We start from the raw sequence: 57,671 nt of genomic DNA, 5'->3' as shown, positions 1-57,671 counted from the left end.
TTGTTCTGAGTAAATGTCGCATAAAGCCGATGTATTGTATTCCATCGTGTTCCTTCCCATACGGTTCGTCATCTCCATCGAGTATATAGACACATTAAGTCATTGCAATGACAAGGCTCAATTAACTGACCAGAGTTTGAGCTATAACCACACCCGCAAACAATAAGTTAGTTACCAGAGAGCACTTCACAACCACTGGCATCATAGGGGCTATCTGAGCAGGCTTCTTCGCTTGCCATACCGCTCGGCCATGTTTGTAAATCACCAGTACACTCAATAAAAAGGGCAAACTCAACCAGACAGGTACAGGCTGAACGATAAGGTAACCAATAAATGCAACCAAAGCACCAACCAACAACGCGCTGTGATAATGCTTGGCATTTTTCTGACCGAGACGAACCGCGACTGTACGCTTACCGCACTCTTGGTCATTTTCTATGTCTCGCATGTTGTTGATGTTCAAAACGGCAACAGCAAGTAAACCACAGCCGACCGCTGGTAAGATTAACAAAGGCGCGACAATTCCAGTGTGAAGGAAGAAAGTCCCTGCCACACCGAGCAGCCCAAAGAAAATAAATACCGATACATCACCAAGTCCTACATAGCCGTAAGGTTTATTCCCCACCGTGTACGCGATAGCAGCAACAATTGCCAGCACGCCTAAGCCAATAAAAGCCAGAATACTCTGTAAACTATCGAGCGCATAAAAGACCAGAGACAGTCCAGCTACCATGGTTAGGACGATATTAATCACAATAGCGTGCTTCATATCCGTCTGTGTCACTGCCCCCGATTGAATGACGCGCATTGGCCCAAGTCGGTTGTCGTTGTCGGTGCCTTTAACGGCATCACCATAGTCATTGGCTAAATTGGACAAGATTTGCAATAACGTTGCTGTCACAAACGCCAACACAGTAATCATTAAAGAAAACTGATGGGTGGAATACGCGAGAACACTACCTGTTAAAATGGAAACCAGAGCCAATGGTAGCGTTTTAGGGCGAGCGGCATCTAGCCAAATACGTAAAGACTGTTTCATGCTTACCAGTTTAGTCCCTGAGTACATGGCAGGAATTGTGGCACATCAAAGTTAGCTCAGAAACAAAAAAGGCCACCGAAGTGACCTTTTTCAAATTATTCAGTAAACCAAACTTACTTCACTCGACCAACGTACTCCCCGGTACGTGTATCTACCTTGATCACTTCACCGATAGCGATGAACAAAGGAACACGAACCACAGCGCCTGTTGTCAGTGTCGCTGGCTTACCACCAGTTCCTTGAGTATCACCTTTCAGGCCAGGATCGGTTTCTGTCACTTCTAACTCAACGAAGTTTGGTGGCGTCACTACGATTGGGTTACCATTCCATAGTGTCAGCATACAAGTATCGTTTTCAACCAACCATTTCGCATTTTCACCCACCGCTTTCGTGTCAGCAGCGATTTGTTCGAATGTTTCATTGTTCATGAAATGGTAGAATTCACCGTCGTTGTACAGGTAGTCAAGATCGATATCCATTACGTCTGCCACTTCAACTGTGTCGCCAGACTTAAATGTCTTCTCTAAAACTTTACCTGAAAGCAGTTTACGGATTTTAACACGGTTGAATGCCTGACCTTTGCCTGGTTTTACATACTCGTTTTCGAGAATGACACAAGGCTCATTATCAAGCATAATTTTAAGACCGCCTTTGAATTCATTCGTGCTAACAGTAGCCATTTTTTCCTCTTACCATTCTTCGAGTTAAATTTAATGCCGCACATCATAACCCGAAAAGTCGATTCTGTTGAGCAAAACTGGCTCAAACAGCTGGCGAATGGGATCTCTGATCCTGAAAAACTGCTTGAGCAGTTGGAAATCGATCCCTCTCCATGGCGAAGTGGTTTCGACGCTCGCAAGTTGTTCGCCCAGCGTGTACCGCAAAGTTTTATTGACCGAATGGAAAAAGGCAATCCGTGGGATCCTTTATTGCGTCAGGTTTTGCCTCTCTCAGAAGAGTTTGAGGTACACCCCGGCTACTCAAGCGATCCCTTGGAAGAGCAAGATAACCAAGTCCCCGGATTACTGCATAAATACCGCAATCGCGCTTTGATGATCGTTAAAGGAGGCTGCGCGATCAACTGTCGATACTGCTTCCGTCGCCACTTTCCATATAACGAGAATAAAGGCAGTAAATCCGTCTGGTTGCAGAGCCTAGATTATGTACGCCAGCACCCTGAACTGAATGAAATCATTCTTTCAGGTGGGGATCCTCTGATGGCAAAGGATGAAGAGCTGCAATGGTTGGTTGATCAGATCGCGGATATTCCACACATTAAACGGCTGAGAATTCACTCTCGCCTGCCCGTTGTGATTCCAGATCGAATCACAACTTCGTTGATCGAGCTGTTAGCAGCAACCCGTTTGCAGGTGATTATGGTCACTCACATCAATCACGCCAATGAAATCAATCAGCAACTAAGAGATGCCTTAAGTACACTACGACGTTCGGGTGTTACCCTACTTAATCAAGGAGTAATGCTCAAAGGCGTCAATGACAGCGTTGATGTACAGGTGGCGCTCAGCGAAGCATTATTTGATGCAGGTGTACTGCCCTACTACATTCATGTATTAGATAAAGTACAAGGAGCAACCCACTTTTTTATTTCAGATCAGCAAGCGAAGCAAATTATGTCGGGTGTGATTGAGCGAGTGTCTGGCTATCTGGTTCCTAAGTTAACGCGCGAAATCGGTGGCCGAGCCAGCAAAACCCCTCTGGATCTCCATTTAGAATAAAAATAGTCATGAAAAGCAAACAAGGTTTCACTCTAATCGAACTGGTTATCGTCATTGTGGTATTGAGTATTCTGGCCATCACGGCCCTGCCTCGCCTACTTAATTTGCAATCCAATGCACGCATATCCGCTTTACAAGGGCTAAAAGGAGCCATGCAAGGGGCGAATGAACAAGTTATTGGAATTGCCTCGGTGCAGAACCTGAACGCGCTCTCCAACGCAACCTTGACTCTAGAGGGTGACAGCGTCGATATAGGTTATGGCTATCCAAAAGCCGATAATGCTAATGCTTGGTCTCAGCTTTTGGGCACAACGATTGAAGATGCCACCTTCGGCGCGGATGGTGCTGATTGGTACTTCAGCAATACCGATCCCAATGATGGTATCATTCTCTACATGCCCGCAGACCGACGCCAAAGCACGCAAAATTGCTACCTGCAATACCGTGAAGCCACTTCAGCTGCGGAGCCTAACATTGTTTTGACCACGACGGGTTGTTAAATTCGCTTTATCCTCAAGATAAATATCTTTTGTTCGCCTAAACCAAGTATGCTCGGCATACTCCGCAGTTTAGGAGAACACTATGAATATAACACCCGACCCTTTACTGCATCTTGGCCCATTTAGCTGGGCTGCACTGCTATGTTGCGCGATCAACGGCATTTTGATTGGCGTTGAACGTCAAACGCGTGGCAAGCCTGTTGGTATCCGAACATCCATCTTAATCATCGCTGGAACTTACTTATTTATGTCTATGGCGGTTTCTCTTTCCCCCAACACTTTAGATCAAGCTAGGGTGCTAGGGCAGATCATTACTGGAGTCGGCTTTCTCGGTGCAGGGGTGATGATGACACAAGATGGCAAAATACATGGTGTCACTTCAGCTGCGGTGATATGGGTACTCGCAGCATTAGGGATGATGATTGGTCTGGGTTACTGGCACCAATCGGTCATCATTACTTTGCTCACACTGATGGTTCTTTTGGGTGTCGATAAAGCGGAAAATCGTATTCAAGCTTTGAGGCGTGGTGTCCACCAAAAGAGACAACAGCGTAAAGCCTCTGCCATGGATAACCAACTGCACTCAAACGAGATATAAAAAAGCCACCCATCGATTGGGTGGCTAGTTTGATTCATCGCGGCTTAGAATAACTCTTCAGCCACTTTGTATAGGTCTTCACGAACAGGGCGTTTCATATTCTCAATCGCGTCGATGATGTCGTGATGAACCAGTTGCTCTTTCTGGATACCGACACAACGACCACCATGGCCATCCATAAGAAGGTGAACCGCGTAGTTACCCATGCGAGAAGCGAGAACGCGGTCAAATGCCGTTGGTCGACCACCGCGTTGAATGTGGCCAAGAACAGTAGCTCGAGTTTCACGACCAGTGGCCGTTTCAATCTCTTTCGCCAGCTCGTTAGCGTCCATCATTAGCTCAGTAAGGGCAATAATCGCATGCTTCTTACCTTTCTTGATGCCATCCTGAATGTTGTTAATCAGTTTCTCTTTATCCAAGCCTGTTTCAGGAGTAATGATGTACTCACAGCCACCAGCAATCGCCGACATCAGAGTTAAGTCACCACAGTGGCGTCCCATGATTTCAACAATAGAAATACGCTGGTGAGAAGAAGAAGTATCACGCAAACGGTCAATAGCATCGATTACTGTGTTCAAAGCCGTTAAATAGCCGATCGTGTAATCAGTACCTGCAATGTCGTTATCGATAGTCCCTGGCAGACCAACACATGGGTAACCCATTTCGGTTAACTTCTTTGCGCCCATGTAAGAACCGTCACCACCGACCACAACCAGTGCTTCGATGCCGTGCTTCTTAAGGTTCTCAATCGCCTTCTCACGAACAGCCACTTCTTTGAATTCAGGAAAACGTGCTGAACCTAAGAAAGTGCCACCTTTGTTGATCACATCAGATACGCTTGAACGATCAAGCTTCTCGATACGGTCTTCATAAAGGCCTAAGTATCCGTCGTAAACGCCGTACACTTCTAAACCTTCCGATAGCGCTGTACGTACCACACCGCGAACGGCTGCGTTCATGCCTGGTGCGTCACCGCCACTTGTCAAAACACCGATCTTCTTAATCATGCTCACCCTCGATTTTTTGGGAATCTTATTTCAATTTTTACGTCAGCAATTTACAACCGAATTACTGACAAGATTCTTATAGCTGTGCAGTATGTTACCTTTACGCACAAGGAATACTACTGTTATTTAAACTAAATTATGTAACTTTTCTACTTATGTAAGAGTATTACAGTTTTACTCTTTTTCTGACTTGATACACATCAGAATACCAACGGATTGTGCCCTCGATGAAAAGATAGTCAATAAGGCACATTTTGTCGCTTCAGACCTGTGGCTTACCATCCGCTGCTACCAATCTTGGGCTTTTTGCTCTTTCTCCGGCCCAAAAACAACCGAATACGGGTCTTGGTGGATCAATACATCGGCATGCGGGAAGCGTTCCAATAACCGATTTTCTACTGAGTCAGAAATGCGATGCGCTTCAAGCAGCGGGATCTGATCTTCAAGTTCAAGGTGCAACTGAATAAAACGCGTTGGGCCCGACATACGTGTTCGTAATTGGTGCACCCCTAAAACTCCATCGACTGATAAGCAGCACGCCTTGATTTCTTCCAACTCTTCATCCGGCAACTTACGATCCAGCAGAGTCTGAATCGCTTCTCGTACCATCTGCACAGCACTATATAAAATGTATAAACCAATCCCGACGGCAAACACCGCATCCGCTTGAGTAATACCAAACCAACTTAAGCCCAGCGCTAACATAATCGCAGCATTCATGTATAAATCAGATTGATAGTGCAAAGAGTCCGCAGCAATGGCCTGACTGCCCGTTTGTTTAACGACGTATTTTTGGAACTGAACAAGAGCAAAAGTAATCACAATGGCAAATAGACTCACGTACACCCCATATTCGGGAGATTGCAGTTCATGAGGGCGGAAAAAGCGCTCTACACCATTGAGGATCAAGAAGACCGCAGAGCCAGAAATAAACATCGCCTGAGCCAACGCCGCCAAGGACTCAGCTTTACCATGACCAAAGGTATGCTCTCTGTCAGCGGGTTGCAGTGAATATCTGACGACAAAAAGGTTGACCAGAGATGCGGCAATATCGAGCATAGAGTCAATCAATGAGGCGAGTAAACTGACTGAGCCTGTCACCCACCACGCTGCCAACTTAACCATCAGCAGTAACGTTGCAACAATCGTCGCTGTCCAAGCAGCCAGTGTTACTAAACGTGCATATTCGTGTTTCATAGAGTAAAGCGTTTTAAAAACATTACCTTAAGTATAACTCGCAAATTATTGAATAAAAATGATACAAAAAAGGCGGCCAATCGGCCGCCTTAATAAACCACATCTGTTTAACTATCGCTTAAGCGCTCTTGCATCTTATTGAAGCGCTTCTCAGCACGCTCTTTTTGCAGTTCAACATATTTGGTTTTCTGCTCTGGCGTCAGGATGCTCAGCATCTGATGTTGTTTTTCCAACATTTTTACTTTACGTGCAGTCTGCTGCTCAACCATTTGTTTGGCTAACTCATTCGCAGTCGCTTTATCGAACGTATCCGCGAGCACCAGAGCTTGAAGTTTTTCTTTATTGGCTTGCATTTCAGCATGTCGAGTTTCAAAGTTTTGTTTTAACTCTGCTTTCATCTCGGTTTTAGACGTTTCACGCAGCACTTTTATCTGTTCTTTCTGCGCGTCCGTTAAATCAAGCTGACGCATAATGCCACGATCAAAACCAAACTCACCGTGGTGGCCTTTTTTATGATCTTTGCCACCAAAAGCGAATGCACTTGCTGAGCCCAGAGTCAAAGGAAGAATCACCGCCGCTAATATCAATTTCTTTGTCGTTTTCATAATCGTACCTTTCATATCCAGAGTGAGGAATCAAACTGCCTTGACAGCGCTTGAGTGTAGAATACGAACTGCAACGTAAAGTGACGTCTAGAGAGCGTAAAGAATCGTAAAGAGCAAATTTTAGGCTAAAGCTCTTGACGAATAATCAGTAGTATTAGTGTAACGGGCAATATTGAAGAGATGCATTCCATGGCAAATATCCTATTAATTGATGATGACACCGAGCTAACCAGCTTACTCAAAGAGGTGCTGACGTTCGAAGGTTATAGTGTATCTGAGGCTAACGATGGAGAAGCTGGACTTGAGGCGGTTAATGACAGCATCGATTTAATACTGCTCGATGTCATGATGCCCAAACTCAACGGCATGGAAACCCTTAAACGCCTACGTGAACACTGGGAAACCCCTGTATTAATGCTGACCGCTAAAGGGGAGGAAATAGATAGGGTTATTGGATTAGAGTTAGGGGCCGACGATTACCTACCTAAGCCCTTCAGTGATCGCGAACTGCTGGCGCGTATTCGTGCTATTTTGCGCCGCACACAGGCCAAAATCGGCACGAAAAACAGCGACTGTATCCACTATCAAGACATCAAAATTTATCCGGGTAAACAGGAAGCGTATTGCCAGGAGCAGTATCTTGAACTCACCACAACAGAGTTTGCCCTATTGAGCCACTTCGTTCAGCATCCTGGAGAAACCTTAACCAAAGAGACTCTCAGTTTGGATGTTCTGGGGAAACGACTCGCTGCTTTTGATCGTGCGATTGATATGCATGTCTCTAACCTCAGGAAAAAGCTGCCAGAGCGTGAAGATGGTAAGTCACGTATCAAAACTTTGCGCGGGCGCGGCTATTTGTTGGTAGAGGAAGATTAATGCGTCTGCCCAAAATCACCAGCCTTTACGGGCGCATCTTTGCTATCTTCTGGTTCACCATGTTTCTGGTGCTGATCGCTGTTTTGTCTCTACCTCATCTAGATCCACGCAAATCAAGAGATATCCCTGCTGATCATTACCAAAAGCTGTTGGCCACTAAGCAGAAGATTGAACAAAGCTTTGCTGACGAAACGGATCTACGGCGTATTATTTTTCAGTTAGAAGGCCCCAAGCGATCACCACGAGATCCTCGTCCTCGCTTTGTCCTGACCGATCTTGAAGGCAATATCCTCACGACCCGGGACCGCAAGGATTTCAAGCTCAAAGCGGTACAAAATTTTATTACCGGCATCGAAGATCCTGATAAGCCGAAACAAAGGCTCTATGGGCACTATATGGTGGCAGGACCATTGCCAATCACACTGGCACAGAAGGAGCTTCTGTTGTACATCGGCGTCAAATGGAATCAACCCTCTCCTTTCCTAATTCGACTGTTTGATAAACCCTTCCAATTGCTGTTTGCTGTAATGCTGGTGAGTACCCCTTTGCTCCTGTGGCTTGCCTGGGCGCTCAGTCAACCGGCCAGAAAACTGGAGCGAGCCGCTAAGCGCGTAGCAAAAGGAGAGTTTTTTGTTGATCCACAATTAGAAAAAGGCACCTCAGAGTTTCGCCAAGCAGGCAAAAGTTTTAACCAGATGGTCGAAGCCGTAAATCAAATGATTTCAGGTCAACAGCGCTTGCTGTCTGATATCTCACATGAGCTTCGCTCACCCTTAACCCGCTTACGGATGGCCACAGCCCTTGCCTCACGAAAACAGGGAGAAAGCCCAGAGCTCACTCGCATAGATACAGAAGCGCAACGGCTAGAGCAAATGATCGGTGAACTGCTGGAGCTATCCCGTATGCAAGTCGATAGTCACGTCGAGCGCGAACAACAGCCCATTGTGAGTCTTTGGGAAGCGATTCTTTCCGATGCGCAATTTGAAGCGGAACAAATGGAAAAGTCACTGAGCTATAATGACATCCCTGATCGCATGATTTCGGGCAACCCGAAATTGCTGATGAGCGCTGTCGATAATATTGTTCGTAACGCTATCTACTACGGTAAGGATATTATTCAAGTATCACTCGACGTTCATTCAGACCAGCTCACTATCTCTGTGGATGACAATGGGGAAGGTGTGCCGGAGCAAGAGCTTGAAGCCATCTTCCGCCCTTTCTACCGCGTCTCTACAGCACGTGATCGTCACAGCGGTGGCACTGGATTAGGGTTAGCCATTACCGAAAATGCCATCCGCCAGCATAGTGGTACCATTCGCGCTTTACGTAGCGAGCTTGGTGGCCTGAAAGTAGAAATTCGCCTACCGCTGATACCAAAGCAATAACCTTACAAAAACACAGTTGATAATAGATCTCATTATCATTTAAAGTAAATCCTTCAATGACGGAGGATTTACTATGTCTCACACTTTCCCTGACCTGCCTTACGCTTACGATTCACTAGAGCCGTATATCGACGCTAAAACCATGGAAGTCCATTACAGTAAGCATCACAGAACATACTTCGATAAATTTATTGCTGCAGTCAAAGGTACCGAACTGGAAAATGCCTCACTGAAAGATATCTTTGCCAATATTTCCCAGTATTCTCCAGCCATTCGCAATAACGGTGGAGGTTACTACAATCATATTCTTTATTGGCACTGCATGACACCAGGTGCACTCGGCGAACCTGAAGGCGACTTGGCAAAAGCGATTAATGCTACTTTTGGAAGTTTTGAGCAATTTAAGGCTCTGTTCGCCGATGCGGCCATCAATACCTTCGGTTCTGGTTTTGCGTGGTTAGTCGTCAAAGAAGGTCAGCTGCACATCACTTCCACAAGTAATCAAGACAATCCATTGATGGATGTGGCGAGCGTTCAAGGTGAGCCTATTTTGGCGCTGGATGTATGGGAACACGCTTACTACATCAGCTATCAAAACCGTCGCCCTGAATACATTGACGCTTGGTGGAATGTGGTTAACTGGGATGTGGTTAGCGAGAACTATGCAGTAGCACTAGCGCAAAACGCATAGCAAAAACTCACCATTTCAGGCTTGGCGGCATTTTAAAGCCGCCTTATACTGCTGAGTTTCCAAGCAGATGATAAGAAATTAACACTATGTTCGATATCGCCCTTTATGAGCCTGAAATTGCCCCAAATACAGGAAAAATACCTACCCGTTAAAATTGGTCACTTTTTTTACAAAAAAAATTGGCTAACTCAAAATTCTGTTACTACGCTATTCATACTACTAATAACTGTATGGATGATCATGAAAAGAATACTGAGTCGCGACGTTGAATTTGAAGGTCGCCAGATAGAAACTCTCCACTCATTTTATGATGACAATTTAGATCCAATATTGTTGCCTAATCTATGGCTATTGCATCTATCCCTTAATCAAACGGTATACGGGTGGCGCAAAACAGGCACCAAGAGAAGCTCTCAACGGACTCCAAAGAACGTAGAAATAGTGTTTACGCAAAGTGATATTTCAGAGAATACTGCTCACAACTACGTCGGACACGTATTCAAGCTACTAAACCACATTAACGATAAGCCACAGATTAAGGTTCACTATACCGAGCAACTGACCTCTCGTTTCATCAACGACTATCTCAACAATGTCTTACCTGAGCGCTTAGACTCTATCGCCTCTGTAAAAGCGCACCAAGCAGGTATTGCTGCGTATTGTAACTTTCTTTGCGCCCTTGGGATTTGGCCGCTAGAGCAAAACCGTCCTACTACGATTTACCGCAAAACAAGACAATACATGGCGGACAAAGATACCAGACCTCGGAAAATCAATTATGTCACCAGTGATGAATACAGTGATCTCTTACGCACATGCACCTCCAAGCGCGATAAGCTCATCCTTGCAATGGGCTACGAAGTTGGCTTGAGAGCCTCTGAAAATATTGGCTTAGAGCTCAATGACCACGGAAAGCACCAAGGCTTGCGGTCACTGTTCGAAGAGCTCGAATCGACGCCAAGCAAAATGCAGTTTGAGTACGTTCTTCGCGCAAAATACACGAAGGGAAGCAAGACGGGCGCTATCTATTTTGATCGTGAGTTACTTCAGCAAATGAAGGATTATCATGACGGTGAGCGCGCTGCTATGGTGGAAGAGTCCGGAGTTGATGCACCAACGCTGTTCATTCGATACGATCACGATGGCAAGGGGCAAAGTATTAGTGTTGAACATGCCTCAAATATGTTCAAAAACATCAAGGAGCAATTGTCTTACCTCAATCAATCACTGAGTTACCACGACCTTCGCCACTCCTTTGCCACCATTCTATTCCATGAAGAACTGTTCGATTCTAACGGCCAAGAGACTCGCTCTGAGAGCGCAGCGCTTGAGACAGTGCGTAAGCGACTTCGTCATGCCGAAGGCAGTAAAACCGTTCATCGCTATATTCGCCTGCGCACAGTCATGGAATCACGCGAAACCGGAGGGGCAGCATGAGTGAGAAAAATAATAGTAACTTTGATATCGCATTACCTGAGCAGTCACAAAGTCTATTGTCCTCACCAACTCGCTTGGTCCTCGACGATAAAGTCTACCCCTTTGACAATCCACACCAAGATGCAAAAGCGATTTACCATACGATTCATACAGCGCTGCTTTCAGATTGGTGGCATGAAAGCCTAGCAGAGTATACGCAAACCGCGCTCAAATCTATCCTGGGCATATTTCTTAACTGGATGAGTGAACATCACTTAACTGAAGGTAACCGCTTTGACGTACTCAATGACTACCAAACCTTCAGAGTGAATGAGGGCAATGTCAAACCCCAGAGTACTGGCGCTTCCTATCTCCTCACGGTATTACAAATTGGCACCGACCATTGCGAGCAGGAAGAACAATATCGTTACATCCAGACTCTGATTGACAGTACTAAGATATTAGAGACTACAGATCGGACACCAGATACACTCACAAGCTGGTTTTCACAGATGGACTGGTTACGCACAATCGTTGGCGATGATGACTGGCTTGCGATGGAAAGCCCCAAGCGTCTAATGGAAAGCTTTAGCGTGACCATAGCCAGCACACTGTTGTGGGTGCAAAAAATTAGGTCGTCTATCAGAGCGTTAGTAAAGAAAAATTCTCGCCTTGCCTCCATCGATGAGAATTTAGAGAAAAGATGTCGTAATGCCCACTACTGCCGCCAATTGTTGCTATTGGCTTCACGTGACAGCTCAGTGCTACCCGATGGTACCCTTGATTTGTTGCTTGCTGATTTTGTCCAACCTGCGGCGCACGAGTATGTTCGGAGTAATCTACAGACAGGCAAGAGTATTTCAATAAGGCCTAGGATAGACGGTCGATACACGTATGCGTTCTCTCGCCCAATGCTCTTTGCACTTGAAAACATAGACAGTCCAAGCGAAATCGAGTCGCAACTGGCAGGTTGGCTTTGTGCATGGCAGACGGTGCAAACTGCAGATATCCAAAAACTCAAACCCCATCACTATACTATCCACACTAACAAGCAAGGCCGCCCTATCTCTCTGCAATGTAATTACTACAAAGGAAGAAGTGGTCGCTACCAAGAACCACCGGTACTGGATGCACAACAAATCGAATTTAAGGCGCTCATAAAGTTTCTCAACACATGGTCGTGTGACAATCAACGTTTGCTTCCTAATTTCCAAACATGTATTAAATATTCTCCCAACAGTACATACGCCACCTTTTCTCGCAGGTTAGTTCGTATCTGGACAATAACCACGCTCTCTCATGAAATTCAAACAGAGCTGAATACTCGAAAAGCAAGCGACCGTTTCCGCCGTTTGTTCATGGCAATAGCACACCATGGTGGTGAAAGCTGTGGCGCCTTAGAAAAGAGACAAAGAAAACTAAAACAACCCTATAGCATCAAAGCCTATCACGCATCCATCGATCGACCTTTACCAATCTCACTTTTTGGAGCCTCGGCCATTAAGACCAGCGCAGTCCAAGCGCGTAGCGACCAGTATCGTGATGGCGATTTTGTGAATGTAAACTCACACACCGCTGCAACTGAAAAAATGCACTATATGACCGACCAGAATAAAGAGTGGGTGAATCAGAATGGCCGGATAACACGCATCGTGCTCAATGATATTGAGAATCATGCCTACAAACCGAACCTAGATCAGGCGGTGATTTCGGCACGTGAACGACGCCTGCAAACCAAGGTTAGGCAGTTAGCTCCGGGGCAATCCGTGCGCATTAACCCGCTAGGAGAGCCTCTCATACCGAGTCCGTCTGATACAGGGTTAGTGGGCGAAGCAGATGAATACATTGTCTGGGATACGCCTGAGACGGTGGTGTGTTTTCTGCATTACCTAGCAGAAACCGAGCGTCAATCAAATCAGCTTATTGCTCATGCCTTGTCTTTCTTTGAACGCACGGTTTTGCCGACGGCAGAATGGATGTCCTCATTATTGAATAAAGGCCTGAGTCCAAAAACAGTCAGAGCTGGCCAGCATCAATATGACCAACTATGTGGCGTGTTGCCACCACTGTTTGATAATCAATTACACGGAGGTGTTGGCACATGATTATACCGCTACCAAAGCATGCCAGCCATGACCAGTTTTCGCCCGAGCTGCTGCAACAACAGCTCCAAAACCTCGGAAGCTCTAGTGACATAACAGCCAGCCAATGGGTCTTTGATGGCACCACGCTGAATTTTTCAGCGCTAATGCATTTAGAGCAAAACAACCAGCACTGGTGCGCTCAGCTAGGTATGAGCCCAACTTGGTTGGCTCGGCTACTACTCCTTGAACAGTGTCGTGGTTTAAGAAGTTCAGTTTCAATTCGCAGTGCTTTCTATACAATAGCCAAGTGGCTGTTCTGGCTGTTTGAACGATACAATACCGGACAACACATTGGGCGTGAACAAAGATCGCTCGTCATCACTCAAAATGACCTCCCAGAATTATTTGGATACCTTGTCATGCATACGCTGTCAGCGGAAGGGGCACCAGAGCGACGCTTGACGCCTTGTTGTTTTAATTTAGTCGAACAATATTTTGCAATTAGGGACTGGCGACGGACGCTTGCTCAGCTGGGCCTAAAGTCTATCGGTTTTACTAGCGCTTTCTCTAAAAACGTACAAACCAAACATTGGAAAGAAGTCATTGAACATGTCTCGGGGGGAGAGCTGTCGTATGCGGACTGGAAGTCAGGAGGTAGTTTTAACTACCTCACACTCGATTACGGCCGCCACTACATTGAGCACTGCACAACGTTTTTCTCACAACACATCTCGATGGCAACGGCGCTCAAACTGACCTTAGAGAGCGTCGATACCATTATAAACCTCAGCGGAGTTCACCGCTTTGCCTGTACTCAGTCAATCCACCACTTTCTGCAAGGCAAAGATGTTACCCAACTCCCACGAAGCATCACTCACTCCTATACCAGCGGGCGTCGCAGAGTGAGCGACAGCAACTTACTCAAGATTCAACAGACCACACAAACGATTTACGACCGTCACCTTCGCCCTCTTCGGGCCAGTGAAGCCATGCTGAGTGACTCGGAAATCGCGGCAATGGCAAAGCATTTCCATCTTGACGACACATCGCTCAATGAGCAGGACTGGTTACGCCAAATTGTGATGGTTTTTCTGTGCAAATTTGACCCGGTGCATAACGTTTGCTCGGATGAGACTATCACTCTGTACGACAAATGGCTGTCAGAAATCGTTGAGCCTCGACTTGGGGGCTTAAAAAAATTAGAGGACTGGCTGATCTATCGCTGGAAAGCGCAGCATGACGAAGTCGATACTGCCTTGCCCACAGAAGAGTGGTTTAGATACCTTGGTTTAGTGAGACGAGAGGGGGCAACATCCACTTACTTACATGAATTTATCGCAAGGGTTGCCGACGCAGGGCTAACCCAAGTGGTTGCTCTCAACGGATGGCGTGAATCAGAATACGGTTGGTCACTTCAAGATATCCACATCACACGCAATCGTGATGCGTTAGACCAGCACGCCATGCCTTTTCGTTATAGCGTAAAATGGGTGGTACCAAAGACACATGGTGAGGCTAAGCTCAACCGCGAAATTACTCAAAGTACCTATCTGGCTGCCCAGCAGTTGGCCAAGTTGGTCGTAGCTTCCCCCAGTTGTCCGGCCCTCTACCCAAGTCATAACCTAAAAGCAGCAGAGAAATCTACGCAGACAGTCAAGTATCGTGTCTCAAACCTGTGGCGCCACTTTGTTGATTACTACCCGCCCTTTGTTCAATTAGACAAAGCGCAAGCACTCGACAAACTGCGCGAGCAAGCGAAAAGTCAAGTATTAACTTGTGAAGAGCAACAGCAACTATCCCAGCTGTCTGAGGAAAATGAAAGAGAAGAATGGACTCGCCTGCTGGATGACCGTCTGCTTATCGAGGCGCATCGCAGAGCACGTGCCGAGCGCGAGCGCGTGATTTTCTTTTTTGAAACAAATTCTCGGCAGAAACTGCTTGAGCGCTATTGCTGCGGCGAATTGCCAGACTCAATGCAACAACTGCTCGATAAGCACCTTTGCGATGCAACAAAAGAAGATATCCAATCTCGCGCAGCATCTTTAGATTTTCCAGCGAGCTACACCAAAGTAGTGGTAAACGAGGTGATGGAGGGGTGCCTCTATCCTACCCCCCATGCACTCCGCCACATCTGGGCAGAGGCGGTATACCGACGCTTCGACGGCGATGTGGGCTGGATGATACGTTCACAATTTAAACATGTCAGTCAAAGCATGTGGCTTGCTTACATTCGAAATAAAGACAACCGCCGACAGCATGATACCGTCAAGCGGCGCGCCATCAATAGCCTGCTGAGCAATTATATGAAGAAAAAAGGCAAGGGCTTCGCCGGCAAGCTCAACACCCTGCTCCGCAGGGCCTTTGCCAAAACTCAAGTTGTTAATACCGAGAAGATTGATGGCCTAGTCGCTCAATTTGCAGAGCAGGAAATCAAAGACATTAAATCCAATCCGTGGGGCTTCTGCATTCTACTCAAGCGTAACCAGCATCGCGCTAAATGCGCCGTTGGAGGTGCCCCTCAGAGACAAAATGCCTGCGCTGGACTGTGCCTTGATTGTGTGAACAACCTCTCTCAAGAGGGCAATGTGCAAGGTATTTTGCTTGCGATTGGCAATGACATCAAACTGTTAGAGACTCCCGGTGTTCCAGCCGCTTGGCGTGAGCCTGCACTCGCAACAGTTAAAAACGCTCTCAAGCACCTAAAAAAACTATCCGTGAACGAGCAGATTATTGACGCCCTACAGGCGTCGCTAAACACGAAGGAGCACGCAGCATGAGTCTAGACCTAATGCATTTGCAAGCTGAGCTCGAGCGACAGTCAGATGAGCATCCAATTTGGGTATCAGCAGCTAATAAATCACTCGAAGCCTGGCAGGCACTAAAGACGTTCGAAAAAGAGCGCCAAGCATACATCAAGAGCCACCGAAAACCGGAGGATTTCAAGAAAAACAGCCTTTGGCAAATTAGGGGCAGTGAGGTTGCTAATACAATTGGAGTTCGGCCTTCCTACCTAGACCCAAAGCGCGGTGTGAAGTGGTCGTCTGACTTTCGTGAGGCTCTGGATAAGTGCAACAGAGAACTAGCCAAAAGAAAAGTGAGCCGTGTCGAGACCTACAGAAAAAACAAGGCCAATGGTCTCGCTGCAAAAAAAAGAGATGAGATTGATGCACTTGTTCGTTTGCTCAGAAAAGAGAATGAGGCACTGAATAACAAACTGAGCGAGGTAAATCTTGAGAGTATGCGCGTTATTTTATCGCTACCCGTCAAAAAAGCGCTGAATTTGGATATCTAATCAGGACTTGCACAATGGCTGCCCCTAGTCACTATCTTAAGTGGAATAGCTACTTGAAAGAGCTGTTACGGTAGCTATTTCAAACACGAAAATGCCTCGAAGTTTGTTTCAGCGTATTCGTTCTAACAGCAGTCTAGCTGATTTTGCTATACTGCAACTAATCTAAATATCCTGTCAGATTGTATACGATGAGCAAGAAAAAATTGACCGAAAAAGAGCTGCTAGAAGGGATGGCTCCTTATAATACCCACAGTGATTTGCTTGCAAAGAGCGAAACAAAACCTGATTGGATATCCTTCGCCGACGGGGGAGAACGGGTCACAGATGATTTCATGGCCAACCGAAATGAGGTTTTCGATGAACCTAGTTTAGATTTGCTGAACCCTGATATTTTTCTTTCAAACCTCAAGTTAGCACTTGATAACCTTCCAGATGGTGATATTGAGTTTTGTGACTTGGGCAATGAAATTGGTCGAGTCATTGCTAATTTGAATTCACCAAATAAGGCACTCTTACGTGAAGTAATTTATGGGGTTGAACATGGTTTCGACATGATAGAGGAACTTCGAATGAGTAAGCTTGATGAATGGGTCGACAACAATATGACATTAACCAGTATCATCATAATGGTTGTGGGCTTAACACTCGGATACATACTTTCCTAGTATCAAATACTAAGGTCTCGAGGAAAGCCTCAGTTGCTGCAAATTCTGCAACAACTCCAATCCAACCTTCTAATAATTGTGCAACAGCCTGTTGCACAAATCAGTCAAAATCAAAAATGCCCCGTTATTAGTTTCGGGCAAAGAGTTTATGCTACGAGTTAATCGGAATTTACCAAAGTTCAGCTAATGTGAATATAGGGAGATTTCTGCAGTAAAAAGTAGTTTTGGCGATAGCACTTAATTTTATCAACTAACGAAAAACATTCCCATATGGGAATGTTTTTGCTACCTAGTAGTTGGCTTCCGCTGTGGTTTGGAGTGAGTCACGAACACTTTCTACTGCATATGCATAATTACTATCTTTACAGCTCAAATACTTTAGCCTTTGCTCTGTGATTTCACATATCCTCTTGTAGCCAGATTTAAATGCGATATGGTTTTCTGATATTAAGTCTTTTGATTCCATCAGAATAACCCTGCGATTTCCACCGTCAGCTTTGTTTAGCTCATAAGCAGCGTGAGCAGTAGTTCCCGTACCAGCAAAAAAGTCTAAGATCAAATCGTCTGGCTGAGACATCTGATCAATAATATCTTTTATGTACTCTAGCGGCTTTGGAGTATCAAAAATCTTATCACCATATATCTCTTTGATTTCTTTAGTTCCGCACTCTGTGTAATACGAACTCTTATGCCACAACGTTCTAATTTTTATTCTCTTTTCATCAGAAGCATAGTTTTTGACATACACTGTTCCTTTCGGGCTTGCATACAGTTGCCAAGCACGTTCCTTTGCAGTATCTCTACCCCATAGCCAGCGTCTTTCAATTCCTTTTGAGTCGACGGGATATACCTCTTTTAGATGTGGCTCAGGCTCCAGAAAAACTTCTCCAACTTCGTTAAAGTAGAGGGGGTAAAACATGTTTGGTCTGTCACTCCTTAAGCTGGCTTGACCTTTCTTCCTGAACAATCCATCGATTCTGTATCGCCCGTGCTTATCAGCTTTGTTGTACTGTTCAGGATCATCCATAGCTCCTCGGAGTTTCGCCTTATTTGTCTTTCCGTAAACGACTAAATACTCATGACTTGCAGCAATGTTCTTCTTGCTACCTTTTCCATTCTTTGAGCGACACACAACTATATTGCCGAGAAAATTATCTTCTCCAAAAATTTTGTCCATCAGCACTTTAAGGTAAGGAAACTCATAGTCATCAATACTTATCGCAATAACTCCAGAATCTTTAAGTAAGAAATGAACAGCGACTAGTCTGGGAAGCATAAACTCCATCCATTCAGAGTGCTTTCCCCACAACCCGACATCAGGGCTTTTACGAGAGTCGTTGTAAATGAACTTACTACCACAGTTGTACGGTGGATCTATGTAGCAAAAACCTATTGAATCTGAATGCTTTTCAGACATACCTATCAAGTGATTTAGGTTATCGCCACAAAAAACAGTGCAATCTGTATCATTATCAACGTGCAAAGTAGATAATGAATCTTCTGCAAACATGTCTTTTTTCAGACACTTGCCCAATCCAATTAACATTGATAAGGTGCTGATTTTACTGTTTATTATTGAGAACATATTTACTCCAAGTTAACGACACAGAGTATAACCTTTTTTTAGTCACTATGCAGTGGTGTTAAAGCATGAAACTACCTTCGGAAAACCTAAGTGTGCCAGATAAACTCGCAGAGTTTGATCAGTGGTTAACCCCAAAACTAGAACGAATTAAGGACACTGATAAGTTCAACACTGAAATATTGTCTCTGTGTAATTGCATTCGAAACTTGTCTAAGTACTTAGATAATTTCGAAAAAATGGAGTTATGCACTATTGAAAATCTAGTAGATGCAATTGTAATGTCTAGTTCCTCTTTTACTAGTGGCGTCAGTTTTTTTGAAGACGAGTCAGCCCTAACTAACTACTATGACTCAATCTTTAACTTGCTGTTTCTCGCAACAGGAGCAACGGACAATAATCTCAAGAACCACTTTTTGATTAAACTCAAAGAAGATGAAGTTTCAAGCTCAATTCCCAAGAGAGGGAGTGGTAAAAAGCTCATCAAGTTCACCCTTAAGCCTCTCCCCAACACGACTAAAGCTGACTATGTTGCAAGACAATTAGCCGCCTGCTTTGTTGGTGGGATGCAACAGTATGACACTCTAGTCACTACTGAGCCTACCTTTTCGTTGAGACAATACCTGAAGCTGTACCTTGTTGAATATGTTTCTTTAATACTTGAAGATGAAGAAGATATATTGCAACTTTGGGCAATGTGCTCATCGTTTATTAAGTTAAGTAACCAATCAGAAGACATGGCTAGGTATTTGATTAGCTCATGCACAATTTTCAAAGTAAGAGGCTCGGTTTCTGCTAGTGGCGGACACATTCCTGAAAATATATTGCGAGAAAAATTGACAGAAATGGGGCTTAAGCCTGATGTTGACTTTAATACTTCGGATGTCGTGATCGGCGAAGAGATGGTTACTGAAGGGGGCAAACGTAAGAAAAAAACAAGAGCGTATGACTTCGTTCTCCCATACAAAACGGAAGGCTGGCAACCCAAGTTATTTATTCAGTCACAATTCTACGCGGGTGATAGCGGTAGCGTATCGCACAAGGTAGTAGACCAAACTTCATCATCCAGGCAATTCACAAAAGAAAAATACCCTGATGCGAAGTTTATCGAGTACTTGGACGGGGCAGGTTACTACGCTTCATTAAGAGGCGATTTGGAACATATGCTAACCATGTCAGACACTCATACGTTCATTCAAGTTAAATCAATACTAATCAGACTTCGACGCGAATTTCAGCAAATTCAGTACCTTACGCCTGTTGAGTTTGAGCATGCTATTTTTGAAACCGCACTCGGAGTTAGAGACGATGTATTCGCCAACTTAATAAGAGACGGCTACGACTTAGATGAGATTGAACGTGTGGAAACAGAGGTACTAGCAGATAGTCAGATCACCATATCTAATTCACAGTACAATATCGAAGAAAACAGGATTAACTATTCAAGAAAACTATTCTTGCTTGATATTGCAGCCACCAACGCTGAGAAAATTACAAATGAACAACGCCGTTCAGGGAGATATATCTTAGTTCCAGGTTTTGGCTCAAATTTCGGAATACTTGGTTCTGAGCTTGCTGGCTTGATTTGTAAAAAAGCAAACTATACAGAAATAACCCCTGCTCAATACGAGGAAGATCTAGAGTGGCTCCTTGATGAAAAGGTTATTGCTCGCTGCTAAACCCGACGATTCATCGCCTTATTCGCACGAAGGGAATGCAAAAACAGCCCCGATGGGCTGTTTGACTCTAAGTATGCTATTAGCTTTTGAGCTGTTCTGCACCAGTGAAGCAGGGCAACTCGACAAGGCAAGTTACCATACTAAAACTAATTTGATGATTTACGATTTAATTAAATAGTCTAAATGATTTCTGTCCAAAAAAATGGTTTATAAATTGCGTAATGACAAAATTGCGTAAAGATCGCCCCAGCATTTGCCATTAAAGAAGTTCGCTCATTTCTGGCACACTGTCAGCTAGAGCTAGCAAGTTGTCACATTCTGTATGAATGAGTGATACACATAGTTCTATATGTTCACGCTCTCCATCATCGATTCCTTGAGCTTCGGTAAGTCCAATCGTTTCCTTCAAGGCATTCTTTATAGCACCAACGGTTTCTACAATTATAGAAGCCATTTTGGTGCCTGAATAGCCGAGCAAAGCGGCAAACTCAGCTAAATCATAGCTGGTTATAGGGCATTGGAAGTTACCTTTCGGAGGATTTTGAAAGTCTTCGCTTTCCCAATCTCCAATCGACATTGCAAAATATTGAGGGATACTGGCGGCACGCCCCTCATCAGCAGACAATTTACCGCTTCGTGAGTTGCGTTTTGCTCCCTCTTGAGCGATAGCTTCTATGCTGACTAAATCATAAAAAGGGGTCAGTTCAAGGCCTTTAGGGGTGACGAAGAAGCTAATATTTTTACCATGAGCATCGTAGTTTAGTGTTGCTAGATTAAAGAGCATCCATTGGGTAAGCTTTAAATTGGTGATTACCGTGTCTATGGTTTTGACGCTCAGTAGGCGTGGGAAAGAAACGCCATCACGCATATATACACCATCGCCTTCATCCCCATTCTGACGCTCGTATTTGTAACCTGGAGGTAAGTCAGTTGCCTGACAGCCATCAATCACATGTTTTCGTAGAATGACATCACGAGCCTCGATATAGGCACGATCGAACCGCTCTATGATGAGTGTCCTAGTCTTCCCAATACGGGTTAAATCAACATTAGCGACGTCCAAACCTGCTAGCTTGGCTAATGTCATGCAAAAGAACTCATTCACAGCAATACACGGTGCTTTACCGCTTTCAAACTTCAGAATGTAGTTCGAACTTAATTTGCCTTCACCAAACCCCCATTCCTTACGGCGCTTAAGTAAGTTTAACTTGTTTTGCACACCGGCAACCGAAAGGCGAACCTTACCGTCCCAATAAACTAATGGGGCTAAATTTCGCTCTAGTCGTTCTATGATCTCATTATCAGGGACAGCTCTAAAGCTGGTTTTCTCAGGTTCTGAGTTTGGTACTCGAAAAGATAATGCGCCAGATGTTTCCGCACCAAGCTTACGAATCAGCCCAAACGTATTGCTTTTGGAGATAGTGGTGTTTTTTATCATCTCCTCAAAGGCTTCTCCTTCAGGAAGTAGATTTCTGAGATAGTTCTCGATACTTCGNGTTTTTTATCATCTCCTCAAAGGCTTCTCCTTCAGGAAGTAGATTTCTGAGATAGTTCTCGATACTTCGTGGCGAAGCCTGATCATCAAAAGTGATGTGTGGAGAAATCGGAAAACCAGTGTGTTTCCATTCATCTTCATAGATGAACGAGAACTCTGTTTCTGTTCCGACAGGAAGAATCAAACGACCAATTTTGGTATTCGTACCGATAAATGTCACCGATCATGAAAAACTGATCCACTAACGATCACCTAAAGTGATCCATCCTACTACCACTTGATAACTCATTATTGGTGGTATATGTGATTACTCAGGAGAGATATGTGGAAATTCATGTTTTATATAAACAAGGGCTAAGCTGCCGAAAAATTGCAAGGGAACTTGGTATTTCAAGAAATACCGTTAGAAAGTATTTGGAACAAAATTCATTTGAAGCCAATGCCAAAACCAGACCTAGGCAGACGAAATTAGAACCCTATCATCAGTATTTGAATACACGAATAGAAGCAGCAAAGCCGGATTGGATACCTGCTCCTGCATTATTCCGTGAGATCCTCGCTCTTGGATACGACGGCGGCATTGCTCAACTGCGCCGCTATATTCGCCCAATGAAGTTAAAGGAACCTGAGCCAGCCATTCGTTTTGAAACTGGTCCAGGAGTACAAATGCAAATTGACTTTACAACGATCCGTCGAGGTAAAAATCCGTTAAAAGCGTTTGTCGCTACTCTCGGATATTCAAGAGCCTGCTTCGTTAGATTTTATAATAATGAAACTATCGAATCATGGATTGATGGAATAAAGGAGGCATGTCATTACTTTGGTGGAGTGCCAAAGGAGATTCTTTGTGATAACGCCAAAGCGCTTGTAGTTGAACGAGATTATTATGGTGAAGGACAGCATCGATGGGGAAATGAGCTTCTTGAGCTATCCCAAGTGTATGGCTTTAAACTTAAAGCATGTAAACCATACCGAGCAAAAACAAAAGGCAAAGTGGAGCGATTCAATCACTACCTAAAAAATAACTTCCTGCTACCGCTCAAAGTAAGCTTGAAGGAGATATCTTTAGAAATCGACGTGAGTTACGCCAATGCACATATTGGAGCTTGGCTAAAAGATGTTGCGCATCAACGCACTCATGGTACGACTAACGCTACACCGGAATCTCGACTAAATGAAGAGGAAGCTCACCTATTACCATTGCCTGTAGAGTTTACAATCAATGATAAGAACCATCCGCTCAAAGTACCTTATTCACCGGTTACTCCAGAAGTTATGGATAACTTCCAGCATCCGATATCAACATACGATGAGGTACTTTACTTATGAATTTACTTTTAAACCAAATCGAAGGTAAGTGTCTAGAACTTGGGCTGAAATCTCTTGCGGTAGAATGGTGTGAAATTGCTGAGCAAGAGCTAAAGAAAGAGTCTAGCTATGGGGAGTTTCTCTTGGCTGCTCTTCAAAGTGAATCTGAGAGTCGTCATGTTCGAGCCCAAGAAACTCTGCTCAAGCAAGCGGGTTTTCCATCACTTAAAACCATGGAGGGTTTTGACTTTAAACTAGCAACAGGCGTACCTCGAAAATCCGTCAAGGAGCTTGAAAACCTCAGTTTTGTAGAGCGTCGAGAAAATGTATTTCTATTAGGACCTAGTGGCGTAGGGAAAACTCATTTAGCTTCCGCATTAGGCTATCTTGCAACGAAAAAACGCATAAAGACTAAATTTATAACAGCATCCGATCTCATGATGCAGTTGGGACTAGCCAACCGGCAAGGTAAGTTAAAATCCTTCATGCAAAGAAGTATATTAGCTCCTAAATTGTTGATTATTGATGAGATAGGTTATTTGCCTTTTGGGCGTGAGGAAGCCAATCTTTTCTTCAATGTTGTCGCTAAGAGGTATGAAAAAGGCAGTATAATTTTAACAAGTAACTTGACGTTTAGTCAGTGGCCCTCAACCTTCGCAGATGACGCAACTCTAACAGCGGCTATGTTAGATCGATTACTTCATCACTCGCATGTACTCCAGCTCAATGGAGAGAGCTTTAGATTAAGAATGAAGAAAAAAGCAGGAGTTATAGCAGACTAATAAACTGGATCACTTTTAATGATCGATTATGTACAAAAGTGGATCACTTCCTAGTGATCGTTGACAGATAAACACGTCTAACTGTTGCAATTTACTCATACCAACCATCCTCATTGCTTATCACGTTGTTTTCATCTTGGGAGGTTATTTGGTTATGTGGACGAACAAATAGGTTTATGTCGATAAGGCGTAACGACAGCCCTAAGATATCCATGAGCACGAGTACATTTGCAAAGGTGACACTGGTATCGCCTTTTTCAATCTTCATGATTGTCCTACGAGATAAATTGGCTGTTGAAGCGAGATCATCAATACGCCAGCCTCTATCGGTGCGTTTAGAGCGAATGGCGCTCCCCAGCATTTCCATACTGAACTCGGTATTCAAATCAGGCATAGGTTGTGCCTTTACCATCTTACCTTTTTTCATAAGTGCCTTTTAATGTACTTTTGTCACTATTGGGTTCGTCTTAATATATAAGTTCACTATAACTCACTTTTGTTGTGACTGTATAAGAAATTATCTATAAGTGCAATTTAAGTCACTTATAACCAGTTTGCTAGTTGCATGTTCGTTCCAATAAGTGGCAATCTGTTTTTGCTAAACTAGAGTAAGCGTGTCATAAAATCACCATGTGAATAGAATAAGGTTCTAAGCAGCAATGAAAGTTAAAATTGAGAAGACCTGTGATGGTGAAGCTTTCTTCAACATTCCAGAAATACTGCAAGAAGNGCAATCTGTTTTTGCTAAACTAGAGTAAGCGTGTCATAAAATCACCATGTGAATAGAATAAGGTTCTAAGCAGCAATGAAAGTTAAAATTGAGAAGACCTGTGATGGTGAAGCTTTCTTCAACATTCCAGAAATACTGCAAGAAGAATTGCAATGGGAAGAAGGTGATCAAATCGAATGGCTCGACAATAACGATGGTTCATGGACTTTGCGCAAAGTTGAACTTGAGGATGATACCCAGTCGAAGTCTATAGAGTACATTCTTTCACAACACCCTACTTTAAAAGAGCAAATGGAGGATGTGTTTGAGGACTCCGGTTTGGGAGCAGAATGGTTAACTTCCGCAATTCCAGCGCTATCTGGTCTAACTCCGCTAGAAGTTGTGCTTAAAGGTGATTTAAAACGCGTTTTAGATGCATTAAATCGTATCAAGTATGGTGATTTTTCTTGAGATGCTTTTATCTCATAAAATCAGATTGATATGTTGAGTCATTGGTCATCATTTTCCGGGTGGAGCCTACTTTGTAAGGCAGAGATACGCTACATGAGCTAGAACTAACACGCTTGCACCCAATCATAGTGTGTCTAAGAGACTATGCCGCAGAACCAAACGGACCAACTTTCCCAGCTATGTCAGAAAAGTAGCCTTGTGACCAGACCATTGGTAGGTTTCCAGTTAAGCCGTATATCCGTACGTCAACTTACTGATCTCTTCTGTCACCAAAATGACACCGGTTTTTGTGTCACAGAGTGAAAGTGGTGTTTCGTTTTCAAACACCAAACTGGGTTTATTTAACCAGCGTAATGTCGCATCACGATCACCAAAATACTCATCTGCTTCTTTGACCATATCTGCAAGCATAAGAGCATGTTCACTGGCAGTTGGGCTTAGCGTTGCGTTCGGCTCTTTCATTTTTTGCTGGAGAGTACGTAGATTAACGCCAATAATTTTCGCGTAATCTGTCTTAGTCAGACCAAGAGTTAACATTCCTCTATCCAGCATTTCAACAGGAAGCCCTTGACGAATAATTTTTAGGCTATCGATTACGCTCTGAACTTTACGCTTATCACCTCCAAGCATTTCATAAGCTGCACTGAACATTAAAGTACCTCCGAATCTAACTACACTTACACAATAGGTGTAATTAGATTACTTTAACACGGAAATGTGTCGAGGCTTGCTGGTTGCCTACATACTCTTTCCAATTAGTGGCAAGCTTGTTTTGCCACACTAGAACTAACCCAAATATCGTATTGCTGTATATGTTATAAACGAAAAATGGTTCATGAAAAACACCGAACAGTTACAACTGATGAATTGATAGAGTTGTTAGCTAGTACGAACTAGCGCGTCGGCACAACACATGAGAGGACTAAGATTTTGTTTCTAAGTATAATATTCGCATTGAGTTTAGCTATTGGTGCTTTTACTCTCTATTCGGAAAACGTTCACATTTGGCTCTCGAAATATATGGATGAATATGAAAAAGAGCTAGAGAAAAACAATCCAGAAGAGCTAAAAAAGCTGAAGAAAAAATACCAGCGTTAACAACCAATCACCTGATTCAACCGTAAATTTTATTAAATTTTCGGTTAATATTACCGCCATTCATGCCAGTTTTCTGGGAAATTCAGATTCAACCGTAAATGAGGTTAAATTTACGGTTATTACTCCTACCTACTAACTCAAGCTTTTGGGAGATACAAAGATAAGCAATACTTGTGGTTGGATGTCATTTTTTACCATATGTGGACGCCCCGTTTGTTTCGATTGCAGATAGTGTCTAGAGGTGTGCCAGAAAAGTTCACAGCAAACTCACCTTTGCCCCAGAGTAAACACTCCTCATATGCTGTTGATGTGTATTTTCCCTGCAAAAAGTTATCCAAAATTGGAATGTTAAGATTCTGGTTTCACTGTTATGCAGTGTCAATAATGTTCTCGATATTCCCTAATTCAGGAGCTGCTTAACTTTATGACCAAAGTCACATTTCCAAGCAATTGGCAAATCCATAAAAAGTCAAAAGCACACACATTTAAACCAGTTAACCTGTCATTTTAGTGATATTAACTGGTGTTTTTGCTTTTAAATTCCATCCTTACATCGAAATGACTATTAATTTCGACATTACCTATTCAAACAGCCCAGAGATAGAATGGTCAGGTCTAAATAATCACTCGGCCCACCATGAACCAAGAGCTACCTAAAAACATTCTTAAACCTACTTTAAAGCCCTGCTCTCGAATTGGTTGGATAGTGGAAGTTCATCCAGAAAAGAATCGAGTAAAAGTAGACTTTGAGAACAACCCATTTTTTCAACCGGTTTGGGCTTCATTAGGCCGTGCTTTTACTCAATCAGAAATTTATATGGCAATAGACAATAAACTTGACTGCCGCATCTCTTTTCTATCCGAAGACCTTACCATTCCAACATTGGTTGATATCTACATATCTTTGCTTGAAGAGCAAGAGCTTGTTATTAAAGCAAGGAAAATAACGCTCCACGCAGAGGAACAACTGCTTATTGGTTCAGGCGAGACACAAACTAAATTTAGTGGAACGGATGGGCGTATCACTACAACAGCTAAGCATGTCAGTAGTAGCGCTGAAAAAATGCACAAGATTCAGGGCTCTAAAGTAAAGCTCAACTAATCCACTTAATCTGAGTAGGACATATTAATGGCAGTAACAATTAGTGCAAATGGACTCAGTGTTGTCCATAAAGGCTCCGGAGGAGAGGCGAATGCCACCCTGCCTGATGTGTGCCTTACTACAGTCGGTAATGCCGTAGTCCCTATCCCTTATGGAAATAACGCCAAGTCAGCGGATTTAGTGGAAGGCACCACGACCGTCACCGCAGATGGCGGCAACAGCATTGCCTTAAAGGGCAGTAAGTTTGCCAAGAGTACTGGCGATGCGGGTGGGGACAAGAAAGGCGTAGCATCGGGTACGATTGAATCCGAAGCCGAATTCATATCAGCGTCACCGAATGTCATCATCGAAGGGAAAGGTGTAGCAAGGCTGTCTGACCAAATGACGATGAACAAGGCCAACACCATGTGCCTCGGCGGGGTTCAAAACCCAGCTGTCACAGTCAATGAAGATGAAGAAGGCACTTACACCGTCTACATTAAGGCCAGATACCCCGATGGCGTGCTTCTCATGAACGCCGACTTTGATATTACCGATGTCTCCGGCGGCGCCCTGTCTCCTGGTCACTTTGATGACTCTGGTAAAAGCAAAGTATCAGGCTTAAAGCCAGGTCAAATCAAAATTCTGGTTAAAGAAAGTACGGATGAGTTTGTCACGACTCCTGTTCGTATTACTAACCCGCACTACTTGCCGGATTACAATGACTATGATTTTTTTGATAGGTCTGCTCAGGGACAGCAAACCTTCTGGCACCCGAACCGTATTGCCCCGCCAGTAGAAGGCTGGGGAACCATGGGGCCTAGCCTCACCGCTGACCGGTATTTTGCCGATATTGTGAAAGCCGAAACGAAAGCCCACTTCGAATTCAGACACCCTGATTTTCAGTTCAGCGTATTGGCAGAATCGCTAATCGCGGGAACTGATAGTCTCTCTGATGCCAGCTTTGACAGTGTACTGGCGAACGGCTTACCAATGGTGATGGAAGAAGGGGAAATCCTTTCCGTCTTATTTCGTTTACCCAAGCATGAAACCGCTGACCGTATGCTGGCTTACATGCGCGCTCGTGGTAAAGGCAATCCACAGGCTTTCATCAATAGCTACCCATGGGATAAGGCGAAGAAGGCACTCAACTCTGAACTTGAAGGTCTACTGAGTAAGATAAAGGGGCGTGTTGAGTCTCTGAAGTCCGAAGCCAGTCGGTTGAATTACGTTTACTTGTCTTCTGATATCTATGAGAAGCATGTCAGTACCATTGATACCTATTCTAAAAAGCTGTCCGATAACCTCAGCCAAGCTTTCAAGCGCATGGAGAAGAAAGCTAGCCAACTTATGAGTGATGTGTCGGCTGTCTCGGTCATTCAAGCGCCTGACCATGTTTATTCTGCCGAAGCAGGAACGATTGAAGTGGTGGTGAATGCGATACCGAAGATAGATTTAGAGGAGCAGAAGTGGATTAAGATCCGTGCTGTTCACGATGACCTGTGGGGAACACCTGTTTACGCTCAAAATCTCAAAGTGATAGCCAATGGCTCCGTTCCCCATAAAGACAAGTTAGAGCTCAACCCATCGCCACAAAGAAGTACAGTTTCAGAAACGATGGATCTGGCGTTGGAGACTCAGAAGACAGAAGGAGGTGTGGTGGTGGTCGACGACCTCAAGCCTAACACTGACTCCGTCACTATTGAGTATGAAGGTGAGCCGGGCATTGAAGATAAGATTGCAAAGCAACAAGAAGCGATAGAGACCTATTTGGATGGCCTTTTAAACACTGTTGCTCAAGATATGTCAGGTTTCCAGAAACAATGGGACGAAGAAGGCGTACTCTGTTTGGGTGATGGTGTGCTTGAAGGGGCTAAAGCTTGGGGGGCGGATGTGGTGGAACTTTTCTCTCCCGAAGTCTGGGGCGAGATGGGCCATACTCTAGCCGATGCCACCACCGATGGTTTTGATAAGCTCTATATTTACGCCAATCAAAAATACAACGCATTGGAAAAGTACACCGCCGATGCGATGAAAGGAACGGAAGCTCAGCTAGCTCAAAGCGATTTACCAAGTTGGGTAAAACAGGCGGCTTACATTTCCAGTATAGCGCCTAACTTACTCATCGCGGCCAGTGTGGATGCGTACGAGAGCATTGATGAGGCTATCGATGATGTGCAGCTTTGGTGGAGTGAAGGCTCAGATGATATTGCGCGTAAGATTAAGTGTATTGCAAGACACAGAGAAGCCATTTGGAACTTGCCTACGCTCTTTACCAATAACGATGTGAAAGGAGTAGAACAGTTCGTTGATACTGTCGTGATGGAGTTTGACCCTGAATGGGCAATGGAAATCAAGGAGAGTGAATTTTTCCCTAAAGCCTTGGCGTTGATTAATGATGACAACAGCATCTTGCCTTTCTTTACATACTTGAACCTTATTATTGAAGCTATCCCACCTAACTTCTATTTCTACTACGTGGGTAAAGCAGCAGCGTACATTGCCATTGAAGTGGTGTTAACCATAGTGATTGGCTTACTAACGGGGCCAGCAGGGGCAGCCGCCAGGATTGCGACGGTTACAGCTAAATTTACCATGGGTGTTAAAAAGATTGGGACCGTCTCTCATGCCGCACAAGCACTAAAAACCTTTAGCAGTACCGTCGATGGCTTAGTCGATATCTTACCAGATTACGACAAGTTAGCGGGCCATTTGGCATTGCGCCGTAAGTCAGCCATTCCAAACAAACGGGTTAATGATACCGCTCAAGTGGAAGAGGAACATGAGCCTAGAAACGGTAAATGTCGACTGTGTAAGAGTGAAGAACATAATACACCTCGTCTGTACCGGGGTGAAATTGATTACGTATAGGATGGGTTATCTATGGGCACACTGATGAGTCAGGAAGCGGCCGAGTCCGATTTTGTTAATGGTACAATTGAAAAGAAAGGCTATCGTAAGCGCTGGGTAAATAACGTAAAAAAATTACCTGAGCACCCTTACAACAATGGTATCCATATGGATACCCATCACTTGATTTCGGCAGAAGCTGTAAAACTCAGTGAGTTGGGTGAAAACTTGGTTAGTAAAGGCTATGATATAAACCAATTATCAAACTTGGTTGGGTTCCCCGCTACCCTGCCTGGGGCATGTCAACTCCATTGCCAGCTACACCGTGGTGATCATACTTTTAGCCGTCCCAGAGAAGAGCCTTATCATCGTTATATTTCTGGAGAGTTACGACGTCCGGCGATTAGGAAAAAGATCAAAGAGTGCTACGGCAAAACCAAAGCAACTGAAAATGAATCAGAAATACACAAGTTACTCGACCCGATTAGCCGTAAAGTGCTAAAGAAAATTAACAAAATTGAAAGAGGGCAATTTTTTTCATTGCCGTTGACTAAAATTTCTCACTACTTTATTTCTGGAGGGCCTGGCTGCGCATGTCAATTTGATATTATCAATGCAGAAGCTTCCTACGATACATACTGCAGCAACGACAGACTTCACTACAAGGGGAGTGACAGAGATGGTAAAGACAAGCGCTATCAAACCAGTCGTTCCCCATGGAACACCAAAACGATCACGTTTCAAAGCACCAGATGGATACCCAAGGTAGGACAATGAGCCAATATAACGATCAATACTATATTGTTTTCGAAAATTATGATGAAAATACTTTGTACCTAAAACCTCAAAAGCATTCAGCTATGAGGGATTACGAATACACCAAACTAAGTGGTGGTGAGCCAATGTTTTTTGAAAACGGCTACCGCGATATAGACCTAGCGCGAGGAGTGTCAAGACCGATTAAACAAGCACACTTGGATTCAACCTACCCAGTATTCTCTGATGAAATTAAGAAAACACTAGTTAACATTGATAGTAGTTGTTGTCAGATCTACCCGGCAGTCATTGTTGATGACCATGGAAAATATCATGATAACTACTGGGTATTTAATGTCTTTGAGCTACTCGATGTGCTTAATCTAGAGAAGTGTCGTATCGATGACTTTGATCCGGATGAAGAAGACCAAACTATAGAGCAATACTACTTGGATGATGACAAGTTGTCTGCGATGCCAGAGGAAGAGCGTTTGGTGTTTATGCCAAAATTCAGCGATTACCCTCATATTATTGTTCATGATAAAGTGGTAAAAGCATTCAAGAAACACGACGTGGATACGCTTAACTTTGTCAAAGTTTCTGATTGGGTGATGGGGCTACAGTTTGTAGAGTCTTAATGGAACAGTGGGCCGCTGAAGGCATTGGGGAAATCTACGTTTCTAGCTTAAAACTAGGTATTCAGGAACAATAACCTTATTTGCTGTTCCTGAATATATGTACCCCCCCAAAATAGTACAATTTGATCTGCTTCAGCGATACTGGACAATCACGTAAACAAATTTTCCATACTTTTAATAATTCATACGTCGTTAAATTAGCAATCTTGCTAAAACTTTTCTGTCCAGAGACGTGCTGGCAGTACCAATGGTACCATTTTCATCCCACAGTGATAAGCTCACGCATAGGCTAATGTACAAAAATTCTATTTGTGTAATGCTTCACACCTATCAACTACCGCCAGAAAAACCTAGTTGGCGCCAAGCTTCATAGGTAACAACAGCAACAGAATTCGAGAGGTTCATACTTCTTGCATCCGGTAGCATCGGGATACGTATGCGCTGCTCTTCTGGAATAGCATTGCGTACATCATCTGGAAGGCCCGAAGTCTCGGCACCAAATAAAAGAACATCACCTTCTTGATAACGCGGCTCATCATGAGGTCGTGCCCCCTTGGTCGTTAAAGCAAAAATCCTACGCTCCCCCATCGCAGAAAGAAATGAATCGTAGTCTGGGTGAACAGTTACTCTTGCAAGATCTCGATAGTCTAATGCCGCACGACGCAATTTTTTTTCCTCCAAATCAAAACCCAGCGGCTTTATGAGGTGTAAATGACAACCATTGTTAGATGCCAATCTAATGATGTTGCCTGCGTTTGCAGCAATCTTGGGTGTGAACAGTGCAATATGGAACATTGTGCTAAGATCTGTTTTGGTAATGATGTGTCGGAAATATACCGAGATTTAGCGATTATTTCACAAATTTTTTTCTATCAGTTTTTTTATACATTCAACAATAGGCTAGGCTCATTGAAACGTAGTGAAATAGAACTTTCACTCACTCACGTGTAAAAAATTCACCCAATTTTGGTCCGTATAATTCTGAACATTATTCGCCTGTGTGCTAACTGTGGTGCAAACCTGCATTTAATTGAGCCATTAGGGTTTGATTTAGAAGAGAAAAAAGTCCGCCGTGCTGGCTTGGATTATCACGATCTCGCCCGTGTCACTCGGCATAAAGACTATCAAGCCTTTATCGAGTACCTAGAAAAAGAGCGCGAAACATTCCGTATTTTTGCCTGCACGACAAAAACAACTGGTCATCACGTTGATGCTCATTTCCAGAGAGGTGACGTGTTACTGTTTGGCCCAGAAACCCGCGGCCTGCCAGCAGAGCTGATTGAGAGCATGCCAATGGAACAGCGCATTCGCATCCCAATGATGCCTGATGCTCGCAGCCTCAATTTATCTAACGCAGTCGCCATTATCGCTTTTGAAGCATGGAGACAAATGGGCTTTGAAGGTGCTCAATAGCATCATAAACTGGATATAAAAAACGGACTCAAATGAGTCCGTTTTTTATATTTATCGAAATCAGATAGGTCTATGGGCGAGCCACAAAACCTACCGCTTCGTATGCTTTCTTCAGTGTCTCCGCGGCGCGAGCAGACGCTTTCTCAGCACCCTGCTTCATCACCTGATCCATGTATGCGCGATCTGCACGGATACGGTGATATTCAGCTTGAATAGGCTCAAGCATAGCAACGAGTGCTTCACCTACATCTTTCTTAAATGGACCGTACATCTCCACGCCTTGGTACTTAGCTTCAATCTCTTCAAAGCTCTTACCTGTCGCTGCCGAGTAAAGGCCCATTAGGTTAGAAATACCGGCTTTGTTATCCCAGTCATGAGCAATACGCGGTGGCGTTTCTGCATCTGTCTGAGCTTTGTTGATCTTCTTGATGATTGACTTAGGCTCTTCAAGCAGAGTGATCACGTTCTTACGGTTATCATCCGACTTAGACATCTTCTTAGTCGCATCTTGCAAGCTCATCACTCGCGCATTCACTGTTGGAATATACGGCTCTGGCACTTGGAAGATTGGCAGCTCTGGCGAGTAGATATTGTTGAAGCGGTTAGCAATATCACGCGCTAATTCAAGGTGCTGCTTCTGGTCACTACCTACTGGTACTTGATGCGCACCGTAGAGAAGGATATCTGCTGCCATCAACACTGGGTAGTCGAACAAGCCAACGTTCACATCACCAAATTGGCTAGATGAGTCTTTCGAATAACGCGCAGACTTGTCTTTAAACTGAGTCATTCGGCCCAGTTCACCCATCTGGGTGTAACAGTTAAGAAGCCAACCAAGTTGAGCATGCTCTGGTACATGTGACTGAACAAATAACGTGCTCTTTTGCGGATCAACACCAACTGCAAGACAGATTGCTAGTGCGTCTAGAGTCGCTTCGTGCAACGCTTTCGGATCTTGGCGAACCGTAATTGCGTGAAGGTCGACAACACAGTATTGGCAATCGTAATCATCTTGCATCTGCTGCCATTGACGTAGAGCACCCAAGTAGTTACCGATACTTAGTTCACCTGATGGTTGAACACCACTCAATACGATGGGTTTGCTCATGGGAATAGTTCCTTTGACTTCTTATGCTAAATAATGAAAAAACCGCGTGGTTTCTCTCCACACGGTTTACTCAGTGTACTCATTAACGAGTATTTTAAAAGATCTTTTGTCGCTATTAAGCTGAAACCGTTAAGAGTTCTGCTAAATCTGCGATGGTATCTGCGACATAATCCGGTTGAGAGGCAGAAATAGGCTCACCGTGGTTGTAGCCATAGGTCAAACCAAACGAGTGACAGCCTGCGTTTTTCGCCGCTTTGATATCGTTACTTGAATCACCCACCATTAGCATTTCTTGTGGCTGGCAACCATGTTTCTCAAGCAGCCAATTTAGTGCCATTGGGTTAGGCTTTTTCTCGGGGAACGTATCACCACCAATCACATCAACAAAGTACTTATCAATACCGTGCTTCGTCAGAACATCAGGGACAAACTTCGATGGCTTGTTGGTCACTAGCGCCATGGTAAAGCCCGCTTCGTGCAGCTCTGCCAAGGTTTCTTTTACCACTGGGTAGAGGTGGCTGAGCTTGTGTCCACTTTGCTCGTAGTAGTCATCAAACAGAATACGTGCTTTAGCATGCAATTCAGGGTCTAAATCTGGTGAGACTGTTAGGCTGCGACTCAGCGAACGACCAATAAGAACATCAGCGCCGTTACCAACATAGTCACGCACTTGCTCTTCTGTCACCGCAGGGTAGCCTAATGCTTGTACCGCTTGGTCAGCAGCAACCGCCAAATCAGGCACGCTATCCAATAACGTTCCATCCAAATCAAACGCGATAAGTTTAATATTGCTCATTCAATTACTCTGCCTTTGCTAATTCAGCACGCATCTGGTCGATGACTTCTTTGTAGTCAGGTTGGTTGAAGATAGCCGAACCTGCGACGAACATATCTGCGCCTGCTTCTGCGATCTCTTTGATGTTTTCAACCTTAACACCACCATCAATTTCCAGACGAATATCGCGACCAGATTGATCAATCATTTTGCGTACAGCGCGTAGCTTATCGAGTGTTTTAGGAATGAAAGATTGACCGCCAAAGCCTGGGTTTACTGACATCAGAAGAATCATATCTACTTTATCAATGATGTACTCAAGGTGAGATAGCGGTGTCGCTGGGTTGAGTACCACACCCGCTTTACAACCATGCTCTTTGATAAGCTGAAGTGTGCGATCAACGTGCTCAGAGGCTTCGATATGGAAAGTGATCATAGACGCACCGGCTTTGGCAAAATCCGGAATAATGCGATCGACTGGCTTCACCATTAGGTGTACATCAATTGGTGCAGTAATACCGTAGTCACGCAGTGCCTGACAGATAGGCGCACCAAAGGTTAGGTTAGGTACGTAGTGGTTATCCATTACGTCAAAGTGAACCACATCGGCACCCGCTGCGAGAACTTTTTCTACGTCTTCGCCTAAGCGAGCCATATCTGCAGATAGAATCGATGGAGCGATAAGGAAATCTTTCATACCTGACCTCTAAAATGAATTGAGCAAAACGACTGAATATAAGTTGAGCGCAATTCTACCTAAGCTAAAGGTCAGAAGATAGATGAGAGAAGAGAAATGTCGTTAACGGTTGTCTTGTGGTTTAAACAACGCCAATAGTTCGTCTACTTTGTTGCGCCCAGCGCCATTGCGGCTGATCGTACGCTTAACCTTGACGACATTGAGTTCTGCCCCGTGGTATAGCCGGCGTGTTAACGTCGTATCATGGTTAGAAATCAACACTGGAATATTACGCTCTTTAGCGGCTTTTTCTGCCACATCCGCCAATGCGGCCTGATCATCCAAAGTAAAGCCGTTGCCCGAATAAGAGGTAAAGTTGGCCGTATTAGAAAGTGGAGCGTAGGGTGGATCGCAATACACTACACTGCCCTTGCGAGCGCGTTTGAACGTGTCGGTGTAACTCTCACACACAAATGTCGCTTTCTTCGCTTTTTGGGCAAAGAACTCCAGCTCAGCCTGAGGAAAATAAGGCTTTTTATACGAACCGAACGGGACGTTAAAACCGCCTTTCTTGTTGTAACGGCATAAGCCATTAAAACCGAAACGGTTCATGTAAAGGAACGCCAGCGAGCGATACATCACGTCATCGGTGCCATTAAACTCTGCTCGAATAGACAAGTAGGCATCTTTGCGATTGTTTTCAGGGACAAACCATCGTCTGGCCTCTGAAATATAATCGTCTGGTTTTTCTTTAAGTAACTTATAGAGATTAATCAGATCAGGATTAATGTCAGCAAGCAGATACTGCTCATAGTCAGTATTGAGAAATACAGAACCAGCACCAACGAACGGCTCTACCAGCTTACGGCCCTCAGGCAAGTATCGCTGGATATCTTCGACAAGTCCGTATTTTCCACCCGCCCATTTCAGGAAGGCACGCTGCTTCTTCATCAACTGCTCTATCTATCAACCACAAATTAAGGCTGCGGAATGTAACATATTTTCCCGCTAAGCTCAGCGTTATTTCACTCGATCAATTTCACGGTGAACCTGACTGAGCGATTTTGCCCAAGGGTCTAGTCGTTGCAAGTCATCGGGCAATGCATCTACTGCATCCCTTGCCACCTGAATGGTTGGATAGTTTTGATATGTGACGATGAACCACTCGATATCATTGCGCACCGTTGGATAGATATACACATTGTCAGATAATTTATATTTATCGAGAAAAGCTTGCACATCTTCCAGTGATTGTACGGCGGCAAGCTGTAGCGTATAGCTACGGGGAGAAAAGCGCTTTAGTTCCTCTTTGGTAAAAGAGAACGTAATGACTGTCTTTGCTGGTTGAGGGGAATTCTCTGTTTGAGCAATCGGCTCGGCTTCCACAGCACTTGGAGTCGCTGCTTGTTCTGATTGAGGAATAGACTGCTCAACCACTTGTTCTATAGCGGTGGTATCCGCGGTTTCAGGCTTACCCTCGAGCAGAGCGTCTACCACCTCAGAAGTAATCACGACACGCTGATGATCACTTTCTGGATTGCCCACGCTCGACGTTTGCTCTGTTACTGCCGGCGGTAGAGATTCAGAATCATCTTCCGCAGAAGCAAGCATAGGATCGGTGCTCATCGACTCCTCTTCCATCGAGTTGTTCAGCTCCGTTTCAGGCACAGGGTCTTTAGCTAAAGTAGGGATGACGGTCTGCTCAATAGCATCAACCATTTGCTGTGCTTTATCATCCGGCGAGGGTTGACTCATCACCCACCAGTATCCACCACCAATTAATAACAGTAAGGTCACCACCAATAATGCGATGTTAATTGGTGAGCCAATAATTGAGCGGATAATAATCCTTTTTTCCACTTTATGATCCCCTAAAGCCATAATCTCACCCGGTCGACGGGCCACAGTTCGGTACGCATTACGTACGCGTTTTTCTCTTTCATCTTCGACAAAACGAATCACTAAGTGTTCAAAAAATCGATCGGCTTCATCCTGACTTAGTGGTTCGATTTCCAGATCAATTGGCTTGTGATCCTGCCCATAACTGAGCCGAGTCAGTAATACATCCAAACTATTCGACTGGGCAAACAACACCACATTAATTGTCCAAGCAGGGTTTTCCTGCGCTTCCAAAATCAGCATCCACAGTTCAGATACAAATGTTTCCTGTAGAAGATGGGCGTCATCCACAACAATCACCGCATCGCAGCTTTCCCCTTGCATCTGGCGGGCAAAACTCTCAGCTAGAGGATCTGCAGGATTGAACATTGAGTCAGAAAAGAGCTGAGACAGAATCATGGTACGGCGCTGCTGATCATCCTGACTTGGATGACACATCAGGAGTGATTGGTTTTTATCTGATACCCACGCTTCTAAATAACGCTGGGCAAGCCAAGACTTACCAGCCCCTGATGCACCGCCAACAGTGACTAAGTTTGAACCGAAGTTAGTCAGCAATTGCATACGTTCAAGCAATTCAACTTGAGAAGCTAACTCCAACACACGGGATTCATGCGTCAAACTCATTTAACCATCCTAATGACAGCCTACTGTCTAAAGAAAAGAACTTATATATCGCGACAAAAATCGATCGCTTGCTTAATAACCGATTCAGGCACACCTTTCACTACTTCAGCGCTACCGATACTGGTCGGTAACACTAATCGCAGTTCACCAGCGAGAACTTTTTTATCGCGCATCATGTGTTTCATGAAGTCGTCAAAGGTCATAGTGTCTGGTGTATGCACAGGTAATTGTGCTCTCTTCAGTATAGAGAGAATTCTCTCTACTTGCTGCTCCGTGATAAGCCCTTGAAGCTCGGCAGTTTTTGCTGCCATCACAGTGCCTGAAGAAACGGCTTCACCGTGTAGCCATTTACCATAACCTAACTCAGCTTCGATCGCATGACCAAATGTATGACCTAGATTCAGCAATGCACGAATGCCTGACTCTTTTTCATCCAAAACCACCACTTCTGCTTTGATTTGACAGCAACGAGCTATCGCATAAGTCAAAGCTTGCTCATCCAGTGCGTAGAGTTTGTCGAGGTTTTCTTCTAGCCAGACAAAGAAATCCTGATCGTAAATGATGCCATATTTGATTACCTCAGCAATCCCCGCCGCAAACTCTCTTGGTGGCAGCGTTGCGAGGCAATCGGTGTCGATAATCACCGATTTAGGCTGATAAAAAGCCCCTATCATGTTCTTACCCAGCTTGTGGTTCACAGCAGTTTTACCACCGACTGAGGAGTCCACCTGAGACAATAGCGTTGTTGGGATCTGAATAAAGTCGACACCACGTTGGTAACATGCAGCAGAAAAACCGACGAGATCACCAATCACACCGCCGCCAAGTGCTATCACGACGACATCACGTGCAAAGTTGCCTTCAAGAAGGTAACTCATCACGGTATTAAAAGTATCCAGCGATTTGTACTGTTCGCCGTCTGGCAACTCAAGTACAGAGGCTTCGCAGCCTACTTGCTCAAGAAGAGATAAGATTTTATCAGCGTACAAAGGAGCAACCGTGACGTTAGTAATCACAACGACTTTTTGTTTTGCAGATAAAAAAGAAAGGTGGGCCGGATCATTAAATAATCCGGCACCAATTGAGATTGGATAGCTACGCTCACCTAAACTGACCGTAATCCGTTCCATGGGTATTCTCCAGTTGCTAAAATTTGACGTATTAACGTTCTTCTAGCATTTTTACAATCTGGTTGGCTACCACTTTTGCACTTTGATCGTCGGTACGCACGGTGTAATCCGCAATTTCTTCGTAAAGAGGGTTGCGTTCACCAGCCAGTGACTCCAACACGTTACGAGGGTTGTCCGTTTGAAGTAGAGGGCGTTTCTTGTCACGGTTAGTACGCGCAAGTTGCTTTTCGATTGTGGTTTCAAGGTAAACAACAATGCCGCGAGCAGAAAGGCGATTGCGGTTTTCTTTACTCTTGATAGAGCCACCGCCTGTTGCCAGAACAATACCTTGCTCTTCAGTTAGGTCATTGATCACCTTTTCTTCACGGACACGAAAGCCTTCTTCGCCTTCCACGTCAAACACCCACGCGATATCCGCGCCAGTGCGTTCTTCGATCACTGTATCCGAGTCAACAAACTCCATGTGAAGCTGTTGAGCCAGGTGTCTACCAATTGTACTTTTGCCGGCACCCATTGGTCCAACAAGAAAAATATTGCGTTTTTCAGCCATGTTCAGCATTAATTTACAACGTTAATTCAATGACATCGCTACAAGAAAACCAAGATTTCTCTGGTCTAAGATATGCTTGCAGCACCTATTCCTCACAGATAATTCGTGATAAGACCCGAAATTATCTAGATAAGGTGACACTAATGCAAATTTATTTTCATCTATCTGTTGATTGATGACGGAACGACCACTTTTGGAGTAACGAAAATCAGCAATTCACTTTTACCCATTTGCTGATAAGTTCGTCGAAAAAGGGCTCCCAATAGGGGAATATCACCTAAAATCGGCACCTGATCAACGGTATCTGACACACTGTGTTGGTAAATCCCGCCTAACACAATCGTTTCACCGTTATTCACCAATACTTGAGTCCCAATACGTTGCGTATCTATCGCCACCGCTTCTCCCGTACCCGTTTTTACAACTTGCCCCGGCCTGTCCTGCGTAACATTCAGGTCTAAGATTAAGCGATTATCAGAGGTAATCTGCGGCGTCACTTTCAAGCTCAGTACTGCTTTTTTGAAGTTAACACTAGTTGCGCCACTCGATGCGGCTTCTAAGTACGGAATTTCGGTTCCTTGTTCAATATAAGCGGACTGTTTGTTGGTCGTCATTAAACGCGGGCTGGAGATCACCTCTGCCCGCGACTCTCTTTGTAATGCAGACAACTCAAGATCAAGCAAAGTATCACTGGCCAATTTGGCCACTTGAAATGCAATGGTCGACGCGGTGGTAGAAGTTGCGGCCAAATTGACGTTTAAAAAATCATCCAGTGACACACCACTGTCCCCATATAAATTGAGCTTCTCTACATTGCTTTCAATCGATCCTCCAACCGAGTGACTCCCGTTGGTAGAACTGAACCCCCAACGCACACCTAACTCTTGTAAATCGCCTTCGTTCAAACTGACGATACGCGCTTCTATTTGGACTTGTTTCACTGGGACATCTAAAGCAGTGATGATAGACCTCATTGCCTGAATATGGCTGGCAACATCTCGAATAAGTAGGCTATTGGTCCGGGTATCAATCGCAATCGAACCACGCTCAGACAGCATGTTCGTCTTTGCCTGTACACCTAACATCTCGGCTATATCTGCCGCTTTAGCAAAGCGTATAGAGATAATTTCTGACGTGAGTGGCTGTCGCTCTGATGGGACTTTCACCTGCTCCAACTGTTGCTGCTTCAGCTGCGCGATTTCGGTCGCTGGCGCCACCAGTAACACATTTCCTTTCATGCATTTTTCAAGCCCTTCCATATGAAGGATAATATCCAACAACTGGGGCCAGGGGATATCCTTTAATCTCAATGTCAGGTTACCCGTAACGGCATCCGAAACAACCAGATTAAAATTATTGTGATCTGCTATTTGCTGTAACACTTTACGAACAGGGATATCCTGAAAATTAACAGATAAGGTGCTGTGACTATGGACTTCACTCTCCACCTCAGAACGACTCGGAGAGTGAATTTGAGCATTAGCGTCTTTCAAAATCGCGATCAAACTAAGTAATACAATGCAAAATACCTTCATCATTCTCACCTAATTCATTACCAGTCGTCTGGTTCTGTAGCTAAGGCAACCCTTGCTATTCTGCACAGGCTCGCGAATTTCAACAGCTTCCACTGTCACATCAGTGATGAGACTATGCGCCGCAATAAACTCTCCTTGAACTCTGGTGATCAGCACCCCATCAGGCAACTCAATAAGCGCTGCATGCTCGCCCCGGACCGTCATCACTCCTGCTAAGCGCAGCTGATCTAATGGATAGGTTTTAAGTGAGCTGTTGGCGACAGCATCTTTGTGACAGCCTAAGATAGGTGCCTCTGCTCCCAACAAAGCGGTTGGCAATAAAAAGGGGTCGCGCTGAATAGATAAATTCACATCTTGCAGGGCGTGAAAACGCTTCGGATTAAACTTGGTCAAAGACAGAACATGGGGTTCTTTTTGTTCTACTTGTACAAATTCCAATGGTTGGCGGTTAGCTTTGCAGCCGCTCAAGACAAGATACAAACAGATAATTAGGCTAGCTCTCACTGCTCACCTCATTTAGAGGCAGAAGGAGATACACCTCACCTTGCAAATTTAATTGCGGACTATCACTTTGCGTACGACGCCAACGCAGTGCATCAAAATAAACAGCATTAGGCCGCGTGACCAGCGTCTGGAAAAAGGCAGCAATGTGCTGATATTGACCTGACAGCTCGAACTGCAGCGATGACTGCAGAAAAGGACCTTTGGGCCGATGGCCTGTTTGATTCATATGGGAAAGTACCAACGCATGTTGCTGAGCGATTTGATTAATCATGCTCAATGCCCCCGTGACGTCTATTGTCTGAATAAAGTGAACCCGCTGTTGCGCTTTTCTTTGCTCAAGTTGTTCCAGCTCAGACCGACGCTGCGAGAGCAAAGCGACCGTTTGCCGTTTTTGCTCAATGATACTTTTCTGTTGCCGCTCTTTGACTAATAAAGATTCCAAGTGAGTCAGTGACGGGCTAATCACCAACCAATAACCTAAGGCCAGTAGCACCAACAGAGAAGTACCACACAACCAAAGCCGTTGTAACTTAGATAAACTCGCTAAACTAACACCACGCACTTCAATCATAGGAACGCTCCACCAGCTCAAACGTCAGCGAAAAAGACTGGTAAATATTGCTAAAGCGCTGCACACCATGCACAACTGATTGCAACTTCACCCCCTCTATCATGGGTGAACGTTGCAAGTTAGCCAGCAGTTCATTTAATTGTTCAGCTGTTTCAGCTATACCAGCTAGACTCACTTGCCTACCGACCAAGTTGATGTGATCGAGATACACACTTTCAGGCAATAGCTCTGGAAGCAGCGCTATGAGTTGTAATGGGAAATAGCGTTGTGCGTGCAGCTCCTGCAACTCAATGATTTCCCCCTTTAGCGCTGCTACTTTCTGCTCAATAGCATTTACTTGGCTAACTTTCTGATCTAAGTGGGAACCCCAGTTCTTTAGTTGCTCGACACGTGATTGCTGAAGACGAATTTGTGATTGCAGATAGTGCTCGCCAGTTACAACCACCAGCGAAGCAATCAGCACCACAAAGCTCAAAGAAAAGACAAGATGACGGATTCTCTGCTGACGCTGATCAGCACGCCAAGGTATTAAGTTGATTTCAGGCTGCATAATGCTTCTCCAGCCAATAAGCACCGCTTAAAGCCAAACCGAGTGCAATTGCAAATTGAGGCCCAATCTTTGGCTGGTGCTTAGCATCGACTAGATCACACAGCTCAAGTGGCATGCAAGTGAGCCCTAATCTAGGCAACAAAAGAGACGTTAGTTGCGAGAACAGATTCGCTTCACCACTTAGCCAAACACCTTCCAGCTCAGCATCTATAAGCTCAATATTTAGAAGCAGGGGCTCTAATACCTTACCCAGCGATGAATCCTCTTCCTCTAAAGGAAATTCTTTATAGACCACTCCCAGATGTTCACGCTCAAAGCACAAGGCTACACAATCTGAGTGGATATCCATCAATAGCCAGTTTGTGTTTCCATACCGCCTAGACGCTCGTCGCCACAACTGAATAAGGTTGTGTGAATGGGGGTTGATCAAAATAGGGGTAAAACCCGACTTCAGTAACGGCTTACGCCGCGTATCGATACACTCCTTTCTAATCGCATACACCTGATAATCCATTTTCGCCTGCGTCTTTTCATGAGAAAGAGCAATAAAATCGAGATAAAGCGCTTCAACCTCAACCGGAGACTGCTGAGCAAAATCCCGTGTAATAACAAACTGACACTCTTCATCGCTCAGATCGCTATCTATTTGTAATCGCTTACTTATTACTGAACTGTCAGGGACACTCAGGCACACTTTGCGACTAAATAGTGGCAAAGCCTTTCTTAGTTCTTTGAGTTTCTTTACAATTTTCTGATAATTTAACCTGTAGTTATCAGTGAAAATGTCCGCTTCAATTGGCATTTGGTGATAACTAACAAGTGTGAAAGTGTCTTTTCCAGGCTTTAAGACCACCGCTTTGATACTCTGGTGGCTGATGTCTATGCCTGTAATTAATGATTTGACCATTGAGCTCAGCTCCGTAAAGTTTGCCTAGCGCCTCGGCTTAAATCGTTGATTTAGTAAGCACATAAACAGATTTGAGCTACTTTTAGCTTAAACTACCTAGGTTTGCATAACGTAAGCTTAATTAATCAGGGATTCTCCGGTGAAGTTCATAAAGCGATTGTTTATTTTCGTATTGGTTTGCACGGTACTTGGGGTCGGAACCATTTTTGGTTTTTACCTCTACGTAAAACCAGAGTTGCCAGATGTAGCAACTTTAAAAGATGTCAAACTGCAGACACCAATGCAGATATTCAGTCAAGACGGTAAGCTGATCTCTCAGTTTGGTGAAAAGCGCCGCATTCCTGTCACTTACGATGAGATCCCTCAACACCTAATTGAAGCCTTGATCGCGACAGAAGACAGCCGTTTTTACGATCATCCAGGCATCGATCCTATTGGCATTACTCGTGCAGCCGTTGTCGTAGCTCTTTCTGGTTCCGCAAAGCAGGGCGCGAGTACGATCACTCAGCAGCTTGCGCGTAACTTCTTCTTATCTAACGAGAAGAAAATCATGCGTAAAATCAAAGAGATCTTTATCGCGATCCACATTGAGCAACTGCTGAGCAAAGAAGAGATCATGGAGCTGTACGTCAACAAGATCTTCTTGGGTTATCGCTCTTACGGCTTTGGTGCCGCCGCTCAGACTTACTTTGGTAAAGATCTTAAAGATCTGACACTGAGTGAGCTTGCTACCTTGGCCGGCATGCCAAAAGCGCCATCGACCATGAACCCTATCTACTCCATCGATCGTGCCACTAATCGACGTAATGTTGTACTCGCGCGTATGTTGGATGAAAAGTACATTACCCAAGATGAATACGACCAAGCTCGCGCTGAAGAGATCATCTCACGTTACCACGGCGCAGAAATCGAGCTTAGTGCTCCCTACGTAGCTGAGCTGGCGCGCGCATGGATGGTGTCACGTTATGGTGAAGAGGCTTACACCTCTGGGATGAATATCTACACAACCATAGATTCAAAACTGCAAGTCGCAGCAAACGAAGCTGCTATCAACAATCTGCTCGCTTATGACCAACGCCATGGATACCGCGGCGCAGAAAAAGTGTTGTGGAAAAACGGACAGAAAGCATTGGATGAAGAGCAGATTGACGACACTCTAGACAATGTCCCGACCTACGGCTCTTTACTGCCAGCTGTAGTAACAAAAGTGAGTGCTCAACAAGCAACTGTGTGGGTGAAAAACCAAGGTGAACAAACCATTAACTGGGACGGTATCAAATGGGCACGTAAGTTCCTGACCGATGATCGCCAAGGCCCAGCTCCGAAGGCAGCAACCGAAGTTCTCGCTGAGGGTGAGCAAATCTGGGTACGCCAGGTAGAAACCCCCGTCGAAGAAGGTGAGCCTCAAATAAGCTGGCATCTAAGTCAGGTTCCCAATGCAAATACAGCCTTCGTCGCAATGAACCCAGAAAACGGCGCCGTGATGTCCCTAGTAGGCGGCTTTAACTTCGTACATAGCAAGTTTAACCGTGCGACTCAGTCCATTCGTCAAGTAGGCTCAAGCATCAAACCCTTTATTTATTCAGCAGCGATTGATAAAGGGCTAACGCTAGCCACACTGATCAATGATGCGCCGATTAACCACTGGGATAAAAGCCAAGGTACTGCGTGGCGGCCAAAAAATTCGCCGCCAACCTACATTGGTCCAACCCGATTACGCATAGGTTTAGCCCAGTCTAAAAACGTGATGGCAATACGTGTTCTGCGTGAAGTGGGTTTAGATGAGACACGTCAATATCTGTCTCGATTTGGATTCGATATTAATCAAGTTCCTCGGTCAGAGACCATTGCATTAGGTGCTGGCAGTTTAACGCCGGTAAAAGTCGCTCAGGGGTACTCTGTTTTTGCCAATGGCGGCTACTATGTCGAGCCTTATTATATCAGTAAGGTGGAAGGACCCTTTGGTGATCTTGAGTTTACGGCAGCACCTAAAACTATCTGTCGCCAAGATTGTGAAAAGACAGAAACCGTAACCAATGAATTCCAAGAGCAGGATATGGAGCCTGAAGATCAACAGCCACAATATGCTCCACAAGTGATATCAGAACAAACAGCTTTCTTGGTACGTGAAATGATGTACAGCAACACTTGGGGCGGCGGTAACTGGCGTGAAGGTACAGGCTGGAATGGCACGGGATGGCGCGCACAAGAACTAAAACGCCGCGATATCGGTGGTAAAACTGGTACCACTAACGACTCTAAAGACACTTGGTACAGCGGCTATGCGCCGGGTATAGTGGCTACAGTCTGGGTTGGCTTCGATGATCACACAAGGATGTTAGGGAGAACAAAGTCAAATCCAAACTTAAGTAACAACCCTATCACTGGAGCAGAGTCAGGGGCAAAAACCGCACAGCCAGCTTGGGTCGATTTCATGCATACCGCCCTAGCCGATATCCCAGTTCAGCAAAAAGAGATACCTGCGAATATTGTTCGTGTCCGCATTGACCGCAACTCGGGTCTGTTAACCAACAAATTCGACTCCAGCTCGATGTTTGAATACTTTCTTCAAGGGACAGAGCCAACGGAATATGCCACTGATGAAATCACTGACAGCATCTATACCACTGCCGAGAGTGAAGAGCTGTTCTAAATCCTAACTATAAGGGCGGAGACCATGGTCTCCGCCCTTTCTAACTCTGCCTAACTACTGAGATTCTAGCTGGTGCTTAATAGCCAACGCGAGTTGCTCAAAGCGAGACCGCAGCGGCGAGCCCGGGCGATAAGCGAGCACAATACTTCGAGAAGGCACCGGATTGGTCGCTTTGACGTAACACACACCATCTTTCTGTTTTTCTTTTGGTAAAGACAGTTCAGGCAAAAGAGTAATCCCCGCCCCTGCTGCCACCATATTACGTAATGTTTCTAAGCTGGTCGCTTTAAAGCGTTCGTCATCTTTCGCGCCCGCCGCAAAGCAAAAACCTAAAGCCTGATCACGCAAGCAATGCCCATCACCAAGTGCTAACACGGTTTTACCATTGAGCTCTAACATGTCAATTTCGTCCAGGTCTGACCACTCATGTTTAGACGGAACAGCAATACTCAAAGGCTCCTCGTACACGGCAATTTCTTTAAAAGGTGCTGTTTCCGCCACCGAAGCTAATACCAAACAATCCAACTTTCCGTCTTCCAACTGGCGTACCAATTGATTGGTCTGAGCTTCATGGAGATAGAGTTCCAAATCGGGAAATTGCTCTTTCAAAGCTGGCACGATTTTGGGTAAAAGGTAAGGACCAAGGGTGGGAATAAAGCCAATATGCATTGGCCCTGTCATTGCTTCACCCTGACCGCTGGCCATATCGCGGAATGTTTTTACTTCAGACAAGATACGTTTGGCCTGATCAACCAGCTGTAGCCCCGCATCCGTAAAAAGGACACGTCGGCTGCTACGCTCCAGCAAGGCCGTTCCCAGCTCATCTTCCAATTTACGAATCTGACCACTCAAGGTTGGCTGACTAACAAAACAAGCTTCAGCCGCCTTACGGAAGTGGTTGTGCTCGGCAAGAGCAACCAGATACTCAAAATCTCGGATATTCATCTTAGTAACCTAACCACCCAACAATATAGAAAAAACCTATCAAAACAATAGCATCAAACGATTAGAGCTATCAAAGGAAATTTTTAATAATAAATCCATAGCAAGACAGCAGCTTACGTAAAGCACGCTAAGCTCTAATACGAATGAAATCCAATTTACCCAAAGGTACGATTATGTTTACATCCAAAGAAGGTCAGAACGTTCCACAAGTTACTTTTCCAACTCGCCAAGGCGATGCTTGGGTTAATGTCACCAGCGATGAGTTATTCAAAGGCAAAACCGTGATTCTATTTAGCCTTCCTGGTGCCTTTACTCCAACGTGTTCATCAAGCCATTTACCTCGCTACAATGAGCTATTTCCTGTCTTTAAAGACCATGGCGTTGATGAAATCATCTGTGTTTCGGTTAACGACACCTTTGTTATGAACGCTTGGAAGAGCGACCAAGAAGCTGACAACATCACTTTCCTACCAGATGGTAATGGCGAATTCACTGATGGTATGGGCATGTTGGTTGATAAAAACGATCTTGGTTTTGGTAAGCGCTCATGGCGCTACAGCATGCTAGTTAAAGATGGCGTTGTAGAGAAGATGTTTATTGAGCCAAACGAGCCAGGTGACCCGTTCAAAGTGTCTGATGCTGACACTATGCTGAATTACATCGCACCCGACTACAAAACTCAGGAATCTATTACTGTATTTACTAAGCCGGGCTGCCCTTTCTGTGCTAAGGCGAAACAAAACCTTATCGACCACGGTCTTCAATATGAGGAAGTGATTCTGGGTAAAGACGCAACAACCGTCAGTTTGCGTGCTATTTCAGGTCGCACGACGGTACCTCAAGTTTTCATTGGTGGTAAGCACATTGGTGGCAGCGAAGAGCTTGAATCTTACCTCGGTCAATAAAACGCCTTGATCTTCCGGCTGTTCGACGGCCGGATAAGCTTTTTACAATCCAGTATCACTTTGAATTTCACCCTTCATATTCGAGTTTCCTCGTTTATCGAGGTAGCCTGGATAAACTAAACGGGAATCTAAAATGAAACAGCTTAATGTTGATGTGGCAGTTATTGGTGGCGGTACAGCAGGCCTTGGCGCATACCGTGCAGCGAAGGCTCATACCTCAAGTGTCGTTATGATAGAGGGCGGTCCTTACGGAACAACCTGTGCTCGTGTCGGTTGCATGCCTTCTAAGCTTCTTATTGCCGCAGCTGAAAGCGTGCATCAGATTGAAAAAGCGCCCGGATTTGGCATTCACCCTCAGGGCGAAACTCGTGTGGATGGCCGCGAAGTAATGGATCGTGTTAAACGCGAGCGCGATCGCTTCGTTGGTTTTGTTCTAGAGAGTGTCGATGAAATTCCAGCAGAGGATAAAGTGTCTGGTTATGCCAAGTTCATAGACAACCACACATTGATGGTGGATGACCATACCCAAATCACGGCTAAACGTATTGTGATTGCAACAGGCTCCCGCCCTGCTTATCCAAGTGTCTGGAATGAGCTAGGGGATCGTTTGGTTATTAATGATGATGTATTTGATTGGGATGATCTTCCTCAATCCGTGGCTGTGTTTGGTCCGGGGGTAATAGGCCTTGAACTTGGTCAAGCACTGCATCGACTCGGCGTTAAGGTCAAACTGTTCGGCCTAGGTGGCCAAGTAGGACCACTGACGGACCCTGAAGTGATGGCCTATGCCGACAAAGCGTTTAAAGAAGAGTTTTATCTTGATGCTGACGTGAAAGTCGAAAGTATGCAACGCATAGAGGGTGAAGATAAAGTCGAGATCCAATTCATCAATCACGATGGCAAGCTGGAAAACTTCATTGTTGACTATGTACTTGCAGCAACGGGTCGCCGTCCGAATGTCGATAAGCTGGCCATCGAAAATACTCAAGTTACCCTTGATAAACGAGGCGTACCAACAGCGGATCATTACACACTGCAAACATCAGTAGACCATATTTTTATCGCCGGTGATGCCAGTAATCAAATTCCGTTGCTCCACGAGGCGGCAGATCAAGGCCGAATTGCCGGCGACAATGCTGGTCTCTACCCTGATATCAGACAAGGCCTACGCCGTTCGTCCATCTCAGCGGTATTTTCAGATCCACAAATTGCTATGGTCGGAGAAACATTCAAGCAATTGGAAACTCGACTAGGTAATTGCGGCTGTTTTGAAATCGGCAAAGTATCGTTTGAAAATCAGGGACGCTCTCGGGTCATGCTACGTAACAAGGGGATCTTGCACGTCTATGGAGAGCAAGGTACAGGACGCTTCCTTGGAGCAGAAATGATTGGCCCTAATGCTGAACATCTTGCGCACCTGCTGGCTTGGGCACATCAAAATAAGATGACAGTATCAGAAATGCTCGATATGCCTTTCTATCACCCGGTGATTGAGGAAGGGGTTCGCACAGCTCTGCGCGATCTGAACGCGAAACTGCACTTAGGCCCAGAGATGATTAAACACTGTCTTGACTGTGGACCGGGTTGTTAACCCTAAGCAGAAAATCAAAAACGAGCCAATTGGCTCGTTTTTTATCATATAGACTCATTATTTCTCAGCTGCAATCACAGAGATCTCCACCAACAAGGCCTCACGCGCCATATCAGCAGTAACACATGCACGAGCCGGAGCGTGACCTTCAGGAACCCATGCATCCCATACCGCATTCATTTCCTGGAAGTCTTTCATGTCCTTCAAATAAATCGTCGCAGACAACATATGTTCCTTATCACTGCCCGCTTCAAGCAGCAGCTCTTCAACTTTATCCAACATAGTTTGCGTCTGTTCAGTAATGCCTTTCGTCGCATCCGCACACACTTGCCCACATAGGTAAATCGTACCGTTATGCTTTACGATACGGCTCATACGTTGTTTAGTTTGTTGACGTTCGATCATTTTTATCACTTTCACGTTAGCTTGAGATATTATCAAAGCACATGTTACCCAATAAACGATGCTCATGACATGCGACTACTGTAAAAACAGCAACTGGTTCTGGAAAAAAATAGGCCGTTGTCAGCGATGTATGGATCAGCTTACTGTGCTATCGGTATTGTGCTGGGTCATCTGGTGGTTTGCCTTCAAGGATAACCCTCAGAGCATAGAGTCCATCGCTCTGATCGTCGCAGGATTTGCATTTAACGGCTTGTTATTCCTTCACCTCTGGATGCGCTTTGTCATTTTTCCTTGGCGACGCAGAAACAAAAAAGGTTAGAGGTGATGGTGGTTGGGGAAACATTCTCGGTACGAGAAAAGAAAAAAGCCCCAAAATCAAAGTCGATTCTGGGGCTCTCTTAGATTCTTCTAAGAAAAAGCAGTGGTACTTTAATAGACCCTGCTTTTCTAATAAGGTTCCCAAAAACATTCGATCTTTTTTGATCTTTCTTCGAAAACCTTAACCATCAATACGTTAAGCAATATTTACCCGTGCGATGGATTTCTCAACCAGATTCACTTCTAACGCCACTTCATCACAAGCGTGCTGACGAGGGCACTGATCGCAATCTTTAAGCACTTTCTCCGGTAATAGCGACTTCGATGTCGGTAGAAAACTTTGCTTCATAAAGAACTCTGGAGTACGAGTCAGGACGAACACTTTCTTGATCGCCATCTGGCGCGCTTTCTCCACCAAGTACTGCACAATCGCACTTCCCTGACCTTGCCCTTGCCAGCCAGCTTCAACACCCAATGAACGAATCTCGGCCAGCCCAGAGTCATAAACATAGAGCGATGCACATCCGGTCACCTCACCATGGTGCTCCGCAACCGCGAAAGAGCCAATATCTCTCACCAGTTCACTGCGAGAACGAGGTAAGTTCTCCCCCATATTGGCCCAGTAAGTCACCATACCTTCTAGCGCTTCAATATCCGTCAAACGCGCAGGACGAACATTCACCGCAGAGGTATCCCGTTTGATAAGGCGCCCTTCCGCTTGCTCGACTGCATGAGCGACTTGCTTTGGCGAAACCCCGCCCAGAGCACTACGCTTCTCAAGGCACGATTCTATCGTCAGTATGCTGTAAACATCTTCTTCTATGACTGAGGAGAACTCTTTCAGTTCCGCAATCGACAGTTCCTCTAACGCACAACCTTTCGCAATGGCCCCCACTACTGCAACACCCACAATGTGGTGTGCCTCACGGAATGGGATGCCTTTAGCCACCAGATAATCTGCCAACTCAGTGGCATTGGCATAGCCTTGTTTCGCGGCTTCCAATGTGCGCTCGCCGTTTACTTTGATGCCATCAAAACAAAGCGCTGCCATTTCCATACAGTCGTTCCAGGTGTCTAGTGCGTCGAACAGCCCTTCTTTGTCTTCCTGCATATCTTTGTTGTAAGCGAGCGGCAATGCTTTCACCGTCATCATCATGCCAGCCAGTGAGCCGTAGACCCGCCCTGTCTTACCACGGATCAGCTCCAGCGCATCTGGGTTTTTCTTTTGTGGCATCAACGACGATCCAGAGGTCACAGTATCCGCCAGCTCAATAAAGTTTGACTCACCCGAGTTGTAGAAAATCATATCTTCTGCCAAACGCGACAAGTGAAGCATAGAGATAGAAGCTACCGACATCAGCTCCATAACATGATCACGGTCGGAGACCGAATCCAGTGAGTTACGTGTCGCACGGCGAAAGCCAAGGTTATGTGCCAGTTGCTCCCGGTCGATAGGATAAGCCGTTCCCGCCAAAGCACCAGAGCCAAGCGGGCAGGTATCTAAACGTTCGATGGCATCATGAAGACGCGAGTAGTCCCGCTCGAACATTTCCACATAAGCCAAACACCAATGAGCAAACGTCACCGGCTGGGCACGTTGCAAGTGCGTGTAGCCCGGCAGAACCGTTGCCTGATGCTCTTTCGCGACCGATACCATTTGAGATTGCAGACGGTCCAATGCCATCAGTAGCTGTTGACCTTGCTGACGACACCAGAGTTTAAGGTCAGTCGCGACCTGATCGTTTCTAGAACGGCCTGTGTGCAGTTTTTTGCCTAAGTCACCCACTTTGCCAATCAGTTGTTGCTCAACCCATGAATGGATATCTTCCGCGTCAGAACGAAGGATCTGATGAGGATCTTCCATCACTTCTAGCTTAAGTTCATTCAACGCCAGTTCTAGCTTCTGTTGCTCTTCTTCATTAAGCACATCCACTGATAACAACGCTTTCGACCAAGCGATTGAGCCCACAATATCTTGTTCTGCCAATCGGTAATCAAAGCGCAATGAATCGTTAAATTCTTTGAATCTCGTGTCTGCTGCTTGGGTAAATCTTCCGCCCCATAATGCCATTGCGTATCTCCTGATTACCGGTGCTCACTGTCAGTGCGAACAGTTTTTGATCTATTGCTATTTCTGGGTGAAACCCAGTATTTTTCTGATGGTTCAAACTTACGGCAATTCAAACCAAAAATAAAGTATTAATTCATTATTTCTACATATTTATTCATGATCATTTTAAGCGCTGTTGTTTTGGTTACCAAAAAACAACGAGCCCATTTGCTAAGCAAATGGGCTCGTCAGCTAGATAAGTTAAGGGTTACTTTTTCTGACTATTCAGCGCACGAATACGGCTAGACAGTGAGTAAAGGCGAATGAAGCCTTCTGCATGGCTTTGATCGTAAACTTCATCTTCACCAAAAGTAGCAAACTCTTCACAATAAAGGCTGTTCACTGAGCGCTTCTGGGTCACCGTAGCTTGACCTTTATACAGCTTAATCACGACTTCACCGTTTACATCTTGAGCCAGTTCTTCTGACGCTGCGAGAATGGATTTACACAATGGTGTGAACCAACGGCCGTCGTATACAAGATGAGAAGCCTTAACGCCTAGTTCTTCACGGAATTCAAATGCGGTCTTATCCAGTACCAGCTGCTCAACAGCACGCAGCGCTTCCATCATAATCGTGCCACCCGGAGTTTCATAACAACCACGAGACTTCATACCAACCAGACGGTTTTCTACAATATCGATACGGCCAACACCATGCTTAGCACCTTTTTCATTCAGGTAAACAAGTGCGTTGTATGGCGTCATGTTTTCACCATCCACGCCAACCACTTCGCCTTTTTCGACTTTCAGCGTCACGTATTCAGCTTCATTCGGAGCTTGCTCAGGATCGGCTGTCCAAACCCAGCAGTCTTCATTAGGCGCATTCCACGTATTTTCCAGAACACCACCTTCTGTTGAGATGTGCCATGCATTAGCATCACGTGAATAAATCTTCGTTAGTGAAGCCGTACAAGGAATGTTGCGTTCAGCAAGGTAGTCCAGACACTCTTCACGGCTAACCAGATCCCATTCGCGCCAAGGGGCAATCACATGAAGATCAGGGGCCAAAGCGGCAAAAGCTCCTTCAAAACGTACTTGGTCGTTACCTTTACCTGTACAGCCATGACAAAGGGCATCGGCGCCTACTTTACGCGCAACCTCAACCTGAGCTTTCGCAATGATTGGGCGAGCCATCGATGTACCCAACAAGTATTTGCCTTCGTAGTAAGCACCTGTTTTCAGCGTCGGGTAGATGTAGTCTGCGACCATTTCTTCTTTCAGGTCAGCGACATAACACTCAGATGCACCTGAAGCCTTCGCTTTTGCTTCGATGCCTTCTAATTCTTCTGCACCTTGGCCAACATCGGCAACAAACGCGACCACTTCACAGTCATAGTTTTCTTTCAACCAAGGGATAATCACTGAAGTATCCAGACCGCCAGAATATGCGACTACTACTTTATTTACTTTTAACTTGCTCATTTTCTTTTCTCCAAAATCCCAGCTCTGCGCGTGGCGGTCAGTGCTACGGGTGACTTTTCGTTCTTTTTGTTGTGCTCGTGTCTTAACACAAGCGACTTATTCTTAGGTAAAAATTGTGTTCCGATGCTTTGCCCAGCAAACAGCTCGTTAAGCTTTTCTGGATAACGCCAGGTAGCAACTTCTATTGGTCGGCCTAAATCATTAGCCGCTTCCAGTGCTGCATTGACTTTGACGATCATACCGTCAGTGATTACCTGCCCATTAATCAGACTTTGCGCCTCTTGCTCATCTAAGCTTTTGATCAGATGCCCTTTGCCATCCAAAACGCCACTCACGTCTGACAACAAAACAAGCTCAGCATCCAAGGCGCCAGCAACGGCAACTGCAGCTTGGTCAGCGTTGACGTTCATCATCTGGCCTTCTGCAGTCAGGCCAATTGAGCTAATGATTGGCAATGTGTCAGCCGCTAAAATCGCCTGTAATACCGTAGAGTTACCCGGCGTCGCTTTACCAACAGCACCAAGTTCTGGATCCAACTCTTCAACCTGACACAGCCCACCATCAGCAAGGGACAAGCCAACAGCATTCAAACCGTCTTTGATCGCCTGCCCCTGAAGCATCTTGTTCGCCGTACCGGCTAAAGCACCTGCTATCAAGGGAATTTGCTCATAGGGAGTGACACGAAGCCCGTCTTTCTTCAGCGTTTCAATCTGAAGCTGGGCCATAAGATCGTCCACAAGATAACCTCCTCCATGGACGAGCACGATTCGTCGCTGAGCCTGCTTCTGATAGTCAGCAATTGCACTAAAAACCTGACTTAACGTCTCAGTACACGAAAGGGCAGCACCGCCCAATTTGATCACTAATGGAGTTGGTTTGTTATCTGTCATTACTTTTCCCTTTACCGACTTGCTTATACAAGGGCAGTTAACTCTGGAAATCCGTAGTGGATATTTAAACACTGCATCGCTTGACTCGATGCGCCTTTAAGCAAGTTATCAATCGCAGAAACGACAATGATATGCTCGCCTTGTACCTTCCAACCAATATCGCAGAAAGGTGTATTTTCAACATGTTGAATACTTGGTAACGTCGCTTGGTGCAGGCGCACCGCAGGTTTATTCTCATATGCCGTATTAAATGCTTTTGAGATCTGCTGCTCACTCACTCCGCTAGCTAACTTCATAGTGATGGTCGCAAGGATGCCACGTTTAAAGTTACCTAAGTGAGGGGTGAAAATTACCTCAGTCCCCAGATGAGTCGCGATCTCAGGTTGGTGCCTGTGGCTGAACACACCATAAGGCTGCAAACTCACTTCACAGAAACTGTTGGTCTTCGATGCTTTTCGACCAGCTCCCGAGACACCACTGGTTGCATTGATTACTGGCCACTGAACAGAATCCAGCAAACCCGCCTCGACCAAAGGTTTAATCGCAAGCTGTGAGGCTGTTGGGTAACAGCCCGGCACAGCAATGAGCTGGCTGTGTTTAATAGCGTTGTGGTTCCACTCAGCAAGACCGTAAGCTGCGCTATCTAGCCAATCTTCATGTTGATGCTCAAAGCCATAAAATTCGTTATAGAAGCCGTGTTTCTTAACTCGGAAAGCGCCCGACAAGTCGAATACCTGGCAACCTTGTGTCAAAAACGTAGGCGCGATGTCGTGGCTGACCTCATGGGCAGTAGCAAGAAAAACCACATCGCTTTCCGCCGCTACATCATTGATATCTTTCAAAGGCTCTACAGGCTGACTGATAATACCTGCCAGTTTTCCATGTAGCTCAGAGATACATTTACCGGCATCAACACTATTGGCGGATACATATAAACCTGATAGCGTAAGTTGTGGGTGTTTATGCACCATCAGTGCTAACTCAGCTCCGGTATAACCGCTGGCGCCAATAATTGTAGTTTTGAGCATCTCAGACATCCATTAAGACCTTAAAATCGTCACACAACCAGTGACTATAAATTTAATAAACTTAGCTTTTAATGGTTTTTTATTCATTAAAAATGATTTATTATGTGTTTTACCTTCATTATTGATTTATGTCAACAGGCAAAGCGAACTTAATATGCAAATACCCAGTTTTCTTGAGGTCTACAAAGGCCTGATTTCTACCTCTTCCATCAGTTCAACCGATCCAAGTTGGGATGAAGGGAATGCAAAAGTCATTGAAAAGCTTGCCAGTTGGATGCAAGACATAGGTTTTGAAGTCGACATTATCGAAGTCGAACCCGGGAAGTTTAATCTGTTAGGTAAAATAGGAAGCGGTGAAGGAGGTCTGTTGCTGGCTGGTCACAGCGATACAGTACCTTTCGATGAAGGCCGCTGGAATTACGAACCTCATGCCCTCACCGAAGCGAATAACCGCTTCTATGGTCTAGGAACGGCTGATATGAAAGGTTTCTTTGCTTTCATTCTTGAAGCAGTAAAGAAGGTTGACTGGAGTAAACAAAGTAAGCCGTTATATGTCTTAGCGACTTGTGATGAAGAGACAACCATGCTTGGTGCACGTCATTTTACCGATAATGCACCATTCAAGCCGGACTATTGCATTATCGGGGAGCCTACTAGTTTGGTTCCGATACGAGGCCATAAAGGCCATGTTGCCAATGCTATTCGAGTCACAGGCAAATCTGGCCATTCGTCAGATCCGGCTTTAGGAGTCAACGCCATTGAAATCATGCATGAAATCCTTTTTGCCATGATGCAGTTGCGTGACAAGCTCATCAAAGAGTATCACCATCCTGGGTTCGCGATTCCAAGCCCAACACTTAACCTTGGTCACATTCATGGTGGAGACAGCGCTAACCGCATCTGTGGTTGTTGTGAGCTTCATTATGACGTACGCCCTCTGCCTGGGATAAGCCTTGATGGCTTGGATAACATGCTTCGTGGCGCCTTAAAAGAAATCGAGACCAAATGGCCTGGCCGGATTGATATAACACCTCTACACGAACCGATTCCTGGTTACGAATGTCAGCATGATCATCCTTTTATAGGAGGCGTGGAAGAGATATGTGGCACTGACTCAGAAACTGTCAATTACTGTACTGAAGCTCCCTTCCTTCAACAGCTATGTCCAACGCTAGTACTTGGCCCGGGGTCTATTGACCAAGCTCACCAACCGGATGAATTTCTGGCGTTTGAGTTTATCGACCCTACTGTCGAGATACTTTCCAAAGCTATATATAAATACTGCTCTAGCGAACCTAAGACGAGTACTTCACCACTCATCTCCAGATACAAACAAGCCCGTTACGTCAGTAACGGGCTTTAGATTTCAGTTCAACTGAGCTTCTCAATAAGTAGCAGACGGTGGGGGCACCTAATAAGTTATAACTGAGTCCGGATTTACGCTTAAACTGGACTCGTTGACCTCAAGGCCAACAATAATACGGCAGATACAAAAAGACCCCAGCATTGCTGCTGAGGTCTGGAATAAGTGGCGGAGCGGACGGGACTCGAACCCGCGACCCCCGGCGTGACAGGCCGGTATTCTAACCAACTGAACTACCGCTCCGCACTGGTTAGA

At 45.0% G+C, this 57,671-nt stretch carries 50 protein-coding genes, 1 tRNA gene and 4 pseudogenes (1 of these 55 running past the window's edge); 25 read left to right on the top strand and 30 right to left on the bottom strand.

The annotated features are described in order from the left end of the window. From rraA to efp, 3 genes are all read right to left on the bottom strand, one after another. Window positions 1-45 carry the beginning of a ribonuclease E activity regulator RraA gene (rraA, locus tag L1D31_RS19015; RefSeq protein WP_239838622.1) on the bottom strand. The gene continues 477 nt to the left of window position 1, outside the view, so only the first 45 of its 522 coding nucleotides appear in the window; its start codon is at window positions 43-45; its stop codon lies beyond the left edge, outside the window. A gap of 76 nt (window positions 46-121) precedes the next feature. Beyond that, on the bottom strand, window positions 122-1,039 hold the full coding sequence (locus L1D31_RS19010; protein ID WP_239838621.1) for a 1,4-dihydroxy-2-naphthoate polyprenyltransferase: 918 nt from the start codon (window positions 1,037-1,039) through the stop codon (window positions 122-124). Between the two features lie 113 nt (window positions 1,040-1,152). Continuing rightward, window positions 1,153-1,719 carry an elongation factor P gene (gene efp / locus L1D31_RS19005; RefSeq protein WP_239838620.1) on the bottom strand — a complete coding sequence of 189 codons (567 nt, stop codon included), beginning with the start codon at window positions 1,717-1,719 and terminating at the stop codon, window positions 1,153-1,155. 33 nt (window positions 1,720-1,752) lie between these two features. Here efp and epmB point away from each other — a divergent pair, with 33 nt between their 5' ends. The 3 genes from epmB to L1D31_RS18990 all read left to right on the top strand — a co-directional run bounded on the left by epmB (window position 1,753) and on the right by L1D31_RS18990 (window position 3,873). Then, entirely contained in the window at window positions 1,753-2,775 is a 1,023-nt protein-coding gene (gene epmB, locus L1D31_RS19000; RefSeq protein ID WP_239838619.1) for an EF-P beta-lysylation protein EpmB, read from the top strand. Window positions 2,776-2,783: 8 nt separating this feature from the next. Further along, window positions 2,784-3,275, top strand: a complete 492-nt coding sequence (locus L1D31_RS18995; RefSeq protein ID WP_239838618.1) for a type II secretion system protein — start codon at window positions 2,784-2,786, stop codon at window positions 3,273-3,275. A gap of 82 nt (window positions 3,276-3,357) precedes the next feature. Continuing rightward, a complete protein-coding gene (locus tag L1D31_RS18990) occupies window positions 3,358-3,873 on the top strand; it encodes an MgtC/SapB family protein (RefSeq protein ID WP_239838617.1) in 516 nt (171 codons plus the stop codon). A 44-nt stretch (window positions 3,874-3,917) separates the two neighbouring features. On the opposite strand, the gene pfkA is transcribed toward L1D31_RS18990, so the two are convergent. The 3 genes from pfkA to L1D31_RS18975 form a co-directional block, all read right to left on the bottom strand. Next, the gene (gene pfkA / locus L1D31_RS18985; protein WP_239838616.1) at window positions 3,918-4,880 is read right to left on the bottom strand and encodes a 6-phosphofructokinase; all 963 of its coding nucleotides are present in this window, start codon (window positions 4,878-4,880) and stop codon (window positions 3,918-3,920) included. 288 nt (window positions 4,881-5,168) lie between these two features. After that, complete coding sequence (gene fieF, locus L1D31_RS18980) at window positions 5,169-6,077, bottom strand: CDF family cation-efflux transporter FieF (protein ID WP_239838615.1); 909 nt, start codon at window positions 6,075-6,077, stop codon at window positions 5,169-5,171. Between the two features lie 107 nt (window positions 6,078-6,184). Beyond that, on the bottom strand, window positions 6,185-6,682 hold the full coding sequence (locus L1D31_RS18975) for a CpxP family protein (protein ID WP_239838614.1): 498 nt from the start codon (window positions 6,680-6,682) through the stop codon (window positions 6,185-6,187). Between the two features lie 189 nt (window positions 6,683-6,871). On the opposite strand from L1D31_RS18975, the gene L1D31_RS18970 reads away from it, so the two are divergent. From L1D31_RS18970 to L1D31_RS18935, 8 genes and pseudogenes are all read left to right on the top strand, one after another. Beyond that, window positions 6,872-7,558 carry a response regulator gene (locus L1D31_RS18970; RefSeq protein ID WP_239838613.1) on the top strand — a complete coding sequence of 229 codons (687 nt, stop codon included), beginning with the start codon at window positions 6,872-6,874 and terminating at the stop codon, window positions 7,556-7,558. Continuing rightward, the gene (cpxA, locus tag L1D31_RS18965; RefSeq protein WP_239838612.1) at window positions 7,558-8,943 is read left to right on the top strand and encodes an envelope stress sensor histidine kinase CpxA; all 1,386 of its coding nucleotides are present in this window, start codon (window positions 7,558-7,560) and stop codon (window positions 8,941-8,943) included. Before L1D31_RS18970 ends, cpxA begins: the two co-directional genes overlap by 1 nt. A 73-nt stretch (window positions 8,944-9,016) precedes the next feature. Continuing rightward, entirely contained in the window at window positions 9,017-9,634 is a 618-nt protein-coding gene (locus L1D31_RS18960; protein WP_239838611.1) for a superoxide dismutase, read from the top strand. A 240-nt stretch (window positions 9,635-9,874) separates the two neighbouring features. After that, window positions 9,875-11,071, top strand: a complete 1,197-nt coding sequence (locus L1D31_RS18955) for a site-specific integrase (RefSeq protein WP_239838610.1) — start codon at window positions 9,875-9,877, stop codon at window positions 11,069-11,071. Beyond that, on the top strand, window positions 11,068-13,155 hold the full coding sequence (locus tag L1D31_RS18950) for a hypothetical protein (protein ID WP_239838609.1): 2,088 nt from the start codon (window positions 11,068-11,070) through the stop codon (window positions 13,153-13,155). Before L1D31_RS18955 ends, L1D31_RS18950 begins: the two co-directional genes overlap by 4 nt. After that, complete coding sequence (locus tag L1D31_RS18945) at window positions 13,152-15,911, top strand: hypothetical protein (RefSeq protein ID WP_225460534.1); 2,760 nt, start codon at window positions 13,152-13,154, stop codon at window positions 15,909-15,911. Before L1D31_RS18950 ends, L1D31_RS18945 begins: the two co-directional genes overlap by 4 nt. After that, window positions 15,908-16,426, top strand: coding sequence for a hypothetical protein (locus tag L1D31_RS18940; RefSeq protein WP_239838608.1), 519 nt, complete (start codon window positions 15,908-15,910; stop codon window positions 16,424-16,426). The genes L1D31_RS18945 and L1D31_RS18940 overlap by 4 nt, the downstream gene beginning before the upstream one ends. Before the next feature lie 188 nt (window positions 16,427-16,614). Beyond that, window positions 16,615-16,983: pseudogene (locus L1D31_RS18935) on the top strand (hypothetical protein); the annotation flags it as partial. Window positions 16,984-17,380: 397 nt separating this feature from the next. On the opposite strand, the gene L1D31_RS18930 reads toward L1D31_RS18935, so the two are convergent. Beyond that, window positions 17,381-18,676, bottom strand: a complete 1,296-nt coding sequence (locus L1D31_RS18930; protein WP_239838606.1) for a site-specific DNA-methyltransferase — start codon at window positions 18,674-18,676, stop codon at window positions 17,381-17,383. 65 nt (window positions 18,677-18,741) lie between these two features. Here L1D31_RS18930 and L1D31_RS18925 point away from each other — a divergent pair, with 65 nt between their 5' ends. Next, window positions 18,742-20,352 carry a hypothetical protein gene (locus L1D31_RS18925; protein ID WP_239838605.1) on the top strand — a complete coding sequence of 537 codons (1,611 nt, stop codon included), beginning with the start codon at window positions 18,742-18,744 and terminating at the stop codon, window positions 20,350-20,352. A 259-nt stretch (window positions 20,353-20,611) separates the two neighbouring features. On the opposite strand, the pseudogene L1D31_RS18920 reads toward L1D31_RS18925, so the two are convergent. Continuing rightward, window positions 20,612-22,067, bottom strand: a pseudogene (locus tag L1D31_RS18920) (HipA domain-containing protein). Window positions 22,068-22,150: 83 nt separating this feature from the next. On the opposite strand from L1D31_RS18920, the gene istA reads away from it, so the two are divergent. Together istA and istB are read left to right on the top strand one after the other, a co-directional pair. Then, window positions 22,151-23,176, top strand: coding sequence for an IS21 family transposase (istA, locus tag L1D31_RS18915; RefSeq protein ID WP_239838604.1), 1,026 nt, complete (start codon window positions 22,151-22,153; stop codon window positions 23,174-23,176). Continuing rightward, a complete protein-coding gene (istB, locus tag L1D31_RS18910; RefSeq protein WP_239838603.1) occupies window positions 23,173-23,937 on the top strand; it encodes an IS21-like element helper ATPase IstB in 765 nt (254 codons plus the stop codon). The genes istA and istB overlap by 4 nt, the downstream gene beginning before the upstream one ends. A gap of 91 nt (window positions 23,938-24,028) precedes the next feature. On the opposite strand, the gene L1D31_RS18905 is transcribed toward istB, so the two are convergent. Next, a complete protein-coding gene (locus L1D31_RS18905) occupies window positions 24,029-24,364 on the bottom strand; it encodes a helix-turn-helix domain-containing protein (RefSeq protein WP_239838602.1) in 336 nt (111 codons plus the stop codon). 378 nt (window positions 24,365-24,742) lie between these two features. Between L1D31_RS18905 and L1D31_RS18900 the strand changes: the two genes are divergently transcribed. Then, complete coding sequence (locus L1D31_RS18900) at window positions 24,743-25,117, top strand: MbcA/ParS/Xre antitoxin family protein (RefSeq protein WP_239838601.1); 375 nt, start codon at window positions 24,743-24,745, stop codon at window positions 25,115-25,117. A 225-nt stretch (window positions 25,118-25,342) separates the two neighbouring features. Here the strand turns inward: L1D31_RS18900 and L1D31_RS18895 are convergent, their stop codons facing one another. Next, window positions 25,343-25,768, bottom strand: a complete 426-nt coding sequence (locus L1D31_RS18895; RefSeq protein ID WP_239838600.1) for an antitoxin Xre/MbcA/ParS toxin-binding domain-containing protein — start codon at window positions 25,766-25,768, stop codon at window positions 25,343-25,345. Between the two features lie 1,084 nt (window positions 25,769-26,852). Between L1D31_RS18895 and L1D31_RS18890 the strand changes: the two genes are divergently transcribed. The 4 genes from L1D31_RS18890 to L1D31_RS18875 are packed head-to-tail and all read left to right on the top strand — an operon-like array spanning window position 26,853 to window position 31,540. After that, a complete protein-coding gene (locus L1D31_RS18890) occupies window positions 26,853-27,317 on the top strand; it encodes a hypothetical protein (protein WP_239838599.1) in 465 nt (154 codons plus the stop codon). A gap of 27 nt (window positions 27,318-27,344) precedes the next feature. Further along, the gene (locus L1D31_RS18885) at window positions 27,345-30,167 is read left to right on the top strand and encodes a PAAR-like domain-containing protein (RefSeq protein WP_239838598.1); all 2,823 of its coding nucleotides are present in this window, start codon (window positions 27,345-27,347) and stop codon (window positions 30,165-30,167) included. A 12-nt stretch (window positions 30,168-30,179) separates the two neighbouring features. Further along, the gene (locus tag L1D31_RS18880; RefSeq protein ID WP_239838597.1) at window positions 30,180-30,923 is read left to right on the top strand and encodes an AHH domain-containing protein; all 744 of its coding nucleotides are present in this window, start codon (window positions 30,180-30,182) and stop codon (window positions 30,921-30,923) included. Next, complete coding sequence (locus L1D31_RS18875) at window positions 30,920-31,540, top strand: DUF1629 domain-containing protein (RefSeq protein ID WP_239838596.1); 621 nt, start codon at window positions 30,920-30,922, stop codon at window positions 31,538-31,540. The genes L1D31_RS18880 and L1D31_RS18875 overlap by 4 nt, the downstream gene beginning before the upstream one ends. 330 nt (window positions 31,541-31,870) lie before the next feature. On the opposite strand, the gene L1D31_RS18870 is transcribed toward L1D31_RS18875, so the two are convergent. Further along, complete coding sequence (locus tag L1D31_RS18870) at window positions 31,871-32,335, bottom strand: tRNA (cytidine(34)-2'-O)-methyltransferase (protein ID WP_239838595.1); 465 nt, start codon at window positions 32,333-32,335, stop codon at window positions 31,871-31,873. 171 nt (window positions 32,336-32,506) lie between these two features. Here L1D31_RS18870 and L1D31_RS18865 point away from each other — a divergent pair, with 171 nt between their 5' ends. After that, window positions 32,507-32,953, top strand: coding sequence for a tRNA (cytidine(34)-2'-O)-methyltransferase (locus tag L1D31_RS18865; protein ID WP_239838594.1), 447 nt, complete (start codon window positions 32,507-32,509; stop codon window positions 32,951-32,953). A gap of 70 nt (window positions 32,954-33,023) precedes the next feature. Here L1D31_RS18865 and trpS read toward each other — a convergent pair whose 3' ends face one another. The 12 genes from trpS to pilM form a co-directional block, all read right to left on the bottom strand. Then, complete coding sequence (trpS, locus tag L1D31_RS18860) at window positions 33,024-34,061, bottom strand: tryptophan--tRNA ligase (protein WP_239838593.1); 1,038 nt, start codon at window positions 34,059-34,061, stop codon at window positions 33,024-33,026. A gap of 115 nt (window positions 34,062-34,176) precedes the next feature. Then, window positions 34,177-34,857, bottom strand: a complete 681-nt coding sequence (locus L1D31_RS18855; protein WP_239838592.1) for a phosphoglycolate phosphatase — start codon at window positions 34,855-34,857, stop codon at window positions 34,177-34,179. A gap of 4 nt (window positions 34,858-34,861) precedes the next feature. Beyond that, window positions 34,862-35,533, bottom strand: coding sequence for a ribulose-phosphate 3-epimerase (rpe, locus tag L1D31_RS18850; RefSeq protein WP_239838591.1), 672 nt, complete (start codon window positions 35,531-35,533; stop codon window positions 34,862-34,864). A 102-nt stretch (window positions 35,534-35,635) separates the two neighbouring features. Next, the gene (locus L1D31_RS18845; protein ID WP_239838590.1) at window positions 35,636-36,463 is read right to left on the bottom strand and encodes a Dam family site-specific DNA-(adenine-N6)-methyltransferase; all 828 of its coding nucleotides are present in this window, start codon (window positions 36,461-36,463) and stop codon (window positions 35,636-35,638) included. Between the two features lie 69 nt (window positions 36,464-36,532). Further along, window positions 36,533-38,038 (bottom strand): AAA family ATPase, encoded by a 1,506-nt coding sequence (locus L1D31_RS18840; protein ID WP_239838589.1) that lies wholly within the window; start codon window positions 38,036-38,038, stop codon window positions 36,533-36,535. A 41-nt stretch (window positions 38,039-38,079) separates the two neighbouring features. Next, window positions 38,080-39,168 (bottom strand): 3-dehydroquinate synthase, encoded by a 1,089-nt coding sequence (gene aroB / locus L1D31_RS18835; protein ID WP_239838588.1) that lies wholly within the window; start codon window positions 39,166-39,168, stop codon window positions 38,080-38,082. Window positions 39,169-39,199: 31 nt separating this feature from the next. Beyond that, window positions 39,200-39,718 (bottom strand): shikimate kinase AroK, encoded by a 519-nt coding sequence (gene aroK, locus L1D31_RS18830; protein ID WP_239838680.1) that lies wholly within the window; start codon window positions 39,716-39,718, stop codon window positions 39,200-39,202. Window positions 39,719-39,879: 161 nt separating this feature from the next. Further along, complete coding sequence (locus tag L1D31_RS18825) at window positions 39,880-41,256, bottom strand: type IV pilus secretin PilQ family protein (protein ID WP_239838587.1); 1,377 nt, start codon at window positions 41,254-41,256, stop codon at window positions 39,880-39,882. Between the two features lie 6 nt (window positions 41,257-41,262). Continuing rightward, a complete protein-coding gene (locus tag L1D31_RS22690) occupies window positions 41,263-41,757 on the bottom strand; it encodes a pilus assembly protein PilP (protein ID WP_239838586.1) in 495 nt (164 codons plus the stop codon). Next, entirely contained in the window at window positions 41,747-42,328 is a 582-nt protein-coding gene (gene pilO / locus L1D31_RS18815; RefSeq protein ID WP_239838585.1) for a type 4a pilus biogenesis protein PilO, read from the bottom strand. Before pilO ends, L1D31_RS22690 begins: the two co-directional genes overlap by 11 nt. Continuing rightward, the gene (locus L1D31_RS18810) at window positions 42,321-42,878 is read right to left on the bottom strand and encodes a PilN domain-containing protein (RefSeq protein WP_239838584.1); all 558 of its coding nucleotides are present in this window, start codon (window positions 42,876-42,878) and stop codon (window positions 42,321-42,323) included. Before L1D31_RS18810 ends, pilO begins: the two co-directional genes overlap by 8 nt. Then, entirely contained in the window at window positions 42,868-43,785 is a 918-nt protein-coding gene (gene pilM, locus L1D31_RS18805) for a type IV pilus assembly protein PilM (RefSeq protein WP_239838583.1), read from the bottom strand. The genes L1D31_RS18810 and pilM overlap by 11 nt, the downstream gene beginning before the upstream one ends. Window positions 43,786-43,924: 139 nt before the next feature. On the opposite strand from pilM, the gene L1D31_RS18800 reads away from it, so the two are divergent. Continuing rightward, on the top strand, window positions 43,925-46,438 hold the full coding sequence (locus L1D31_RS18800; RefSeq protein WP_239838582.1) for a PBP1A family penicillin-binding protein: 2,514 nt from the start codon (window positions 43,925-43,927) through the stop codon (window positions 46,436-46,438). 54 nt (window positions 46,439-46,492) lie between these two features. Here L1D31_RS18800 and oxyR read toward each other — a convergent pair whose 3' ends face one another. Beyond that, entirely contained in the window at window positions 46,493-47,383 is an 891-nt protein-coding gene (gene oxyR, locus L1D31_RS18795; protein WP_239838581.1) for a DNA-binding transcriptional regulator OxyR, read from the bottom strand. A gap of 173 nt (window positions 47,384-47,556) precedes the next feature. Here oxyR and L1D31_RS18790 point away from each other — a divergent pair, with 173 nt between their 5' ends. Beyond that, window positions 47,557-48,288, top strand: a complete 732-nt coding sequence (locus tag L1D31_RS18790; protein ID WP_239838580.1) for a redoxin family protein — start codon at window positions 47,557-47,559, stop codon at window positions 48,286-48,288. A gap of 133 nt (window positions 48,289-48,421) precedes the next feature. Then, entirely contained in the window at window positions 48,422-49,879 is a 1,458-nt protein-coding gene (locus L1D31_RS18785) for a dihydrolipoyl dehydrogenase (RefSeq protein WP_239838579.1), read from the top strand. A 57-nt stretch (window positions 49,880-49,936) separates the two neighbouring features. On the opposite strand, the gene L1D31_RS18780 is transcribed toward L1D31_RS18785, so the two are convergent. Continuing rightward, window positions 49,937-50,284 carry a RidA family protein gene (locus tag L1D31_RS18780; RefSeq protein WP_006957166.1) on the bottom strand — a complete coding sequence of 116 codons (348 nt, stop codon included), beginning with the start codon at window positions 50,282-50,284 and terminating at the stop codon, window positions 49,937-49,939. 64 nt (window positions 50,285-50,348) lie between these two features. Between L1D31_RS18780 and L1D31_RS18775 the strand changes: the two genes are divergently transcribed. Then, on the top strand, window positions 50,349-50,603 hold the full coding sequence (locus L1D31_RS18775; RefSeq protein ID WP_239838578.1) for a DUF3624 domain-containing protein: 255 nt from the start codon (window positions 50,349-50,351) through the stop codon (window positions 50,601-50,603). A 195-nt stretch (window positions 50,604-50,798) separates the two neighbouring features. Here the strand turns inward: L1D31_RS18775 and argH are convergent, their stop codons facing one another. From argH to argC, 4 genes and pseudogenes are all read right to left on the bottom strand, one after another. Next, complete coding sequence (gene argH, locus L1D31_RS18770; protein ID WP_239838577.1) at window positions 50,799-52,673, bottom strand: argininosuccinate lyase; 1,875 nt, start codon at window positions 52,671-52,673, stop codon at window positions 50,799-50,801. Window positions 52,674-52,920: 247 nt separating this feature from the next. Then, the gene (locus tag L1D31_RS18765) at window positions 52,921-54,135 is read right to left on the bottom strand and encodes an argininosuccinate synthase (protein ID WP_038164996.1); all 1,215 of its coding nucleotides are present in this window, start codon (window positions 54,133-54,135) and stop codon (window positions 52,921-52,923) included. A 104-nt stretch (window positions 54,136-54,239) separates the two neighbouring features. After that, a pseudogene (argB, locus tag L1D31_RS18760) lies at window positions 54,240-55,025 on the bottom strand (acetylglutamate kinase); the annotation flags it as partial. Window positions 55,026-55,048: 23 nt separating this feature from the next. Then, window positions 55,049-56,053: an N-acetyl-gamma-glutamyl-phosphate reductase gene (gene argC, locus L1D31_RS18755; protein ID WP_038165057.1), complete on the bottom strand. Its 1,005-nt coding sequence runs from the start codon at window positions 56,051-56,053 to the stop codon at window positions 55,049-55,051. 154 nt (window positions 56,054-56,207) lie between these two features. Between argC and argE the strand changes: the two are divergent. After that, window positions 56,208-57,338, top strand: a pseudogene (gene argE, locus L1D31_RS18750) (acetylornithine deacetylase); the annotation flags it as partial. 244 nt (window positions 57,339-57,582) lie between these two features. On the opposite strand, the gene L1D31_RS18745 reads toward argE, so the two are convergent. Continuing rightward, window positions 57,583-57,659, bottom strand: a tRNA-Asp gene (locus L1D31_RS18745). Window positions 57,660-57,671 lie beyond the last annotated feature (12 nt).

The organism is Vibrio sp. Isolate23 (genome assembly GCF_022398095.1).
GTDB lineage: Bacteria > Pseudomonadota > Gammaproteobacteria > Enterobacterales > Vibrionaceae > Vibrio > Vibrio coralliilyticus_A.
Note: the sequence above shows the minus strand (reverse complement) of the source record. Positions and strands in the feature narration are given on the sequence as shown.

Excerpts from the sequence above, each read along its gene's own strand:
- L1D31_RS19010 (WP_239838621.1), bottom strand. The coding sequence starts at position 1,039 with ATGAAACAGTCTTTACGTATTTGGCTAGATGCCGCTCGCCCTAAAACG.
- efp (WP_239838620.1), bottom strand. The coding sequence starts at position 1,719 with ATGGCTACTGTTAGCACGAATGAATTCAAAGGCGGTCTTAAAATTATG.
- epmB (WP_239838619.1), top strand. The coding sequence starts at position 1,753 with ATGCCGCACATCATAACCCGAAAAGTCGATTCTGTTGAGCAAAACTGG.
- L1D31_RS18995 (WP_239838618.1), top strand. The coding sequence starts at position 2,784 with ATGAAAAGCAAACAAGGTTTCACTCTAATCGAACTGGTTATCGTCATT.
- L1D31_RS18990 (WP_239838617.1), top strand. The coding sequence starts at position 3,358 with ATGAATATAACACCCGACCCTTTACTGCATCTTGGCCCATTTAGCTGG.
- pfkA (WP_239838616.1), bottom strand. The coding sequence starts at position 4,880 with ATGATTAAGAAGATCGGTGTTTTGACAAGTGGCGGTGACGCACCAGGC.
- fieF (WP_239838615.1), bottom strand. The coding sequence starts at position 6,077 with ATGAAACACGAATATGCACGTTTAGTAACACTGGCTGCTTGGACAGCG.
- L1D31_RS18975 (WP_239838614.1), bottom strand. The coding sequence starts at position 6,682 with ATGAAAACGACAAAGAAATTGATATTAGCGGCGGTGATTCTTCCTTTG.
- L1D31_RS18970 (WP_239838613.1), top strand. The coding sequence starts at position 6,872 with ATGGCAAATATCCTATTAATTGATGATGACACCGAGCTAACCAGCTTA.
- cpxA (WP_239838612.1), top strand. The coding sequence starts at position 7,558 with ATGCGTCTGCCCAAAATCACCAGCCTTTACGGGCGCATCTTTGCTATC.
- L1D31_RS18960 (WP_239838611.1), top strand. The coding sequence starts at position 9,017 with ATGTCTCACACTTTCCCTGACCTGCCTTACGCTTACGATTCACTAGAG.
- L1D31_RS18955 (WP_239838610.1), top strand. The coding sequence starts at position 9,875 with ATGAAAAGAATACTGAGTCGCGACGTTGAATTTGAAGGTCGCCAGATA.
- L1D31_RS18950 (WP_239838609.1), top strand. The coding sequence starts at position 11,068 with ATGAGTGAGAAAAATAATAGTAACTTTGATATCGCATTACCTGAGCAG.
- L1D31_RS18945 (WP_225460534.1), top strand. The coding sequence starts at position 13,152 with ATGATTATACCGCTACCAAAGCATGCCAGCCATGACCAGTTTTCGCCC.
- L1D31_RS18940 (WP_239838608.1), top strand. The coding sequence starts at position 15,908 with ATGAGTCTAGACCTAATGCATTTGCAAGCTGAGCTCGAGCGACAGTCA.
- L1D31_RS18930 (WP_239838606.1), bottom strand. The coding sequence starts at position 18,676 with ATGTTCTCAATAATAAACAGTAAAATCAGCACCTTATCAATGTTAATT.
- L1D31_RS18925 (WP_239838605.1), top strand. The coding sequence starts at position 18,742 with ATGAAACTACCTTCGGAAAACCTAAGTGTGCCAGATAAACTCGCAGAG.
- istB (WP_239838603.1), top strand. The coding sequence starts at position 23,173 with ATGAATTTACTTTTAAACCAAATCGAAGGTAAGTGTCTAGAACTTGGG.
- L1D31_RS18905 (WP_239838602.1), bottom strand. The coding sequence starts at position 24,364 with ATGAAAAAAGGTAAGATGGTAAAGGCACAACCTATGCCTGATTTGAAT.
- L1D31_RS18900 (WP_239838601.1), top strand. The coding sequence starts at position 24,743 with ATGAAAGTTAAAATTGAGAAGACCTGTGATGGTGAAGCTTTCTTCAAC.
- L1D31_RS18895 (WP_239838600.1), bottom strand. The coding sequence starts at position 25,768 with ATGTTCAGTGCAGCTTATGAAATGCTTGGAGGTGATAAGCGTAAAGTT.
- L1D31_RS18890 (WP_239838599.1), top strand. The coding sequence starts at position 26,853 with ATGAACCAAGAGCTACCTAAAAACATTCTTAAACCTACTTTAAAGCCC.
- L1D31_RS18885 (WP_239838598.1), top strand. The coding sequence starts at position 27,345 with ATGGCAGTAACAATTAGTGCAAATGGACTCAGTGTTGTCCATAAAGGC.
- L1D31_RS18880 (WP_239838597.1), top strand. The coding sequence starts at position 30,180 with ATGGGCACACTGATGAGTCAGGAAGCGGCCGAGTCCGATTTTGTTAAT.
- L1D31_RS18875 (WP_239838596.1), top strand. The coding sequence starts at position 30,920 with ATGAGCCAATATAACGATCAATACTATATTGTTTTCGAAAATTATGAT.
- L1D31_RS18870 (WP_239838595.1), bottom strand. The coding sequence starts at position 32,335 with ATGTTCCATATTGCACTGTTCACACCCAAGATTGCTGCAAACGCAGGC.
- trpS (WP_239838593.1), bottom strand. The coding sequence starts at position 34,061 with ATGAGCAAACCCATCGTATTGAGTGGTGTTCAACCATCAGGTGAACTA.
- L1D31_RS18855 (WP_239838592.1), bottom strand. The coding sequence starts at position 34,857 with ATGAGCAATATTAAACTTATCGCGTTTGATTTGGATGGAACGTTATTG.
- rpe (WP_239838591.1), bottom strand. The coding sequence starts at position 35,533 with ATGAAAGATTTCCTTATCGCTCCATCGATTCTATCTGCAGATATGGCT.
- L1D31_RS18845 (WP_239838590.1), bottom strand. The coding sequence starts at position 36,463 with ATGAAGAAGCAGCGTGCCTTCCTGAAATGGGCGGGTGGAAAATACGGA.
- L1D31_RS18840 (WP_239838589.1), bottom strand. The coding sequence starts at position 38,038 with ATGAGTTTGACGCATGAATCCCGTGTGTTGGAGTTAGCTTCTCAAGTT.
- aroB (WP_239838588.1), bottom strand. The coding sequence starts at position 39,168 with ATGGAACGGATTACGGTCAGTTTAGGTGAGCGTAGCTATCCAATCTCA.
- aroK (WP_239838680.1), bottom strand. The coding sequence starts at position 39,718 with ATGGCTGAAAAACGCAATATTTTTCTTGTTGGACCAATGGGTGCCGGC.
- L1D31_RS18825 (WP_239838587.1), bottom strand. The coding sequence starts at position 41,256 with ATGATGAAGGTATTTTGCATTGTATTACTTAGTTTGATCGCGATTTTG.
- pilO (WP_239838585.1), bottom strand. The coding sequence starts at position 42,328 with ATGATTGAAGTGCGTGGTGTTAGTTTAGCGAGTTTATCTAAGTTACAA.
- L1D31_RS18810 (WP_239838584.1), bottom strand. The coding sequence starts at position 42,878 with ATGCAGCCTGAAATCAACTTAATACCTTGGCGTGCTGATCAGCGTCAG.
- pilM (WP_239838583.1), bottom strand. The coding sequence starts at position 43,785 with ATGGTCAAATCATTAATTACAGGCATAGACATCAGCCACCAGAGTATC.
- oxyR (WP_239838581.1), bottom strand. The coding sequence starts at position 47,383 with ATGAATATCCGAGATTTTGAGTATCTGGTTGCTCTTGCCGAGCACAAC.
- L1D31_RS18790 (WP_239838580.1), top strand. The coding sequence starts at position 47,557 with ATGTTTACATCCAAAGAAGGTCAGAACGTTCCACAAGTTACTTTTCCA.
- L1D31_RS18785 (WP_239838579.1), top strand. The coding sequence starts at position 48,422 with ATGAAACAGCTTAATGTTGATGTGGCAGTTATTGGTGGCGGTACAGCA.
- L1D31_RS18780 (WP_006957166.1), bottom strand. The coding sequence starts at position 50,284 with ATGATCGAACGTCAACAAACTAAACAACGTATGAGCCGTATCGTAAAG.
- L1D31_RS18775 (WP_239838578.1), top strand. The coding sequence starts at position 50,349 with ATGACATGCGACTACTGTAAAAACAGCAACTGGTTCTGGAAAAAAATA.
- argH (WP_239838577.1), bottom strand. The coding sequence starts at position 52,673 with ATGGCATTATGGGGCGGAAGATTTACCCAAGCAGCAGACACGAGATTC.
- L1D31_RS18765 (WP_038164996.1), bottom strand. The coding sequence starts at position 54,135 with ATGAGCAAGTTAAAAGTAAATAAAGTAGTAGTCGCATATTCTGGCGGT.
- argC (WP_038165057.1), bottom strand. The coding sequence starts at position 56,053 with ATGCTCAAAACTACAATTATTGGCGCCAGCGGTTATACCGGAGCTGAG.